Genomic DNA, 57671 nt, shown 5'->3' on the forward strand with positions numbered 1-57671 from the left:
GCGCAGCTGGGCGAGGTCGGCGCGGGAGCGGATCGGCTTGGCGACGACCGGACCCACACCGGGCTTGATGTCGAGGTCGACACCGATGGCCTTCAGGGGTACGACGATGTCGCTGAAGTAGATCGCCGCGTCCACGTCGTGCCGCCGTACCGGCTGGAGCGTGATCTCGGTGACCAGTTCGGGGCGCATGCAGGACTCCAGCATGGGGATGCCCTCGCGCACTTTCAGATACTCGGGCAGTGACCGCCCGGCCTGCCGCATGAACCACACGGGCGTGTGCGGCACGGGCTCGCGCCGGCACGCCTTGAGGAAGGTGGAGTCGTACGTCGCTGTCGGCTGCTGGCCCTTGGGGCGGTCAATGGCGCTCACGCCGAAAAGTCTCCCACGGCCGCACGGCCCCCCGTCCCGGGTACGGCCGCGCCAGGAGCCGGTGCGCGCACCCCGGTTCGGGTCAGCGGGACTGCGGGCCCCGGCGCTGCGGGAGGCTGACGACGGAGGCGTCGCCCGGGGCGGCCGGGGGCAGGCCGGCGATCTGGGCCAGGAGGTCGCACCAGGAGGCCAGGTGGGAGGCCGTGTCGGGCACACCGCCCAGGCCTTCGCGGGGTGTCCAGGAGGCGCGGATCTCGATCTGGGAGTTCGGCGGGCGGTCCGCGAGGCCGCCGAAGTAGTGGGAGCCGGCCCGGGTGACCGTGCCGCTGGGTTCGCCGTAGGAGAGGCCGCGGGCCTGGAGCGCGCCGGTCAGCCAGGACCAGCAGACCTCGGGGAGCAGCGGGTCGGCGGCCATCTCGGGCTCCAGCTCCGCGCGGACCAGGGTCACCAGGCGGAACGAGCCCTGCCAGGCGTCGTGCCCGGCCGGGTCGTGGAGCAGGACGAGTCGGCCGTCGGCCAGATCCTCGTCGTCGTCGACGACCGTGGCCTCCAGTGCGTAGGCGAAGGGGGCGAGTCGCTTCGGCGGTTTCGTCGGGTCGATCTCGATCTGCGGCCGCAGCCGTGCGGCTCCCAACGCGTCGACGGCGGCCCGGAAAGGCAGCGGGGCCGCCTCCATCGCATCCCGCTCCCCCTCCTTCGAGTCGTCCATCCCGCCAGCGCCGTCCGACAGTCGTCCCTGAGCCGCAGCCATGCGGGGAAGATTAAGGGGAACGGAGCCTCCGCGCAGGGAGAGACACCCGTGCGCGGGACCACTGTCCGGATCACGCCGTGCGAACACGGCACTACTTCTGGGGTTTTGAGGCCTTGGTCCGCCTCCGGCTCCTTGGGGTTTTGAGGGCTTGGTCCGCCTCCGGGGCGCGTGGGCGTGTGGCCAAACGCTCGTAGCCCTTTGTCGATACGGCCACTTTCAGCCGCGTATCGAAGCGGAGCGAACTCGTTTCGATCTTCGGATGATCGATCGCCCGTCCGAATTGCACGCATTGTTACTCACCAAATCGTGATCATTCTCTAAAGGCGGACGGGTTTGATGCCGAAGACCTCTGTGACCTTGAAAGCACGGTTCGTCCCGGCTCCATCCCCACAGCCGGTCCCCGTCCCCCACCCCAGGAGGCCTGGTGTCCGTTCTCCTCGAGCAGCCCGCAAGCCTGGTCGCCTACCGCCCGAACAAGCCGACCGCGATGGTGGTCGTGGCCGATCCCCGTGTGCGCTCCACCGTCACCCGCCACCTGTGGGCGCTCGGTGTTCGCGACGTGATCGAGGCCTCGTCCGTCGCGGAGGCTCGTCCCCGCATCGGCAACCCCCGCGACATCTGTGTCGCAGACGTCCATCTCCCCGACGGCTCCGGCCTCACGCTCCTGTCCGAAACCCGGGCCGCGGGCTGGCCGAACGGCCTGGCCCTCTCCGCCGCCGACGACATCGGCGCCGTACGCAACGCCCTCGCGGGCGGCGTCAAGGGCTACGTCGTCACCGGCACCCGTACGAACCTGGGGCTGCCCACCCGACCGGGCGCCGCCCCGATCGGCTCGGCCGCCGCCCGTATGCACCGCCGCCCCCCGGGGTCCCCGAGCCACCCGGGCGGCTACCGCGAGCTGTCCGGCCGTGAGGTCGAGGTGCTCCGGCTGGTGGCGGAGGGCCAGTCGAACAAGGCCATCGGCGTCTCGATGGGCCTGTCCGCGCTGACCGTCAAGAGCCACCTCGCCCGCATCGCCCGCAAGCTCGGCACGGGCGACCGCGCCGGCATGGTCGCGGTCGCCCTGCGCACGGGAATCATCCACTGACCACGGTCGGCAGCTCCTCTCCCCCGACCACGCAACGGAACCACGCGCTCCATATGAACCGGATGAACCGGGATCGCCCCTTGATTCACGATTCACTGACCTGACTGGTTTACGACCCTCGGACGCCCGTCGACGGAACGTTCCGTCGACGGGCGTCGTCGATACACAGATACGCTTGACACGTGACCGACGCCCAAGAGACCGCAGCAGACAGTTCACTGCGAACCACCGGAGGCGCTCCTCCGGACGACGTCGAATCGGCGCCGATCCCCTTGCTGGAGCCCCGCGACGGAATTCCGCCGGTAATCGCCGACGAGGCCTCCCTCGCCGAGGTGATCGCCGCGTTCGAGGCCGGCAGCGGCCCCGTCGCCGTGGACGCCGAGCGAGCCTCCGGATATCGCTACGGCCAGCGCGCGTATCTGGTCCAGCTGCGCCGCGAGGGCGCGGGCACCGCGCTCATCGATCCCGTCGCCTGCCCCGACCTGTCCGGCCTCGGCGAGGCACTGTCGGGGGTGGAGTGGGTACTGCACGCGGCCACCCAGGATCTGCCGTGTCTGCGGGAGATAGGCATGGTCCCGAGCCTCCTGTTCGACACCGAGCTGGCCGGACGGCTCGCCGGGTTCCCGCGGGTCGGCCTCGGCGCGATGGTCGAGGGCGTCCTCGGCTTCGTACTGGAGAAGGGGCACTCCGCGGTCGACTGGTCGACCCGTCCGCTGCCCGAGCCGTGGCTGCGTTACGCCGCGCTCGACGTGGAGCTGCTCGTCGATCTGCGGGACGCGCTGGAGAAGGTGCTCGACCGGCAGGGCAAGCTGGAGTGGGCCCGCCAGGAGTTCGACGCGATCGCCTCGGCGCCCCCGCCGGAGCCCCGCAAGGACCCGTGGCGCCGCACCTCCGGCATGCACAAGGTGCGCCGCCGCCGGCAGATGGCGGTCGTACGGGAGCTGTGGGAGACCCGGGACAAGGTGGCGCAGCGCCGGGACATCTCGCCGGGCAAGGTCCTGGGGGACGCGGCCATCGTGGAAGCCGCCCTCTCACTTCCGGCCAACGTGCACGCGCTCGCCGCGCTGAACGGTTTCGGGCATCGGATGGGGCGGCGCCAGCTGGAGCAGTGGCAGGCCGCCGTCGATCGCGCGAAGGAACTGCCGGATGCCGAGCTGCCCCAGCCGGGGCAGCCGGTGACCGGGCCTCCGCCGCCGCGGGCCTGGGCGGAGAAGGACCCGGTGGCCGCGGCGCGGCTGTCGGCGGCGCGGGCCGCGGTCTCCGCGCTGGCGGAGACGCTGAACATGCCTCAGGAGAACCTGATCACTCCGGACACGGTTCGGCGCGTGTGCTGGGAGCCTCCGGCTCCCGCGGATGCCGAGTCCGTGGCCGCCGCGCTTGCCTCACACGGGGCTCGGCCCTGGCAGGTGGAGCAGGTTGCGCCGGTGCTGGTGGTGGCGCTGACCGCCGAGGCCAAGGCCAAGACCAAGGAGTGAATGAAGGTGGCCCAGTCGCCGTGAGTTGTGCGGGCTCATGGCGGCTGCTGGTTCGGTGGGGGTTTGTCGCGCCCACGCGGCGGAGCCGCACATTGTCACAGCCCCGCGCCCCTACAGGGCGCCTGTGTCGGCGTCTGATCCATGGAAAGCCGTGTGACCTTCGCCGCTCCCCGCTCTGGGGGTGGGCAGGGTGGTTACCCGTAAGTAGCATGGGAGGTGAGCGCGCGCTCAGGGCGTGTGTGTCGCGCAGCAGTGCCATCCCGCATCTGGAGGAGAGCCATCGTGCCTCGTACCGTCAGGGACGTCGTCTTCGTCGACGGCGTCCGCACCCCGTTCGGCAAGGCGGGCCCGAAGGGCATCTACCACGAGACCCGCGCCGACGACCTCGTCGTGAAGGCGATCCGGGAGCTGCTGCGCCGCAACCCCGGTCTCGACCCGAAGAAGATCGACGAGGTCGCCATCGCCGCGACCACGCAGATCGGCGACCAGGGCCTGACGCTGGGCCGCACGGCCGGAATCCTGGCCGGGCTGCCGCAGTCCGTGCCCGGTTACTCGATCGACCGCATGTGTGCCGGTGCCCTCACCGCGGTCACGACCACCGCGGGCTCCATCGCCTTCGGCGCGTACGACGCCGTCATCGCCGGCGGTGTCGAGCACATGGGCCGCCACCCCATGGGCGAGGGCGTGGACCCGAACCCGCGCTTCGTCAGCGACAAGCTGGTCGACGAGTCCGCCCTGTTCATGGGCATGACCGCCGAGAACCTGCACGACCGCTACCCGCACATCACCAAGCAGCGCGCCGACGAGTACGCCGTGCGCTCGCAGGAGAAGGCCGCCAAGGCGTACGCCAACGGCAAGATCCAGCAGGACCTGGTGCCGATCTCGGTGCGCAACACCAACGCGGAGGTCGGTGAGACCGGCTGGGGCCTGGTCACCGCCGACGAGCCGATGCGCCCGGGGACCACCCTGGAGAACCTCGCCGGGCTCAAGACGCCGTTCCGCGTGCACGGCCGGGTCACCGCCGGTAACGCCGCCGGTCTGAACGACGGCGCCACCGCGTCGATCATCGCGTCCGAGGACTTCGCGCGCGAGAACGACCTGCCGGTCAGGATGCGCCTGGTCTCGTACTCCTTCGCGGGTGTCGAGCCCGAGGTGATGGGCTACGGCCCGATCCCGGCGACCGAGAAGGCCCTCGCCAAGGCGGGCCTGTCGATCGAGGACATCAACCTCTTCGAGATCAACGAGGCCTTCGCCGTCCAGGTCCTCGCGTTCCTCGACCACTACGGCATCGCCGACGACGACGCGCGCGTCAACCAGTACGGCGGCGCCATCGCGTACGGCCACCCGCTGGCCTCCTCCGGCGTCCGGCTGATGACGCAGCTGGCCCGCCAGTTCGAGGAGCAGCCGGAGGTCCGTTACGGCCTCACCACCATGTGCGTCGGCTTCGGCATGGGCGCCACGGTGATCTGGGAGAACCCGCACCACAAGGACGCCGGAGGCGACAAGTGAGTACCACTGAACTCCTGAAGGGCGCGGCCGAGCTGTTCCCCGACGAGGTCGTGACGTCGGCGCACGTACGCCACCTCGACCTGCCGTTCGGCGCCGGGCGCTTCGCGCTCGTCACGCTGGACAACGGCTTCGACCACACCAAGCCGACCACCTTCGGACCGGCCTCGCTGGCGAACCTGAACACCGCCATCGACCAGGTCGAGAAGGAGGCCTCGGCCGACGAGATCGTCGGCGTCGGTGTCACCGGCAAGCCGTTCATCTTCGCGGTCGGCGCGGACCTCAAGGGCGTAGAGCTCCTGAAGGACCACACGGACGCGCTGGCCATCGGCAAGGGCGGTCACGAGGTCTTCAAGCGTCTCGCGGCCCTCGCGGTCCCGACCTTCGCGTACTACAACGGTGCGGCCATGGGCGGCGGCGTCGAGGTCGGTCTGCACTGCACCTACCGGACCGTCTCCAAGGCCCTGCCCGCCTTCTCGCTCCCCGAGGTCTTCCTGGGCCTGGTCCCGGGCTGGGGCGGCTGCACGCTGCTCCCGAACCTCATCGGTGCCGAGCGTGCGGTGAGCGTGATCATCGAGAACTCGCTCAACCAGAACAAGCAGCTCAAGGGCCAGCAGGTCTTCGACCTGGGCATCGCCGACGCCCTCTTCGAGGGCGCGGACTTCCTGGAGCAGTCGCTGATCTGGACCGCTCAGGTCCTCAAGGGCGACGTCTTGGTCGAGCGTCCGGCGATCGACCGCGGTGAAGCCTGGGACCAGGCCGTCGCCAAGGGCCGTTTCATCGCGGACAGCAAGGTGCACGGGGCGGCCCCGGCCGCGTACCGCGCGCTGGACATCATCGCCGCGGCGAAGAACGGTGACCTGCAGCAGGGTTACGACGCCGAGGACGTGGCCCTCGCCGACCTGATCATGGGTGGCGAACTGCGCGCCGGTATCTACGCGTTCAACCTGGTGCAGAAGCGCGGCAAGCGCCCGGCGGGCGCCCCTGACAAGTCGCTGGCCCGTCCGGTCACCAAGGTGGGCGTCGTGGGCGCGGGCCTGATGGCCTCGCAGCTCGCCCTGCTCTTCCTGCGCCGCCTCGAAGTACCGGTCGTGCTGACCGACATCGACCAGGAGCGCGTCGACAAGGGTGTGGGCTACGTCCACGCCGAGATCGACAAGCTGCTGCTGAAGTCCCGTATCAACCAGGACAAGGCCAACCGCCTGAAGGCCCTGGTCACCGGTGTGCTGGACAAGGCGGAGGGTTTCTCCGACGCCGACTTCGTCATCGAGGCCGTCTTCGAGGAGATCGGCGTCAAGCAGCAGGTGTTCGCGGAGGTCGAGGCGGTCGCCCCGGCGCACGCGATCCTCGCGACGAACACCTCCTCGCTCTCGGTGTCGGAGATGGCGTCGAAGCTGAAGAACCCCGAGCGGGTCGTCGGCTTCCACTTCTTCAACCCGGTCGCGATCCTGCCGCTCCTGGAGATCGTGCGGGGCGAGGCGACGGACGACGCGTCGCTGGCCACGGCCTTCGCCGTCGCCAAGAAGCTGAAGAAGACCGCGGTTCTCGTGAAGGACGCTCCGGCGTTCGTCGTGAACCGCATCCTCACCCGCTTCATGGGCGAGATCCAGAACGTCATCGACGAGGGTACGTCGGTCGAGGTCGCGGAGAAGGCGGTGGAGCCGCTGGGTCTGCCGATGTCTCCTCTCGTCCTCCTTGAGCTGGTCGGTCCCGCGATCGGTCTGCACGTCTCGGAGACGTTGAACCGGGCCTTCCCTGACCGCTTCACGGTCTCCCCGAACCTCGCGGCGGTCGTCAAGGCGGGCAAGCGCGGCTTCTACGTGTACTCCGCCGAGAATCCTGCGAAGCCGGAGCTCGACCCCGAGGTCGCCGCACTGCTCAAGCAGGGCGATGTCGTGCTGACCGAGGAGCAGGTGCGGGCGCGGGTGCTCGACGCGGTGGCGCAGGAGATCGGGCTGATGCTCGACGAGGGTGTCGTCGCCGAGGCGCAGGACATCGACCTCTGCCTGATCACGGGCGCCGGCTGGCCCTTCCACCTGGGCGGCATCACGCCGTACCTGGACCGTGAGGGTGTCTCCGCGCGCGTGAACGACAAGCCGTTCCTGGAGCCGGGTGTGGCTTCCGTCCCGGCGTAGGCGTTCCACCGGGTTGCGCGAGTGCCCCCGCACACCGACTGGGTGTGCGGGGGCACTCGGCGTTCGTGTCGGACGGGACGTTTCTCGCCCCCGCCGTCCCTACCCTCCCCCACTCTCGGCTCCGCTCGAGCGGGGGGACCCCCATCGTCCCTGCCTCGGGGGCTCCGCCCCCGAACCCCCGCTCCTCAAACGCCGGAGGGGCTAACTGCTAGCCCGTGCGGCGGGCTGGGCGGCCTTCCAGGCGCGGTAGTGGCGAGTGGGGGCATCGGTGAAGGACGTGTGGCGCGGGGTCCAGCCCAGGAGGCGGTGGGCCTTGGCGCTGGTGACCAACTCGTCCTGGTCGGCGGCCAGTTGCATCATGCCGCCTGCCTCGGCGCTCGCCAGGGCTATCTCGCCGGTGTGGCCGGCGGCCCGTACGGCGCTCCGCTGCGTGTCCAGGGCGGTCAGCCGCTGGTCGTCGGCGATGACGAAGGTCTCCCCGTCGACAGCGGCGGGGTTGTCGAGGATGCGAACGTAGGCGTCGGCGAGGTCGTCGACGTGGACCCAGCTCCAGCGCTTGGCGGTGTCGCCGTAGAAGACGGGGCTGCCCGCCACGGCGGCGGCGAACCACTGACCGGTCATGGAGGTGCTCGCGGGGCCTCCGTACATGAACCCGGGACGGACCACGGTGTGGGCGAGGCCGGAGGCGGCCAGCTCCTTCTCCAGCGCGAAGCGGAAGCCGATGGGGCTCTCGGGGTTGCCGGGGGTGTTCTCGTCCATGAGGGGCAGGCCGGTGCGGCCGTAGGAGGAGATGCCGGTGGTGAAGACGAGGTGGCGGTGGCGGCCGTCGCGCTCCTGGGCGGCGAGCAGTTCGGCGAACAGGCGCTGGTCGCCGCCGACGGGGTCGCTCATGTCCAGCAGCAGGTGGACGACCGCGTCGGTGCCGTCGAGGTGGTCGCGCCAGGTGTCCGGCTTGGTGAAGTCGCCCTCGACGGGGGTGACTTCGTCCACGGTGAGAGCACGGGCCGCGGGGGCGGACGTGTCGCGGGCCAGGCCCAGGACGGTGTGTCCGGCGCGGGACAGAGCGGCTGAGACTCGGCGGCCCGCGTAGCCGGTGGCGCCGATGACGAGGATCTGCATGAGGAGTGCTCCGTGTGCTGTGTCGTGCCGCGCGTCGGGCGGCACAGGCGAGGTGACGGGGTTCAGGTGGCGGGAGTGGTGGTGAAGAAGCGGGCGAGCCGGTCGGCCGTCCAGGCGGGGTTGTCGGCCGCGAAGGTGTGCGCGGCTCCAGGGACGGTGTCGTGACGCACGTCGGTCGCGGCGGCGCGGGCGCCTTCCAGCAACACGTCCTGGGGCAGGCCGTGTTCGCCGTTCAGGACGAGGACGGGCATGGCCAGGCGGTCGCCGGCGCGGGCTGTCTGCCCGTCCTGGACGAGGGTGGCGTAGTGCTCGAAGCCGCCACGCATCGCGTCGGGGCGGGTGTGGGTGCGCAGCAGGTCGGCGCGGTCGGTGGCGGTGATGCCGCCGCCGGTCATCATCGACCAGAAGCCGGAGAGGTACTGCTCCTCCTTGCCGGCGGTGAGCATGGCGGCCAGGCCGCTCTGGGCGTGGAAGCCGAAGTGCCACGAGCCGCCGGTGGCGGGGTTCATGTGCTCCTCCAGGCCGTAGCCGGGCAGAAACGCCTCGCTGAGCACCAGCCGGACCACGTCGTCGGGATGGCTCTGGGCCCAGGCGTGAGCGGTCATCGCGCCGATGTCGGTGCCGACCACGAAGGCCCGGTCGTGGCCCAGGTGCCTCAGCAGGCGGTGGAGGTCCTCGGCCTCCTCGCGCTTGGTCCAGTGGTCGGCCGGGATCTGTGAGTCGCCGGATCCTCGTAGGTCGGGCGCGATGACCGTGAAGCCCCGTGCCGCGAGCAATGGCATCAGCGCCCGCCACTCGATCCAGCTGAAGGGCCAGCCGTGGATGAGGACCAGGGCGGGGCCGGATCCGCCGGTCACGTAGTGGAGCCGGACCCCGCCGACATCGGCGACAGCGTGCTCGAATCCGTCCGGTGCGGGTGCTCGGGGAGACATATGACCACCTCATACTTAATTAGTTAAGCAAGCATCACAGCACTGCTTGCTTAACTAGTCAAATACAGTGGTCGCATGGAGCCCACTGCCACTGACGCCACCGCCACGGCCACCGACACCACTCCCGCCAGTGATCCACTGACCGCCGACGAGCTTCTGCTGTGGCAGAGCCTGGGACGTCTTGTGCACTCCCTGCCGCGCGCTCTGGAGCAGGACATGGCTCGCACTGGCGTGACCATGACCGAGTTCGCCGTCCTGTTGCTGCTGAGCGAGGCGCCCGACCGCCGCATGCGCATGTCCGCACTCGCGGCGGCCTCCGGCGTCACCCCGCCGCGCATCACACGCATCATCGAAGGCCTGTCCCGCCACGACATGGTGCGCAAGGAACGCCACGGCCTGGACGCACGCGGCAGTGAAGCCGTCCTCACCGATACCGGGCTACGGGCCATGCACGCGGCTCAGCCCGCCCACCTCGCCAGCGCCCGGCGCCGGGTCCTCGACCACATCCCGGCCGAGCTCCTGCCGGGCATCGCCGAAACACTGGCCAAACTCGCCGAGGGCCCGCACCGACAGCAGTCCTCCGGCCTCCCCCGGTAGCCGCGCCATGCCGACGGCCGACGACAGAGCCGGTTTCGGACCCTCCGCCGGATCGAGCCGCAAGCGTGCGGGAGCGGACCGCGACCGCCACGAAGCCGAGCAAGGCGACCGCGCGCAAGGCGGTCAGCGTCCGGGCCTCTCCTGACGCTCGCCTCTGCCCGCCGTCGTCATCCTCGTCGTCGGTGCTGAGGAAGGGCCTTGAGTCTGGCGTCGTCGCCCATCCGCTCGGCCTTCGCGAGCAGTGACGGCCGCTCCTCAGGCCGCGGATTCACTTCCTCGTTTTCGCCCCCCCCCTCACCGTGGGGAGACGACATCCCCAGTGCGATGTCTACAAGCATGTCCTCCTGGCCGCCGACCAGGCCTCGCCTGCCGGCTTCGAGGAGCAGGGTGCGGACGTCCACGCCGTACCTGTCGGCCGCGGTCTCGGCGTGGCGCAGGAAGCTGGAGTAGACCCCGGCGTAGCCGAGCGTGAGCGTCTCGCGGTCGACACGCACGGGCCGGTCCTGGAGCGGGCGGACCAGATCGTCGGCGGCGTCCTGGAGGGCGAGCAGGTCGCAGCCGTGCTCCCAGCCCTCTAGGTCCGCGACGGCGACGAACGCCTCGATCGGGCAGTTGCCCGCCCCGGCGCCGTGGCCGGCGAGTGAGGCGTCGACTCGGGTGGCGCCCTCCTCGACCGCGGCCAGCGAGTTGGCGACGGACAGCGAGAGGTTCTCGTGGGCGTGGATGCCGATCTCGGTGTCGGGATCGAGTACGTCGCGGTAGGCGCGGACGCGCTCGCGCACCGCGTTCATCGTCAGGTGGCCGCCGGAGTCGGTCACGTACACGCACTGAGCGCCGAAGGACTCCATCAGGGCGGCCTGGCGCGCCAGATCCGCGGCCGGCGCCATGTGGCTCATCATCAGGAACCCCGAGACGTCCATGCCGAGTTCGCGCGCGGTGGTGATGTGCTGCGCGGAGATGTCGGCCTCGGTGCAGTGGGTGGCGATCCGCACCGAGCGCACGCCGAGCCCGTACGCCTGCTTGAGGTCCTCGACGGTGCCGATGCCAGGGAGCAGGAGGGTGGTCAGGCGAGCCCTGGTCAGGCTCTGCGCCACCGCCTCGATCCACTCCGCGTCGGTGTGGCTGCCCGGCCCGTAGTTGAGGCTGGTGCCGGCGAGTCCGTCGCCGTGGGCGACTTCGACGGCGTCGACGCCCGCCGCGTCGAGGGCGGCGGCGATCCGTGCGGCCTGCTCGGGGTGGATACGGTGCCGGGTGGCGTGCATGCCGTCCCGAAGCGTGACGTCCTGGAGGAACAGCCTGGTGCTCATCGCGCCTCCTGCGGGGTTCGGGCCGCGATCAGTTCGCCGACCCGCAGGGCCGCCGAGGTCATGATGTCCAGGTTCCCGGCGTAGGCCGGCAGATAGTCCCCGGCTCCCTCGACTTCGAGCAGCACGGTGACCTGGTGGGTGACCGGCCGCTCGCCGACGAGCGTGCGCGCGGAGCCGTCGCCGTCCATGGCCGTGATCTGCACCGGCTGCTTGAGCCGGTAGCCGGGTACGTAGGCGGACACGTCCGCGACCATCTGCTCGACGGCCTCGGTGATCCGCCCGCGGACCTGTGGATCGGGGGCGTCCACCAGGCAGAACACCGTGTCGCGCATGATCAGGGCGGGTTCCGCCGGGTTGAGGACGATCACCGCTTTGCCGCGCTCGGCGCCACCGACGGACTCGATCGCGGTCGCGGTGGTCCGCGTGAACTCGTCGATGTTGGCACGGGTGCCGGGGCCGGCCGACCGGGAGGCGATCGAGGCGACGATCTCGGCGTAGCGCACCGGCGCCGTCCGCGCGACCGCCGCCACGACGGGAATGGTGGCCTGGCCGCCGCAGGTGACCATGTTGAGGTCGGCCGCGTCCACGTGGTCTTCGAGGTTGACCGCGGGGACCACGAAGGGGCCGAGCGCCGCCGGAGTCAGGTCGATCAACCGCTTGCGGTACGGGGCGAGCGCGCGGGCGTTGGCCACGTGGGCCCCGGCCGAGGTCGCGTCGAACACGATCCGGATGTCGTCGAAGCCGGGCAGCGCGATCAGGCCCTCGACGCCCTTCGCGGTGGTCGGCACGCCGAGCCGGCGGGCACGCGCGAGGCCGTCCGAGGCGGGGTCGATGCCGACCATCGCCGCGATCTCCAGGCCCCGGCCGGATCGCAGCATCTTGATCATCAGGTCGGTGCCGATGTTCCCCGAGCCGATGACGGCCGCCTTCAGAGCCGGTCCGTCGTTCACGAGGCGCCTCCGGTGAAGCTCGTACGGACCTCGCCGAGGCCGCTGATCCGCAGGTGGAAACTGTCGCCCGGCGCGACCGGCACCATGGGGCCGAGCGCGCCGGACAGCACGATCTCCCCGGCCCGCAGCGGTCGGCCGTGGTCCCGCGCGGTCGTGGCCAGCCACGCGACGGAGACGAGCGGATCCCCGAGGCAGGCGGATCCCGAGCCTGTCGAGACCACTTCGTCGTCGCGCCGAAGAGTCATGAGGCAGGCGGGCAGTTCGAGATCACCGAGCCCGACGTGCCGGTCGCCCAGCACGAAAAGGCCCGAGGAGGCGTTGTCCGCGACCGTGTCCACGATGTCGATGTCCCAAGCGGCGATCCGACTGTCCACGATCTCCAGTGCGGCGACGACGTGCGCGGTGGCGGCGGCCACGTCGACGGGGCCGATCACCGGAGCGGTCAGGTCGTGCGCCAGTACGAAGGCGATCTCGGCCTCGATCTTGGGTTGCAGGGTGCGTGCGATGTCGACGGGTACGTCGGCCGGGCACGCCATGGTGTCGAGCAGGACGCCGAAGTCGGGCTGATCGACACCCAGTTGCTTCTGCACGACCGGGTTGGTGAGCCCGACCTTGCGTCCCACGATCCTGGCCCCTGCCGCCACCTGCTGCGCGGCCCAGGCGGACTGGACGGCGTACGCGGCGTCCAGGTCGCCCGCGGGCAGCAGGTCGCGCACCGGGGCGCAGGGGCGCCGCGTCGTGCGGGCCTCGCTGAGCCGGTTCAGCGCCTCGGCGGCGCCGGTGTCGAGCGTGGAAGCGGGTACGGGCATGTCAGTTCATCTCTCAGTTCACCTCGAAGGTCGTGCCGATGCCCATGCCAGTGATCCACTGGGGGACCGGCTCGTATCTCGTCCACACGAACGGCCTGTCCACGGCGGCCTGCCCGATGAGCCAGGTGCGTATCTCGTGCCCGCCGCTCCCGGCCTGCTCTTCGAGGCCCTCGTCCCCCAGAGCGGTGATCGGCGTGAGGTCCGGAGCAGCCAGCTGCTTGAGGAACCAGCGGTCCCAGGTGGAGTTGACGTGCGCGTGCGGATCGCCACCCATGGCCCGAACCCGGGGTTCGCGCGCCGCGGCGAAGGCCTGGAGATTCGCCCGCCCGTGGATGACCGCCTCCCGCCGCTCGCCGGCCACCGCGGGGTCGCGCGGATCGTTGGGCGGAAGCCAGTGCGAGAGCCCGCCGCTGGCCACGACGAGGACGCGCCCGGGGAAGTCGGCGCCGCGGAGGGCCTCGCCGAGGGCTCTGCCGAGCTGCACGCAGCGCGACATGCTCGGCAGGGGTGGGGCAGCCGTGTTGACGATCAGGGGTACGAGGGGGACCGGGCGCCCGCCGCAGACCATCTCGTAGCCCTGCGTCACTCCGTGGTCGACGGTGAGCGCGTACGACAGCGACAGGTCGAATCCGGCTTCCGCGAGCGCGTCGCGCACCGACCAGGCCAGTTGTGCGGCGACCGGCAGTGGCCCGGACCGGCTGCCGAAGTCGCCGAATCCCACGGCCTGTTCGACGCCGAGGACGAACGGCGGCATCTGGTCGTAGAAGTTCGCGTGGAAGTGGTCGGGGCCGATGACGACGACGGCGTCGGGAGCCAGCCGGGCCACTGCCTCGGCCACCCGGGCGGCGTCGGCGAGGAACCTGCCGCCGGGCTCCGAGCGCCCACGCGGCGGCGTCATGGTGGCGAACGGCGAGTGCGAGATGCCGACCAGGCCGATGATCTCGCTCATACGGGATCCTTGCCGAGGACGAGGAAATCGCGGTGTGCGCGCAGGAATTCGCCCGGCTTCTCCCACTGCGGCCAGTGGCCCGCGTCCGTGATCACGTGGAGGCGGGCGTCGGGCAGCCAGCGCAGCAGCAGTTCGGCCTCGTCGAGCCCACCCGTGGGATCGTGGTCGGTCCACAGCAGCAGGGTCGGCGCGGTGACGTGGCCGACCCAGCCGGGACGCCAGGCGAAGTCCCTGCGCACCTCGGGGTCCTGTAGGACGAGCGTGTTGGTGATCGCCTGGAGGAACCCGGGACGGCCGTAGACCGCGCGGCGCAGGTTCACCAGCTCGTCGGTCACCATCTCCTTGTGGTGGAAGAGGAACTCCACCCGGCGGCGTACCGTCTCGTCGCTCGGATCCCGGACGGCGGCCAGCGTGCTCTCGCGCATCCGGACCATCACCTCCGGCTTGTCGGCGATGTTGCCGGGGGTGTTGAGAACGAGCCGCTCGACGCGGTCCGGGTGGTGCGCGGCCGTCCAGGCGACCACCCAGCCGCCGAGCGATTCACCGGACAGGTGCGCCGAGTTGATGCCCAGGGCGTCCATCAGCCCGAGCAGATGGTCGGACAGAACGTCGATGGTGTACGGCTTGTCCGGCAGGTCGGACCAGCCGTGGCCGACCATGTCGTACGCCGTGACGCGGAAGTCCGCGGCCAGTCCCGCGATGTCACGGGCGTACGCCTCCAGGTGTCCGCCGGTGCCGTGCAGCAGGATCAGGTCGGGGCCCGACCCGGCCCGCAGCACCCGGGTGCGTACGCCGTCCACGTCGACGTGGCGGAGTTCGTGGTCGACGTCGGCCAACTCGCCCCAGAGACTGATGTGTTCGGGCAGCGTGCTCATCGTGAGTCCTCTCCGAAGCGGGCCCGGGCCTCGGCGACGGTGGCCAGGCCCGCGCTCTGCCGCCGTCCGACGCCCAGCAGGCCGAGTAGCCGGGAGTTCTCGATGGTCAGGAACTCGACCGGCGCGGTGGCTGAGGCGTTGTAGTGGCGGTGCCACGTCCACGGCGGGGTGTAGACGAAGTCGCCGGCCGACCAGGACTCGGTCTCGTCCTCGACCTCGCTGTACCCCTCGCCGCTGATGACGAAGTGCACCGTCTCGTGGTGGTGCCGCTGCATGTCCGAGCTCAGCCCCGGCGGGATGGTCTGCCGGAAGATCTCGAAGGTGGTGGTCGGCAGCTTCCCCGCGATCGAGAGCGTGGTGGGGTTGTGCACCTGGTCGGCCGGCAGCCTCTCCAGCTGCGCCGCGTGCACGACGACCGGGCGGGCGGCGCCGGGCCGCACGCTGTCGGAGATCGCGCCGAGGAAGTCGGCCAGCTGGAATCCGTCTCCTGACTGGGCCATCAGATCGTTTCCGTCCTTCCGCCGTCGACCGTGAGTACGGTCCCGTTGATGTAGCCCGCGGCAGCCGAGGCCAGGAAGGTCACGGCCGCCCCGATCTCCTCGGGCCGCCCGGCCCGGCCGGCCGGGATGCCCGCCGCGTCCGCCGCGTCGAGGTCCTCGTACGGGACCTCGGTGATCCGGGCGCGGACGTCCAGGATCTCGCGGCGGCGCTCGGTCGCCGTGGCGCCGGGCGCCACGCAGTTGACCGTGACCCCTTCGGCCGCGAACTCCCGGGAGAGCAGCTTGGCGGCCGCGGTGACCGCGGACCGCACGACCACGGACGTCGCGAGGTCGGGCTGGGGCTGGCGCACCGCCGCGGAGGTCACGAGGACGACCCGGCCGAAGCCCCGCTCGGCCATGCGCGGCAGGGCGAGCCGCGCCAGGCGCAGCGGGCCGAGCAGCAGCAGTTCGAAGGCCTGCTGCCAGCGTTCGTCCTCGACTTCGAGGATGCGGCCGGGCGGGGGTCCGCCGGCGTTGAGCACGAGGACGTCGAGCGCGCCGTACCGGCTCTCCATCTCGTCGAGGGCCGCCGCGGCGGACTTCGGCTCCGACATGTCGTTGACCAGCGCGTGGACGATGCCGCCGGTGTCCCTGCCGAGTCGTAGCGCCGCGGACTCCAACTGCTCGGCACGCCGCCCGGTGATGACGACGCGGTGGCCCGACCGCAGGAGCTGTTCGGCGACGGCGTACCCGATTCCGGCGCTGCCGCCGCCGACGAGGGCGTTGCGAGCGTTGATGGCAGCCTCCTGGTTTTCGGGCACCGCTGGGTTTCGAGCACCGCTGGGTTTCGTGCGGTGCTGGTTCTCGCGCGCCGACCGCAGGTTCTCGCGTACCGCCGGCTCCGAACGCCGGAGTTCGCGGGCACTGAGTTCCCTGACCGGGTCACCGGTCGCGGCGGGTCTATCGTGGGCCGCATGAACCCGGGAACCAACGATGAGTCCCGCTGAGCGGGACAACGGTGCTCAGGTCGCGGGCGGCCTCGAACGCGCCGCGGCGATCCTCGGCGCCTTCGACGCGACGCACCGCGACCTGACCCTCGCCGCCCTCGTCGCCCGCAGCGGTCTGCCGCGCTCCACCGCCCACCGCACCGCCGACCGGATGATCCGGCTCGGCTGGCTCGACAAGCCGAAGGACCGGTACCGGATCGGCAACCGCCTGTTCGAGATCGCGAGCCTGGCCCCGATCCGGCTCCAACTGCGGGAGGCGGTGCTGCCCTTCCTCCAGGACCTGCACAGCGCGACCAAGGTCACCGTGCAGCTCGGAGTGCTCGACGGTGCGCAGATCCTGGTCGTCGAGAAGATCACCGGTCATCGGCCGATGCCGATGCTCTCCCAGGTCGGCGGGATCATCCCGGCACACTGCTCGGCGCTGGGCCGCGCGATCCTGGCCTACAGCGACACCGCGACCATCGACGCCGTACTGGCCGCCGGCCTGGAGCGCAGGACGCCGCGCACGCTGACCGATCCGGTGGCCATCCTGCGCGAGCTGACCGCGATCCCGCCGCGCGGCTGGGCGGTCGAACGCGAGGAGGGCAACATCGGGGTCAGCTGCGTGGCCGCCCCGGTCTTCGGCCCGCTCGGCGAGGTCGTGGCCGCACTGTCCGTCACCGGCCCCTCCGGTCTGATCCGGGCGCAGGCGATCGGCCCCGCCGTACGCCTGGCCGCGGCGGCGGCGTCCCGGGCCTACTGCTCGCGCCGGTGACCATCGCCGACCGTCGTTGACCGCCGCAGACCAGGCCGGAGTCCCGCTGTGTGGGACTTCTGATTGCCGAGCAGGCCGCGCGGCCCGCACGCTGTGAGCGCCGGCACACCGATGGCCGGCCGGTGCGGCGACCTCAAGGAGACGACGATGACTCTAGGCGGCGGCTACATGCTGCCCTCGCGCGAGGGACAGGCGATCGCGGCGATCGGGCTCGGCATCACGAAGAAGGCCGACGGCGAGTCGACCCGTGACGCGTACTCGCTGTTCGAGTACACGATCCCCCCGCGGACCGACGGGCCGCCCCCGCACCTGCACACCCGCGAGGACGAGTCCTTCATCTGCCTGGCCGGGCGCCTCGATGTGCACCTCGGCGGCGAGGACTTCGTCCTGGAACACGGCGACTACCTGTTCCTGCCGCGAGACGTGGTGCACGCCTTCCGTAACCCGTACCAGGAGGAGTCGCGGGTGATCTCCGTGGTCTCTCCCGCCGGTCTTGAGCGCTACTACCAGGCGCTGGCGGACATGCCGCCCGGCCCCAAGGACATCTCACTGATGAAGAAGATCATGGAAGACTTCGGCATCGAGTTGCGGCTGCCGCCCGAGGTCGCCCAGTCATGAGGATCGCGATCATAGGCGCCGGCGTCGCCGGACTCGCCACCGCGAAGGTGCTGACCCAGGCCGGCCACGAGGTGCGGGTGTTCGACAAGTCCCCGGACGTCGGCGGTGTGTGGAGCCGGACCCGGCGCTACCCGGGCGTGACGACGCAGAGCCCGAAGGCGCAGTACTCGCTCTCGGACTTCCCCATGCCCAAGAGCTATCCGGAATGGCCCAGCGGCGCCCAGGTCCAGGCCTACCTCGCCCAGTACGCCGCCGAGTTCGGCCTCGAATCCGCCCTGCGCCTGGACACCGAGGTGACGGCGGCGCGCCCGGTCGGCGACGGCCGCTGGACGCTCGCTACCCGCGACGCCGTGGGAGCGGAGTCCGTCGAGGGGTTCGACCGGCTCGTCGTCGCGAACGGAGTGTTCTGCGAACCCCTGGTCCCGGCGTATCCGGGCCTTGAGGAGTTCACCGCGGCGGGCGGGCGGCTGCGCGCGGCCACGGAGTTCCATGACGCGGAGGAGGCTCGCGACCAGCACGTCCTCGTCGTCGGCTACGGCAAATCGGCCTGCGACGTCGCGGCGGCGATCAGCGGCGTCGCCGCCGGCACCGATGTGATCGCCCGTCAGCTGCTCTGGAAGGTACCGCGCAAGATCGCCGGTTTCGTCAACTTCAAGCTGCTGCTGCTCACCCGGCTCGGCGAAGGACTCTTCCGCTACCTGCGACTGCGCGGTTTCGAGAAGTTCGTGCACGGCCCGGGCAACGGCCTGCGCCGCCGGATGATCAACTCCATCGGCTCGGTCTCGGTACGGCAGTTCGGCCTCGCGAAGCTCGGCCTGGTTCCGGCCGGCCACCTGGAGGACATCGTCCGTGGAGCCATCGGGCTGGCGAGCGAGGGCTTCTTCGAGGGCGTCGCGGACGGGAGCATCACCGTCCACCGCGACCGGACCATCACGCGGCTTCGCGGCGGGCACGGCGGTCCCGCGGCCGAGCTGAGCGACGGCAGCACGCTCCGCGCCGACCTGGTGCTCTGCGCCACCGGCTTCACCCAGGGCGTGCCGTTCCTGCCCGCCGAGACCCGGCAACGACTGCTCGACGAGCGCGGGAACTTCATGCTCTACCGGCAGATCCTGCCCCTCGGCGTTCCCGGGCTCTACTTCAACGGCTACAACTCCTCGTTCTTCAGCCCGCTCAACGCCGAGATGGCGGCCCTCTGGATCGCGGCCGACCTCGCGGAGGCGGTGGCGCTGCCCGACCCCGAGGCCATGCGCCGGGCGGTCGTCGAGCAGCTGGCGTTCATGGACGAGGCCACGGACACGCACCACTGCCGAGGCACCAAGATCATCCCGTTCTCGATGCACAACGTCGACGAGGTACTCGGTGATCTCGATCTGAACATCGGCGCCACGGTACGGGCCTCGCACTGGCTGGGCGCGGTCAATCCCGCGGCCTATCGGCGGGTGACCCCGTTGCTGCTGCGGCGGCTGACACCGAGCGGGCCGCGACCTGAACCCGGATCCACCGGCCTGATGCCCGTGGACAGTGTCTCCGGAAACGAAGAAGTGCCTTTCGACCTGCGATGACGGGGTTTCTCCAGGACCACGTCAAGCACTCGCAGTGCTTCCCCGGATGGAGAAGTTGCGGATGCTGCCCGATCCGCGTCGGCGGCGCGGCGTGTGTCACCCGTTCGTGGCGGTGGTGCTGGTCGCGGCCTTGGCGGTGGTGGTCGGCGCGCACTCGTACGTGCGATCGGGCAGTGGTCCGCGAATGCATCGCAGCACACGTCAACTCGTACGTCCGTCGTCTCAACTCGTACGTCCGCCCGGCTGGGCCGGCCGCAGCGAGGCAGTGCCGTGGGCAGTGCGGTCGGGGGTTACAGGTCCATGGAGCGGCTGATGATCTCCTTCATGATTTCGGAGGTGCCGCCGTAGATCCGCTGGATGCGGGCGTCGGCGTATCTGCGGCAGATCACGGACTCCCACATGTAGCCGTATCCCCCGAACATCTGCAGGCAGTCGTCGACGACCTGGCCCTGTAGTTCGGTGGTGACCAGCTTCGCCTCGGCGGCCTCGTCCGCGGTGAGCCGGCCCTGGTTGTGTGCGAGGACGCAGGCGTCGACGAAGGCCTGGGCGGACGTGATCCGGGCCCGCATCGCGGCCAGCCGGAAGCGGGTGTCCTGGAACTTCGCCAGCGGACGTCCGAAGGCGGAGCGCTGCTTGGTGTAGGCGACCGTTTCCCGCAGTGCCGCCGCTGCGTGGGCCACCGCGCCCATGGCGACGACGAGCCGTTCCAGGGCGAACTGCCGCATCAGCAGGGCGAAGCCCTGATCCGGCCCGCCGAGCACGTCGGCGGCCGGGACGTGGACGTCGTCGAAGAACAACTCGGCAGTGTCCGAGGTCCGCAGGCCGAGCTTGTCGAGCTTGCGGCCCCGGGTGAAGCCGGGGGTGTCGGCGGCCACGAGGAACAGGCCGATCGAGTGGTCCTCGCCGGTGCGGGCGGCGACGATGACGAGATCGGCGTTGATGCCGCTGGAGATGAAGGTCTTGGCCCCGTTGATCAGCCAGCCGTCCCCGTCCGGGGCAGGCACCGCGCGCGTACGGATGGCGGCCACGTCCGAGCCGGCACCGGGCTCGGTGATCGCGATGGCGAGCAGCGTCTCGCCGGAGACCGCACCGGTGAGGTGGCGGGCCTTCTGGTCCTCGGTACCGAACTCGGCCAGGTACGGGGCGACGACGCCGGAGTGCAGCGGGACCGCGAGGCCGGACTCGGCGGCGTTCGCCAGTTCCTCGATCATGATCTGCTCGTACCGCAGGTCGGCCAGGCCCAGGCCGCCGTAAGCGGAATCGGCCCATGGGCACAGCAGGTTCTGCTCGCCCGCGAGCCGCCAGACGTCCTTGCCGACGATCCCCTCGCGCTCCCAGGCGGCCTGCCTCGGCACGACCTCGTGCTCGACAAAGCCACGCCACGCGGTCCGGTACGCCTCGTGGGCGTCGTCGAAGTATCCGTTTCTGATCACGGTCCAACGGTAGGCGGGCGGCACAGCGGGCCGTCATGACCGCAGCGCTCGCAGTCTTTGACCTGTGTGTCCGACCGAGTGTCCGACCGGGTGTCCGGCTAATGGCCCGGCTGAGTGCCCAGCCGAGTCCCGTACGATCGGCGGTCATGGCCGCACCTCCCGAGGACGACGCGCCTCCCGCGTACGGCGCGCCCGCCCGCTCGGTCGCCATCCACCACGTGCGGGCTTCACTGCGCGGAGCCCAGCGGCACGGCGTGGATGTCACCCCGCTCCTCGAGCGGGCCGCCATCCCGCCGCGTCTGCTGGAGGTCCCGCTCGCCCGGGTGTCGCCCCGGCAGTTCGCCCGGCTCACCAAAGCGGTGTGGCAGGCACTCGATGACGAGCTGCAGGGCCTCGGGCCACAGCCCCTGAAGGTGGGCACCTTCGCGATGATGTGCCATGCCGTGGTGCACTGCAGCCCCGATCTGCGCACCGCGCTGGACCGTGGCAGCGCCTTCTACCGGCTGTTCCCCGGCGGACCCCAGTTCCATCTGGAGGAGAAGCCGGCAGAGGAGACCCACGAGGCGCGGGTGGTCTTCGATCTCACGGCCTTCGAGGATCCCGATCACTACCTCGCCGAATCCGCCACCGTCGTCGCGCACCGCGTCGCCAGCTGGCTGATCCGCCGGAGGATCGGCCTCACCCGGGTGGAGTTCAGCTATCCGGCGCCCGGCCATGCTCTGGAGTACGACCTGCTCTACGGCGCCCCGTGCTCCTTCCGAGCTCCCCGCACCGCTCTCGTCTTCGACCGTTCCGTTCTCGACCGACCGGTGCTCCAGGACGAGGCGGGGCTGCACGCCTTCCTACGCCGAGCCCCGGGCGATGTCCTCGCCCGTCTGGACTACGGCAGCACCGCCGCCGCCCAGGTGCGCCGGCTGCTCGGGCAGTCACTGCCGGACCGGATGCCGGACCCGCAGGACGTCGCGGCACGGCTGGCGGTGAGCGCGCAGACCCTGCGCCGCCGGCTGGCCGCGGAAGGCACCTCCTTCCAGCAGATCCGTGACCAGCTGCGGCGAGATGTGGCCATCGCGGCGCTGGCCACGGGCACCGTCTCCATCGAGGACATCTCGCGGCAGTTGGGGTTCTCCGAACCCAGCGCCTTCCACCGCGCCTTCAAACGCTGGACCGGCTCTGCTCCCCGCTCCTACCAACCGGGCGGCTCAGAGCGACTCACCGTTGAGCAACCTGCCGTCGAGTGAACACCCGGGTCAACGACCTTGAGCGGCACGGTCGCGGCACCTGCCCGGCCCCGGCTCGTACCGTCCCGTCATGACCGAAGCGCTGATCTACGACGCCGTCCGCACCCCCTGCGACAAGGGCGGAGGCGGGGCACTGCTGCTCGACCAGGACGCGGCCGTCCGGCCCGGCACCACACTGCGACTCCGCAACGCCTACGGCCGCCCACAAGCATTCGTCGCCCGCGTCGGCCACCCCGCCGACGCCTACTGAAAACTCTTCCGGATCCCCGCCACCTTGCGGGGAAAGACTGGCCGCGGCGAGCGCTTCTGACCGGGCAACCCATCGCGGATCGACGTCACCTGTGGACGTCACGTATCGAGTGAGGAGAGGTGCAGCATGACAGTGGCCGAAGAAACAGTGCTCGGGCGCGTGGGGATCTGGACTGCGAGCCTGGACGCGCTCCCTCCGGCGGCGGCCGGGCAGATCGCGGCCGAACTCGAAGCCCAGGGCTGGGGCACCCTGTGGTTCGGCGAAGCCTACGGCCGGGAGGCTTTCACCCAGGCAGGGCTGCTCCTCGCCGCCACCGGGCGCATGCGCGTGGCCACCGGCATCGCCAACATCTGGGCACGCGACGCGATCGCGGCCAACGCGGCGTCCCGCACCCTGACCGCGGCCCACGGCGGGCGGTTCGTGCTCGGGCTCGGAGTCAGCCACCGGCCGCTGGTCGAGCGGGTGCGCGGGGGCAGTTACGCCAAACCGGTCGCCGCCATGCGCGAGTACCTCACGGCGATGGCGGGAGCGACCTTCTACGCCGCGGAGGCCGACGAACCACGCCCGCCCATCCTGATCGCCGCACTCGGTCCCCGGATGCTGGAGGTGGCCCGTGAACTCGCGGACGGCAGCCACCCGTATCTGGTGACACCGGCACAGACCGCCGAGGTGCGGGCAGCTCTGGGGCCGGACAAGATCGTGGCCGTCGAGATGGGCGCCGTGCTCACCTCGGACCGCGAGACCGCGCTGCGCCGGGCCCACGCCCACCTGGACATCTACACCGGTCTGCCGAACTACCGCAACAACTGGCTGCGGGGCGGCTTCGACGAGACGGACCTCGTCCGCGGCGGCTCCGACAGGCTGGCCGAAGCACTCGTCGCATGGGGCGACGAAGCGGCGATCCTCAGCCGCGTGCACGAGCATCTGGCCGCCGGAGCCGACCACGTCTGCGTCCAGGTCCTGATGGAATCCCCCTTCGACGTACCGACCGAACCGTGGCGAGAGCTCGCACCCGCACTCGTCGGCGCATGACCAACGCAACTCCAACCCCCATGCCTTCGGTCCGCGTCAGCGGTCAGACCGTTTCGGCCAGGGTGCACTCGCTCACGCCGACGCGCCGTGCGAGCCAGGCGGCGGTCCGCGGTTGCCGCAGCTCGTCGGTCACCAGCGAACACACCTGCCGCAGCAGGGAGTTGGCGGGGGTGGGCAACGTCAACGGCTCGACGAGGGCCCGCCGCAGCCGGTCCCGCAGGACGGCACGCAGACGCCGTGCTTCCTGCTCCGGCAGGGACGGTCCACTGCACGCGGTGATCAGCTCGCGCACCAGGGCGTCCACGGCCACGACGACCGGCGTCAGATTCGGATAAGCCCCCACCACACCCAGCCCGTCCGGCGTTTGAGGACGAGGCCCTTCGGGCCGACAAGCGGGGGCGGCTAAATCGTCCGCCACGCCTCCAGGGCCAAGCCCGGCTCCTCCTTGCGGCGGGTCAGGAGGAGTTGGCCCGTGTCGGGCTGGAGCGTGGCGGCCGTGACGCGGCCCTCGTCGTCCTGGCTCAGCGACAGCTGAACGTCCGCGGGGAGCTGCGGCCCCGACTCGGTCCACCAGGCCCCCGCCGACTCCTGCTCGGTGGGATACGCGGCGAAGGCGATCCGGCCGCTCAGCGAACGCTGCGCCAGCAGCGTGCAGTCGATGTCGTCGAGCGTGCAGCGGATCGCGGCCACCGGTCCCGGCCCCGCGCAGGTGAGGAGCGCGACGGGCTCGCTACCGGCACGCCACGCGCACACGGTGTCCGTCTCGTCCGTGAAGAAGAGCGTCACGTGCTCGTCGGACGTCGCGAGGGCCCGCAACGTGCCCGGCCGGGCCGACGCCTTCAGCGGCTCCTCGTCGAGCGCGGGTATGTGGCCGGGACCGGCCTGGGTCCAGCGCAGGATGCCCGCCGGTGAGGCCGCGTACAGCTCGACGAGTCCGGACGCCCGGGTCACGGCCGCCAGTTCGCCCTCGACCTCACGGCCCTTGAGGTCGCGCCACGGGCCCCAGCCGCCGCGTTCCTTCTGGCCGCGCATGCTGACGCCGCCGCCCCTGTTGGGTACGAAGACATGGGCGCGGCCCTCCGTGTCGACCGTGACGGCCGGGACGCCGGTCGCCTCGCCCTGCTGGTTGGGATGCCCGAGGGGGTTCCAGTCGAGGGCTGCGAGGTGCGGGCGGAAGTGGGTGGAATGGACGAGCCCCGACTCCTGCCCGCTGGTGGGACGCCAGGAGACCAGATGGGCGTAGCCGTTGGTTCCCTGGCCCACGGCGAGGACCGGGCGGACACGCTGGTCGCCGCCGACCGTACGCGGAGCCGACCAGGGGCCACCGGGGTGGCGCTCGGACCAGCACCACACCGCTTCCTCCCGCGGAGCGTAGGCGCCGAGTCTGCCGTCCCGGCTGCGTATGAGCCAGTCACCGTTCACTGTGCGGACCATTGACACTCCCCCACTCTAATCGGGTCGTGTGATCCGCCTCCGTGCGACCCTGGCCACATGGACGCCCCGCTTCTCGTGATCGTCGACGCCGCCAATGTGGTGGGGTCCGTGCCCGACGGCTGGTGGCGCGACCGCCGGGGCGCCGCGGAACGCCTGCGGGACCTGCTCGTCCCGTACGCCGCCGAGGGGCTTCCGGGGCACCCCGCTCCCCTGGAGCTGCTCCTGGTGGTCGAGGGCGGCGCTCGCGGCGTCACCTCCGTCCCGGGCGTACGGGTCGACGCGGCGCCCGGCAGCGGCGACGACCGCATCGTGGAGCTGGTCGCCGAGGCCGCGGACCGCCCGCGTCTGGTGGTCACCGCCGACCGCGAACTGCGGCGCCGGGTGAGCGAGTTGGGCGCGGAGGTCACCGGCCCGCGCACGGTCCGCCCATAGCTCCTGCCCGGCGCGGGCTCACATGCCGGTTCCCGCCCGTGGGGCTCACCTCTCGCGCGCCTACGGCACCGCCCCGTCCCACCACGCCCGCGTGCCCGTACCGGGCCGTCAGGGGCCCTCGTAGCGACGGCAGCCGGTCCGGGACGTACGGGGCCGGTCGATCAGGTCGACGCGAGGGCCGGTCGATCAGGTCGATCGCGAGGGCCGGTTGCCGACGGTCGCGCGGGGCGGCTACTGAGCGTCTCCGCGCCACGGATCGACCGCCTCGCCGGCCTTGATCTCCTCGCCCCGGCCGAGGCGGCTGTGAGAGCGGCCGTACAGGAAGTACACGAGGAAGCCGATCGCCATCCAGATGCCGAACCGCAGCCAGGTCTCGGCGGGCAGGTTGAGCATCAGCCACAGCGAGGCGAGGACGGAGACGATCGGCAGGACATGATCGAGAGGGGGCGTGGTCCGTAAGCCCCGGCGCGGCAGGTTTCACGCCAATGGGCCGGTTCCGCCACCGGAAAGGGTGGGGAAACCGGCCCAATCGGCCGTGTCGGTCGCGTGTGGACTCGACTGTGTCGGTCGCGTGCGACCGGGCGTGTCAGTCGCGGACGGACTCCACCGTGGCGTGGGGCTGGTCGGTGGGGGTCCCCCCGCTCGGGCGAAGCCGAGAGTGGGGGAGGCCGTCCAACTTGGAGACGAGACCGGTGACTTGCCGGGCGATGTCCGGTGCGGTCAGCCCGATCTCGGCCAGCACCTCCTTGCGGGAGGCGTGGTCGAGGAAGCGGGGCGGGATACCGAAGTCGCGCAGCGGTACGTCCACGCCCGCGTCGCGCAGGGCCTGGGCGACGGCCGAACCGACGCCGCCGACGCGGGAGTTGTCCTCGACGGTGACGACCACGCGGTGCTGCTCGGCGAGCGGGGCCATGGCCTCGTCGACGGGCTTGACCCAGCGCGGGTCGACGACGGTCGTGGAGATGCCCTGCTTGTCGAGGAGGCCGGCGATCTCCAGGCACATCGGCGCGAGGGCGCCGACCGAGACGAGGAGGACGTCCGGGGCGTCGGTGCCCGGCTCGCGCAGCACGTCCATGCCGCCGATCCGGCCCACGGCGGGTACGGCGGGGCCGACCGCGCCCTTGGAGAAGCGGACCACGGTCGGCGCGTCGGTGACCTCGACGGCCTCGCGGAGCTGGGCGCGGACCTGGTCGGCGTCGCGCGGGGCGGCCAGCCGCAGCCCGGGGACGACCTGGAGGATCGACATGTCCCACATGCCGTTGTGGGAGGCGCCGTCGGTGCCGGTGATGCCGGCCCGGTCGAGGACGAAGGTGACCCCGCACTTGTGCAGGGCCACGTCCATCAGGACCTGGTCGAAGGCGCGGTTGAGGAAGGTGGCGTAGACCGCGAAGACGGGGTGCAGTCCGCCGGTGGCGAGCCCGGCCGCCGAGACGGCCGCGTGCTGCTCGGCGATGCCGACGTCGTACACCCGCTCCGGGAAGGCCCTGGCGAACCTGTCGAGGCCGACCGGCTGGAGCATGGCGGCCGTGATGGCGACGACGTCCTCGCGCTCCTTGCCGAGCTTGACCATCTCCTCGCCGAAGACGGACGTCCAGTCGGCGCCGGAGGAGGCGATGGGCAGGCCCGTGTCGGGGTGGATCTTGCCGACGGCGTGGAAGCGGTCCGCCTCATCCTGGAGGGCGGGCTGGTAGCCGCGGCCCTTCTCGGTGAGGCAGTGCACGATGACGGGGCCGCCGAAGCGCTTGGCGCGGGCGAGCGCGGACTCCAGGGCCTCGATGTCGTGGCCGTCGATGGGGCCGACGTACTTCAGGCCCAGGTCCTCGAACATGCCCTGCGGGGCGATGAAGTCCTTGAGGCCCTTCTTGGCGCCGTGCAGGGTCTCGTAGAGCGGCTTGCCGACGACGGGCGTGCGCTCCAGGATGTCCTTGCCCCGGGCCAGGAAGCGCTCGTAGCCGTCGGTGGTGCGCAGCGTCGCCAGGTGGTTGGCGAGGCCGCCGATCGTGGGGGCGTACGAACGCTCGTTGTCGTTGACGACGATGACGAGCGGGCGGTCCTTGGCGTCGGCGATGTTGTTGAGCGCCTCCCAGGCCATGCCGCCGGTGAGGGCTCCGTCACCGATGACGGCGACCACGTGGTCGTCGCGTTTCAGGACCTCGTTGGCCTTCGCGAGGCCGTCGGCCCAGCCGAGGACCGTGGAGGCGTGCGAGTTCTCGATGACGTCGTGCTCGGACTCGGCCTGCGAGGGGTAGCCGGACAGGCCGCCCTTCATCTTCAGCTTCGAGAAGTCCTGGCGGCCCGTGAGCAGTTTGTGCACGTAGGACTGGTGGCCCGTGTCCCAGAGGATGCGGTCCTTCGGGGACTCGAAGACGCGGTGCAGCGCGATGGTGAGCTCCACGACACCGAGATTGGGGCCGAGGTGGCCGCCGGTCTTGGAGACCTCTTCGACGAGGAAGGTCCGGATCTCGCCGGCCAGCTGGTCCAACTGCTCCTGGCTGAGCCGGTCCAGATCGCGCGGTCCCCTGATGCGGGTCAGCAGCGGCACCCGTGCCTCCTTGCACTAGAGCTGATCGAGCTTATGCCGGGTCTGTCGAGTCTAATGTTCCGCTTTTCACGGCGGCGGCCGGGTTGTGCGTCGTACGTCACGCGTTCGGCCGTAAACCATCTCGCCCACGGTACCGGCCGCCAAACGCGTACGGGCACACGGAAGTGCCCGACACCGCCATTGGTGTCGGGCACTTGTCCGAATGGGCTTCGCCCCGTCGAGAGGCTTCGCCCACCGCTGTGCGCGGCCGAGCGGTGTTATGCGCGGCCCGCGGTCTTCTGGGTCTTGCGGGTGACGGAGTCGATGACGACCGTGGCGAGCAGCACTCCACCGGTGATCATGTACTGGACCGGTGTGGCGATGCCTTCGAGGGCGAGCCCGTACTGGATCGACGTGATGACCATGACGCCGAGGAGCGCGTTCCAGGTACGGCCGCGTCCGCCGAAGAGGCTGGTGCCGCCGATGACGGCCGCCGCGATGACGTTCATCAGGAGGTCGCCCGCGCCGGCGCTCTGGTTGGCCGCGGCGATCTTCGAGGACCAGAACAGACCGCCCACCGCGGCGAAGAAGCCCGCGATGGCGAAGACCGAGACCCGTACCACCGTGACGTTGATACCGGCACGACGGGACGCCTCGACGCTACCGCCGAGCGCGAAGATCTTGCGGCCGTAGGTGGTGCGGCGCAGCACGAAGTCCGTGATCACCAGGACCAGGAGGAACAGCAGCAGCGCCAGGGGCAGGCCCTTGTACTGGTTGAACATGACCGCTGCGGCGAAGGCCACGACCCCGAGCACCACTGTGCGCACCACGATGTCGATGAGCGGCCGGGCCGGGATGCCCGCCGCCTCGCGACGACGGCTGTCCAGGAACGAGGTGACGAAGAAGAACGCCACCGCCACCACCGCGAGCCCGTAGGCGGCCGCGACGTCGGAGAAGTAGTACGTGGTCAGCTGGCCGACCACACCCTCGCCGTCGAGGTTGATGGTGCCGTTCTCGCCCAGGATCTGGAGCATGAAGCCGAGCCAGAACAGCAGGCCGGCCAGGGTGACCGCGAACGCGGGCGCGCCGATCCGGGCGAAGAAGAAGCCGTGGATCGCGCCGATGGCCGCGCCGCTGGCCAGCGCGATGACCACGGCCAGCCACTCGTTCACGCCGTGCGTGACGCTGAGCACGGCGGTGATGGCGCCCGCCACACCGCTGACCGAGCCGACCGACAGGTCGATCTCACCGAGCAGCAGCACGAAGATGATGCCCACCGACATCATGCCGGTGGCCACCATCGCGACGGCGATGTTGTTGAGGTTCTCGGCCGAGAGGAAGGCCGAGTTGAGGCTCTGGAAGATGACGCAGATGACGATCAGACCGATGACGACCGGGAGGGAACCCAGGTCTCCGGCGCGCAGCTTGCGCTTGAACTCGTCCAGGTAGCCGGCGAAGCCGCGCTCACGTACCAGCAGCCGGGGGTCGACGGCGACGTCGGCGCCCGCGGCGGCCTCGGGGTTCTCGACGACGTGGTCGTCGGGAGTGACGGAGGTCTTGTCGATGCTCACTTCTGAGCCTCCCCATTGCCGCGCGCCGCACGACGGGTCACGGCGTTGTCCGTGGCACCGGTGATGGCGGAGATGATCTCTTCCTGCGAGGTGGTCTTGACCTCGAAGACGCCGTTGTTGCGGCCGAGCCGGAGCACGGCCACCTTGTCGGCGACGGCCTTGACGTCGGCCATGTTGTGACTGATGAGCAGGACCGCGTGGCCGCGCTCACGCAGCCGCTCGACCAGGTCCAGGACCTGGGCGGTCTGCTCGACACCCAGCGCCGCGGTGGGCTCGTCCAGGATGACCAGCTTGGGCGCGCCGAGCATGGAGCGGGCGATGGCCACCGTCTGGCGCTGACCGCCGGAGAGCGAGGCGATCGGGATGCGCACGCTGGGGATACGGATCGACAGCGTCTGGAGCAGTTCGCGGGAGCGGCGCTCCATCTCGACCTCGTCCAGGACGCCGCGCTTCTGCAGCTCACGACCCAGATAGAGGTTCCCGACGACATCGATGTTGTCGCACAGCGCGAGGTCCTGGTAGACGGTCGCGATGCCCAGGTTCTGGGCGTCGTGCGGCTTGTTGATCTGGACGGTCCTGCCGTCCCATTCGATGACGCCCTCATCGATGGGGTGCACGCCGGCGATCGTCTTCACCAGCGTGGACTTTCCGGCGCCGTTGTCGCCGACCAGGGCGACCACCTCGCCGCCGTGGACCTCGAGTTCAACGTCGGTGAGCGCCTGAACGGCACCGAACCGCTTCGAGACCCCGCGCAACGCCAGGACAGGCGTAGCGGACACGTGAATCATCTCCTTCGCCGCCTGACCCGGCGGGAGGTTGTGCAGAAGAATTGGTGGAGGGAGGAAGGATTCCGTCCGGCGCCCCGCCCTAGCTTGCGGGGCTGGTGGTTGCGGGGCGCCGGAGGAGCTTCGAGTTCGCGAGTCCCCGGCAGGATTCCTTGCGGGAATCAAGCCCCGTACGGGAATTCAATGGTGAATTCCCGTACGCGGAAGGGGACTTGCGATTTTCTACTTGAGACCGATCTTGTCGCAGGCGGCCTTGAACTTCGCCGTGCAGATCTCGTCGAGCGTGTAGATGCCGTCCTTGATGACGGTGTCGTTGATGTTGTCCTTGGTCAGCGACACGACGGGGACGAGCACCGACGGGACGCCCTTGGTGGTCGGGCTGTCGACCGAGTCCTTGGCGATGGAGTCGAGCTTCTCGCCCTTGGCGAGGGCGACGGCCATCTCCGCGGCGACGTCCGCCTCCTGCGGGTAGGGCTTGTAGACGCTCATGTACTGCTCGCCCGAGACGATGCGCTGCACACCGGCGAGCTCGGCGTCCTGTCCGGTGACCGGCGGCAGCGGGGTGACGCCCGCGGCCTTCAGGGCGGTGATGATGCCGCCCGCCATGCCGTCGTTGGCGGAGTAGACGCCGACGATGTTCTTCTTGCCGATCGCGGAGATCGCGCCTTCCATGTTGGCGTTGGCGTTCTCCGGCTTCCACTCCTTCGTGTCGTACGACTTCGCGATGTCGACCTTGCCCTGGAGCTCGGACAGCGCGCCCTTCTTGAAGAGGGCGGCGTTCGGGTCGGTGACCGCGCCGTTCATCATGACGATCTTCGCGGAGGGCGTGGCCTTGGAACCCAGGGCCGTCAGGAGTGCCTTGCCCTGAACGCGGCCGACCTCTTCGTTGTCGAAGGAGGTGTACGCGTCGATCGGGCCCTCGGCCAGGCGGTCGTACGCGACGACCGGGATGCCGGCGTCCTTGGCCTTCTTCACGCCGTTGGCGATGGCCTTGGAGTCCACCGCGTCCACGATCAGCACGTCCACCTTGTTGGTGATCATCGTGTCGACCTGCTGGGACTGCGTGGTGGCGTCCTGCTTGGCGTTGGCGTAGACGATCTCGCCCTTGTTGTTCGTGAGCTCCTTGACCTTCTTCTCGATCAGGGGCTTGTCGAACTTCTCGTACCGTGCGGTCTGGTTCTCCGGAAGGAGGAGGCCGACCTTGATGGCGTCACCCTTGGCCGCGGACTTCGTGCTGTCACTGTCGCCGGCCTCGTCGGCACTGCCACAGGCAGCCAGCGAGACGGCCATCGCACCCGCGGCAACGGCAATGGCGGCGCGACGCATACGCGTGTTCACTTCAGAAACCTCCCTGACGAGGCCGCGACGTTGCGGCCGAGGTGGCTGGAAGTCAACTCGGCCACAAGTGCGACGTCAAGAAGTAAATCCTTAACGAGATGGCAACGGTGCCATCCGTTCTCTAAGTGAAGGCGGGTGCGACCGCGGAGAGAGAACCGTCCAAAAGGGTTGAATCGCCCATCTCGCTGAGTGCGAGAGCGAGTGCCCCGAGGACCTCGGCCCGGCCGCCAAGCGCCCCTGGCAGAACGGATAGTTGACGCGCCGCACTGGGGATCGCATAGCGGCCGACAGACTCCCTTATGGGCCCGAGAACGAGCTCTCCGGCCTCGGCGAGATCACCGCCGAGAACCACCCGGCTCGGGTTGAGCAAGTTGCAGAGATTGGCGACTCCACTGCCGATGTGTCGACCGACGTCGGCGATCACCCGACGACAGCCAGGGTCTCCGTCCCTCGCCAGCCGCACGACACCTTCCATGGTCAGGTCCGTGCCGTGGCTGGACTGGAGGAGTGGCAGCACATAGCGCGCCGCCGCGAAGGTCTCCAGGCAGCCCCGGTTTCCGCAGCGGCAGACCGGGCCGGACTCGTCAAGAGTAATATGCCCGATTTCTCCCGCTGTGCCACCCGGGCCGCGATAGATCTTGCCGCTGATCACGAGTCCGGCGCCCACACCGCTCGCGACCTTGATGTATGCCAGGTCCCGCACGCCCCGGCCGCTCCCCCAGACGAGTTCGCCGAGGGCTCCCAGGTTGGCGTCGTTGTCCACGTGCACCGGCACGCCGAGCCGGCCGCCCATCTCCTCGGCGGGCTTGGTGCCGGTCCAGCCCGGCAGGATCGCGGTGGAGCCGAGCGACCCGGACTCCACGTCGATCGGGCCCGGCACTCCGAGGCCGACGCCCGCGATCTTCGTACGGTCCACCCCGGTGGCCTCGATCAGGCGGTTGACCAGCTGTTCCGCCCGGTCGAAGCCCTGTGCGGCGGAGGCGTCCACGTCGAGCGGCTCGGACTCCTCGGCGAGGACCTGGTGCGCGAGGTTGCCGACCGCGACGCGCAGATGTGTGTGTCCGAAGTCGACGCCGATCACGATGCCCGCGTCGCCGCTGAGGCTGACGCTGCGCGCCCTGCGACCGCCCGCCGAGGTGGGGGTGACCTCGACCGTTCCGCCGTCCTTCAGCTCCCGGACGATGTTGGAGACCGTGGCCGCGGACAGGCCCGTGGCCCTCGCGATCTCGGCCTGCGTGAGTGACCCGGCCAGACGCACCGCGCGTACGACCCGTTCGAGATTGGCTCGGTGCAGCGACGACTGCGACCCCGGAGTCTCCACGACGACCTCCTGCGTACGGGGTCGCCTCGGTGAGACCCCGCCTATGTCCAACTAGTGAACTCTAAGCTGAGCCGTTGGGGTCGCCTCCCGTCAAGAGGTTGAGCAAAGAGAGGGGCGGGCCGGCGCCCGCGCACACCTGGGTGGCCCCGGCTCCAATCCGGGACCACCCTCGCAAACCGAACCGACAGTCGAACCGTTACTTGAGCGCGCCCTTGGAAAGCCCTTACTTGAGCGCGCCCGCGGTAAGTCCCTGGACGACCTGGCGCTGGAAGACGATGTACGCGGCGAGCACCGGCAGCATCGCCATCACGAGACCGGCGAACAGACCGGACCAGTCGCCCTTGTAGCCCTGGCTGACGGCCAGCTGGACGAGGCCCTGGGTGAGCACCTTCCGGTCGGGTTCGGTGTTGAGCACCGTCGGCAGCATGTACTGGTTCCACTGCCCCAGGAAGTTGAAGATGCCGACGCTGATCAGACCGGGCTTGGCCATCGGCAGCATCACCTGGAAGAACGTCCTGGTGTGCGAGGCGCCGTCCACGAAGGCCGCCTCGGCCACCGAGGACGGCAGCGTTCGGAAGAAGGCCGTCATGAAGAACACGGTGAACGGCAGCGAGTACGCGATGTAGACCAGGATCAGTCCGGGCAGCGTGTTCAGCAGCGACAGGTTCTGCATGACGTAGAACAGCGGGACCAGCGCCAGGATGATCGGGAAGCTCATTCCTCCGATGAAGAGGAAGTAGATGAAGCGGTTCCCGGGGAAGTCGAAGCGCGCGAGGACGTACGCCGCCATGGAGCCCAGCAGCATGGTGCCGAGGAGCGAGAAGCCCACCACGATCACCGTGTTGAGGAAGTAGTCGCTCATGTTCGCCGAGGTCCAGGCGCGCGACCAGTTCTCGAAGTGCAGTTTGTCGGGCAGCGCCCAGGGCGAGCTGAAGATGTCCCGGTCCGTCTTGAACGAGGTCATCACCGCCCACAGCAGCGGCATGACGACCATGAACGCCCAGAGGATGAGCATGCCGTGCGAGAAGAAGTTGAGGACCCTGCCCTCGGCGGCCTTCTCCGGCGGCCCGGGTGCGGCCGTCACCTTGGTGACGGGCGGCAGCTCCTCGGCGGTGTCCGCGGGAGGCGTGTCGGTCGTCTTCATTCGTGTCCTCCTCGCGGCTCGGTCGGCTCGATCAGCTCGATCGGCTCGGTCCGCATCAGTACTCCAGCCGCTCACGTCGGCCGAGCTTCATCACGACGCCCACGAAGAGCAGCGTCAGGACGAGCAGGGCCACACCGATCGTCGTCGCGTAGGCGGCCTGGCCGTCGCGGAAGGCCTTCTGGTAGACGTACAGCGGCAGGACGGTCGTCGAATAGTCGGGGCCTCCGCCGTTCGGCCCCACGGTCATGATCTGCACGACCGCGAAGGACTCGGCGCCGAGCGCCAGGATGCCCATGTAGGCCCAGCCGGACTGCACGGTGTCCCAGAGCAGCGGCAGGGTGATCCGGAAGAACGTCGTGATGCGGTTCGCGCCGTCCAGCAGTGCGGCCTCGTAGTAATCCTTGGGAATGGAGGCCATTCCGGCGGAGAAGAGCACCACGAAGAAGCCGACGGTGGACCAGACGAGTACGGCGAAAACGCACCACAGGGCGAGGTCGGGGTCGCCGAGCCAGTCGGGCTGGACGCTGTCCAGACCCACCGCCTTCAACGCGGAGTTGAGTGCGCCGCTGTTGGGGTTGTAGGCGAACTGGAACAGCAGCGCGACGATGGCGATCGACAGCACCTGCGGAAAGAAGTAGACAATCTTGTAGAAGGCCGATCCGCGCACCCCCGCGATCGCGGCGTTCTTCCGGCGCCGTCCGCCGACATTGAGCATGAAGGCGAAGAACAGGGCCAGGGTGAGCGTCACCAACGGCAGCAGCAGAACGAACGTGACGCTGTGCTGGAAGGACTTCCAGAAAACCTCGTCGTCGAGAATTCTCGTGTAGTTCTTGAAGCCCACCATCTTGAAGTCCGGGCTCAGGCCGCTCCAGTCCGTGAACGAATAGTAGATGGACTGGACGAAGGGCCAGATCACGAACAGGACGTAGATGGCCAGAGGGGCCGCCAAGAACCCCACGATGAAACGGTATTTACCGTGTTGCATTTCCTACCGACCCGATCTTCCCGCGGGCACTGCCGCCGACGCCGCGCATCGAGAGCCGGGGACCCCGGACCCGGTCACGGCCCGGGGTCCCCGGCTGTGCTCACTGGTGCTTGTAGTGCTGGATGGAGTCGTCCTTGGCCGCTTCGTCGGCATAACCCTGGATCTTCTTGATGGCCTCGGCCGGGGTGAGCCGCCCCGCCATCATCTCGCCGAGACCGCCGACACCGATCTTCTCCTTCTGCAGCGCCACGTACCAGTCCTGGATGCGCGGGTTGACCACGTTGTCGCCGGCCTTCTCCAGGGCCGCGACACCGGACTTGAGGCCGGGGGTCAGCTCGATGCCGTCGGTGCCGCCGTTGAAAGCGGTCAGCGACTTGACGGACGCGGTGAAGTTCTTCGACGAGGCCTCGCTGAGCATGATGCGCAGCTGCTCCATACCGCCGTCCGGGTTCTTGGCCTTGGCGGGGACGACGAAGGGCTCGCCGCCGGACGCCCAGATGGTGCCGAAGGGCATCTTGTCCGCGCTGTCGATGCCGGTGGGCGCGGACACCGCGAGGTTGAAGTCCTTCGGCATGGTCTTCGCCGCCTCGTTCTCCACCCAGGAGCCGTTCGGGATGAAGAGCGCCTTGCCCTCGGTCCAGGCCGTCTGGGACTGGATGTGGTCCAGGCCCGGGGTGCCCTTGAGGATGTACCCCTTCTTGTAGAGCTCGTAGTAGGCCTCGAAGCAGGTCTTGACCGCGGGGTGCTTCCAGGCGTTCGGTTCGAGGTTGTCGATGGCGTCGAGGACCTCGGGGCCGCCGACCTTGGCGATCATCGGGTAGAGCGAGAAGGGGATGTAGTACGGGTGCTTGCCCGCGTACGTCCAGCCCGCCATGCCCTTCTTCTTCGCCTTCGCGCAGACCGCGAGCATGTCGTCCCAGGTCTCCGGGTACGTGGCGTCGAGGGAGTCCAGCGCCTTCTGGGAGTACCACACGCCGTAGACGGTGTACGCGTAGTACATGATCCAGACCGGGTCGCCGTCGAACTGGCCCATCTCGACGATGCCGGGGCGCAGGGTGTCCCGGACCTTCTTGCTCGGGTCGTCGACGGAGGCCGCGTCCAGCAGGGGCGTGAGGTCCGCGAGCTGCTTCTTGCCCACGAGGACGCCCATGTCCATCTGCTCGGCACCGGAGTTGTCGATCAGGTCCGGCGGGGTGCCCTGGTTGAAGCGCGGCTGCAGGACCGACTGGATCTTCTGGGTGGAGGAGAACTTGACCTTTGCCTTCGGGAAGTTCTTCTCGTAGACAGCTTTGGCGTCCTCGGCATATTTCGTACCGAAACCGCCGTCGAAGATGACGATCTCCAGCGGGGCGCTCTCGTTGACGGCGAGTGGATTTTCTTTGCTCTTCGTACCCTTGTCGACCTTTTCGTCACTGCCGCTGTCACCGCTGGCACACGCCGACAGGAAACTCATCGTGGGTACGGAAATCAGGCCGAGCGCAGCGGACCGCTTGATCAGATCGCGGCGGCCGACGCCCTCACGGTTGTTGTGGGCGGAAGTGGATCCCATGCTCAAGTCCTCGCCTTCATCAGGACTCAGGCGGTGAACCGGACCCTCCCCGGCACCGCGGGTTGTTGAAGCTGGGGTCGTGCACTTGTGCAAGCACCGGATCAGCAGGAATACACGGCGACCGGCGTGCGCCGCGCCCCCTCTTCCCCGTGGCCGTTTACCTGCCCGCGGCCGGTCGAACGACAGGGCGGACGCCGACAGGTATAGTCCACTTTCCGTCAGCGGAGCAAGATCGAATGCACGGTTGGCCGACACTCTTTCCCGAAGTGAGACCTCGCGGAAATATCAGCTGTCCGCAGGCCCGCCGACATATCGAGCGATCAGGCAACCATCAGCTGCCGAACAGGAAGCCGACAGGTGAGCCCACGGGCGGACTATTGGGTCAGGTGCGATCAATACACCCCATACGCCACACCCAACACCCTTGACATCACTGACCACTTGACTCCCTACTGGACCTGCGCAGTGAGTATGACAACGTTGTCCAGGCGCACGTGACAGGGAGGGTGCTGGCGCATGCACCACAGATCTCGGCAAGGTTCTCCGCACAGATCTCGTTTCGGAGCACGGCACGGTTGGGGTTCCACGGCGGTCCTCGGAGCGGCCGCTTTCGCACTGGTGGTGGCCTCGCAGGGCGCCGCCGTCGCCCGGCCGGCCCAAGCCGCCGCCGCGGACCGCGAGTTCGGTTCCTCCTTCGAGGCGGGTGAACCCGCACCCGACTGGCTCAATACGGTCGACACCGCGTCCGATGGTTCGAAGCGTTCGTCGGGCGTCGACGGCGGCTTCAGCACCGGCATTCCCGGCAATGTGACCGAGCACGTCACGGACGTCCGCGCGAGTGGCGAGAACACCGGCTCGGGCGAGGTGAAGGAGAACCTCGTCGACGTCGAGCCCGGCACCAAGTGGCTGACCTTCGCACCCACCGGCTGGGTGGAGTTCGAGCTGGACGCCCCGGTCAAGCTGGTGACGTACGCGCTCACGTCGGCCAACGACCACGACGAGCGCGACCCGGTCGACTGGACCTTCCAGGGATCCGCGGACGGCAAGGAGTGGAAGACCCTCGACACCCGCACCGGCGAGTCCTTCGGCGAGCGGTTCCAGACGAAGTCGTACGACCTCGCCGAGCCCGCGGAGTACCAGCACTTCCGGCTCGACATCACCAAGAGCAACGGCGCTCCGGACGCCCTGCAACTCGCCGATGTGCAGTTCTCGACGGGTGGCGGCGCGGAGCCGACGCCCAAGGACATGCTCTCGCTGGTGGACCGCGGCCCGGCCGGCTCCCCCACCGCGAAGGCGGGCGCGGGCTTCACCGGCAAGCGCGCCCTGCGGTACGCGGGCACGCACAAGGCGGACGGCCGCGCCTACTCGTACAACAAGGTCTTCGACGTGAACGTGGCCGTGGGCCGCGACACCGAACTGGCCTACCGGGTCTTCCCGTCGATGGCGGACGGCGACCGGGACTACGACGCCACGAACGTGTCGGTGGACCTGGCCTTCACGGACGGCACCTATCTGAGTGACCTGCGCGCCCAGGACCAGCACGGGTTCGCGCTGACGCCGCAGGGCCAGGGCGCCTCGAAGGTGCTGTACGTCAACCAGTGGAACAACGTCGTCTCGCGGATCGGCTCGGTCGCGGCCGGCCGGACGGTCGACCGGATCCTGGTCGCGTACGACTCCGCGAAGGGGCCCGCGAAGTTCCGCGGCTGGCTGGACGACGTGAAGCTGAGCGTGCAGAAGCCCGAGAAGCCCAAGGCACATCTGTCGGACTACGCGTCCACCACGCGCGGCACCAACTCCAGCGGCGGCTTCTCGCGCGGCAACAACTTCCCGGCGACGGCCGTCCCGCACGGCTTCAACTTCTGGACGCCGGTGACGAACGCGGGTTCGCTCAGCTGGCTCTACGACTACGCGCGCGCCAACAACGCGGACAATCTGCCGACGATACAGGCGTTCAGCGCGAGTCATGAGCCGAGCCCGTGGATGGGCGACCGGCAGACCTTCCAGGTGATGCCGTCGGCCGCGTCCGGCACTCCGGACACGGGCCGCACGGCCCGCGCGCTGCCCTTCAAGCACGAGAACGAGACGGCACGCCCGTACTACTACGGGGTGCGGTTCGAGAACGGGCTGAAGACGGAGATGGCGCCGACGGACCACGCGGCGGCCCTGCGCTTCACCTACCCCGGCGACGACGCGAGCGTCCTCTTCGACAACGTCACCGACCAGGCGGGTCTGACGCTCAACAAGGAGAACGGGACCTTCACGGGCTATTCGGACGTGAAGTCCGGCCTGTCGACGGGCGCCACCCGCCTCTTCGTGTACGGGGTCTTCGACGCGGAGGTCACCGAGGGCGGCTCCTCCGGTGTGAAGGGCCATCTGCGGTTCAAGGCGGGCGAGGACCGCACGGTCACGCTCCGCCTGGCCACCTCCCTGATCAGCATCGACCAGGCCAAGGACAACCTCCGTCAGGAGATCCCCGACGGCACGTCCTTCGACACGGTCAAGTCGCGCGCCCAGAAGCAGTGGGACAAGATCCTCGGCAAGGTCGAGGTCGAGGGCGCGACCCCGGACCAGCTGACGACCCTCTACTCCAGCCTCTACCGGCTGTACCTCTACCCCAACTCCGGCTTCGAGAAGGTCGGTTCGAAGTTCCAGTACGCGTCGCCGTTCTCGCCGATGCCCGGCCCGGACACCCCGACGCACACCGGCGCGAAGATCGTCGACGGCAAGGTGTACGTCAACAACGGCTTCTGGGACACGTATCGGACGACCTGGCCGGCCTACTCACTGCTGACGCCCGGTCAGGCGGGTGAGATGGTCGACGGGTTCGTGCAGCAGTACAAGGACGGCGGCTGGACCTCGCGCTGGTCCTCGCCCGGCTACGCGGACCTGATGACCGGCACCTCGTCGGACGTGGCGTTCGCGGACGCGTACGTGAAGGGGGTCGACTTCGACGCGAAGTCGGCGTACGACGCGGCCGTCAAGAACGCGACCGTCGTGCCGCCCTCCTCGGGTGTGGGCCGCAAGGGCATGACGACCTCCCCGTTCCTCGGCTACACGAGCAGCGACACGCACGAGGGCCTGTCGTGGGCGCTGGAGGGCTACCTCAACGACTACGGCATCGCGAAGATGGGCCAGGCCCTCTTCAAGAAGACGGGCGAGAAGCGCTACCAGGAGGAGGCCGAGTACTTCCTCAACCGCGCCCAGGAATATGTGAAGTTGTTCGACGACAAGGCGGGCTTCTTCCAGGGCCGTGACCAGAAGGGCGACTGGCGGGTCGAGTCGTCCAAGTTCGACCCGAGGGTGTGGGGTTACGACTACACCGAGACGAACGGCTGGGGGTACGCCTTCACCGCGCCCCAGGACTCCCGTGGCCTCGCCAACCTGTACGGCGGACGCTCCGGGCTCGCGGAGAAGCTCGACACGTACTTCGCGACGCCGGAGACCGCCTCGCCCGAGTTCGTCGGCTCGTACGGGGGCGTCATCCACGAGATGACCGAGGCCCGTGACGTGCGGATGGGCATGTACGGGCACTCCAACCAGGTCGCTCACCACGTGAACTACATGTACAACGCGGCGAGTCAGCCCTGGAAGACGCAGAAGAACGTCCGCGAGGTGCTGTCCCGCCTCTACACCGGCAGCGAGATCGGGCAGGGCTACCACGGCGACGAGGACAACGGCGAGCAGTCGGCCTGGTTCCTCTTCTCCTCGCTCGGCTTCTACCCGCTGGTCATGGGCAGCGGCGAATACGCCGTCGGCTCACCGCTGTTCACCAAGGCGACCGTGCACCTGGAGAACGGCCGGGAGCTCGTCGTGAAGGCCCCGAAGAACAGCGCGAAGAACGTCTACGTGCAGGGCCTGAAGGTCAACGGCAAGGCGTGGACGAAGACTTCGCTCCCCCACTCGCTCATCTCCGGTGGTGGCGTGCTGGAGTTCGACATGGGGTCGAAGCCGTCCTCGTGGGGCACCGGGAAGAACGCGGCGCCCGTCTCGATCACCCAGGACGACAAGGTGCCGTCGCCCCGGAGCGATGTCATCAAGGGCGAGGGCGAGTTGTTCGACAACACCTCGGCGACGAACGCGACCGTCGCGTCCGCGGACCTGCCGACCGCCGCCCCGGCCAAGGCCGTTCAGTACACGCTGACGTCGGCCGAGCGCTCCAAGGCTCCGCAGGGCTGGGTCCTCCAGGGCTCGTCCGACGGGACCACGTGGAAGGACCTCGACAAGCGGTCCGGCCAGTCCTTCACCTGGGACCGGCAGACACGGGCCTTCTCGGTCGCGACGCCCGGGACGTACGCGAAGTACCGCCTGGTCCTCGACGGTGAGGCGACGCTGGCGGAGGTGGAACTGCTGAGCTGACGCACGGCGCGGCCCGCACACGCGGCCCGCACACGCTACCGCCTCCGCCGGTTGGAGTACCGGCGGAGGCGGACTGCGTTGTCAGGTACGGGAGTTCAGTTCACCGCGACGGTGAACACATGCAGGCCGGCGTTGTCCGGCAGCTTCACGCTCTTGACCGTCCGGCCGGCCGGTGCCACGAACGGCTTCGTCGCGAAGACATACGTGGCGACCGGGTCCTTGTCCGCGCCCGCGACGTTCCGGTACGCGGCCCGGGCGACGACCTCGTTGCCGTACTGGACGGTGCCGCCGCCCCCGCCGACGGTCCAGTCGGTGAAGGAGAGGTCGACGGAGTCGGTGGTGCCGTCGTCGTACGTGACGGTCGCCCGGGTCTGCTGGTTGCCGTTGACCGCGCTGCCGATGAAGCTCAACTCGGCCGCCGGCGTCGGGAGTCCGATGCTCTGACCGGTCGCCGAGGCGTTGTCCGGACGGCCCGACGGGGAGTTCGGCCAGGTGTAGGTGAGACCGTTCACGGAACCCTGCCCGCCCGGGGTGAGACCGGCCGCCGCGAGGGCCTGGCGGGAGTAGCTCCAGCCGCCGCCGTCGTAGTCGCCCTCGGAGTGGTCACCGGTGTCGTCCGAGATCCCGGTGTTGTTGTACGCGGCGAGCAGCGACCCGGGCGCGGCGACGGTGAGGGCGACGGGCTGCTCGTACGAGGTGTCCCCGGCGCCGGAGGTCACGGCGACCAAGACGTCGTAGAAGCCCTGCTTGGCGTCCTCGTCCGCGGCGAGCGTGATCGTCTGGGCCCCGTCCGTGACCGTGCCTTCGGCGGGGGTCGCCCGGACACCCTCGGGGGTCTCGACGCGGAAGCGCACCTCGGGGCCCGTGCCGCCGCTCAGCGCGAGCGCGCGGATGTCGAGCTTCGTACTGCCGCCGGGGGCGACCGTCGCCGTGGTCGGGCCGACACCGATCTGGTACGGCTGCTCGCCCTCGCGGAAGGACGGCGGGGCGTCCCCGGCCGCGCTCCCCCAGGCCCGGTTCGGCGTGCCGGCGAGGGTGTAGTCGAGCGTGCCGCCGTCGCGCACGAAGGACGCGGGCAGCCAAGGGCGTTCGCTCGTACTGCCGTTGACCTTCAGCGACTGGATGTACGGCGAGTCCGCCGCCGCGCCCGCCGCCCGGATGTCGATGTCGTTGCCGTTCGGGCGCGAGATGCGGGCCCGCGGGAACACCGGTGATCCCAGGACGAGTTCGGCCCGCGAAGGCACCTGCGGATACATACCGAGCGCGGAGAAGACGTACCAGGACGACATCGCGCCGAGGTCGTCGTTGCCGGGGATGCCGCCGGGCTGGGTGGACCACAGCTTGCCCATCGCGGCCCGTACGGTCTCCTGGGTCTTGTGGGGCGCGCCCGCGTAGGCGTACAGGTAGGGCACGTTGATGGACGGCTCGTTGTCCAGTTCGGACTTGTCACCGCCGCTGCCGGTGAAGGCCCAGCTGCCGTCTGCGTTGTGGAAGAAGGAGTCCAGCCGATCGACCGCCTTGCTCTTTCCGCCCATCGCGGCGAAGAGGCCGGCCGGGTTGTGCTGGACCATCCAGGTGTACTGGGCCGCCGTGCCCTCGACGAATCCGTTGCCGGTGGCCGGGGTGAAGCCGGTGACCCAACTGCCGTCCGCCTTACGGTTTGCGATGTAGCCGCCGGTGGGGTCGGCCGCGATGTTGAAGTTGTTCTGCCACCACTGGGAGCGACGGGTGAAGGCCTCGGCGGTCTTCTTCTCCCCTGCGGCGGTGGCGAGTTGGCCGAGGGCGAAGTCGGCGCCGGACATCTCCAGGGTTTCGGCGGCGCCGCCCCAGGCGTTGGACACGGACGGCATGTAGTTCTTCGCCAAGTACTTGTCCAGGGACGGGCGTTGGCCGACGGACATGATGGGCTTCCCGGCCGGGCTCAGGTCGAGATCGGTCGGTACGGTGGCCGCCTTCACCAGTGAGTCGAGCGCGCCGCGCAGGTCGAAGTCCCGGCCGCCGAAGGCTCTGATGCCCGCCAGGGTGGCCGGTGCCGGGTCGCCGTTCATGACATGCGTGCCGCTCGCGCCGTGCAGCCAGCGGTCCCAGACGCCGCCGTTCTGGCGGGCCAGTTCGAGCAGCGACTGCGCGATGTCGGAGCCGGTGCGCGGGTCCAGGAAAGTGAGCAGCTGGACCTGGGAGCGGTAGACGTCCCAGCCGGAGTAGGTGCCGTACTGGGCGCGGTGTCCCGTACCCACCTGGTGCACCTTGCCGTCAGGGCCTCTGTATCTGCGGTCGGTGTCGCTGATGACGTTCGGGTGGAGGAGGGAGTGGTAGAGCGCGGTGTAGAAGGTGGTGCGCTCGTCGTCCGTGCCGCCGCCGACCTTGACGGCGGAGAGGCGGTCGCGCCAGGCCTTGCGCGCGGCGTCCTGGACGTCGTCGAAGGAGCGGCGGGGCGGGTTCTCGGCGGCGAGGTTGGCCTCGGCTCCGGCCCGACTGACGTACGAGATACCGACCTTGACGTTCACCGGGTCGGCGCCGGGCTCGAACTCCACATAGCCGCCCGCACCCTTGCCCGCGACCGGTCGGCCGTTGGTCCCGAATCCGCCGGTGCCGCCGCTCGCCTCGGTGGCGCCGGGGTTGAGCTTGTCGTCCTGCCAGGTGCCGGTGGCCTTGAAGGCGCGGTCGAAGCGGGCGGTGAAGTGGAGGGTGTAGTAGCTGCGTTGGCCCTCGGGGTCCAGGTAGCCGCAGAAGTTGCCGGACGTCACCGAGCCGGAGACCGTACGGGTCTCGGGGTCGATGCGGACGTCCGAAGTGGTCGACCCCACCTCGGAGTTGGCGGTGCGGATCAGCAGCGAGGCCGGCTTGTCGGCGGGGAAGGCGAAGCGGCCCGAGCCCGTGCGGGCGGTCGCCGTGAGGTCCGCGGTGACGCCGGAGGAGAGACCGACCTTGTAGTGGCCGGGTTCGGCGGTCTCGTCGGTGTGCGCGAAGTCCGCCGCGTACACCTCGTCCTTGGTGTCGCTCGCCGGGGACGAGGTGACCTCGCCCGCGTACGGGAAGAACGGGATGTCTCCGCTGCCGCCCGCGCAGCCCGTACCGGACATGTGGGTGAGGCTGAAGCCGCGGATACGGGTCGCGTCGTACTGGTAGCCGCCGGGCGCGGCCGTGCGGGTCGCGTCGCCGCGGGTGTTCTCGGGGCTCCACGAGAGCATGCCGAAGGGCACGACGGCGCCCGGGAAGACATTGCCGCCGTTTCTGGTGCCGATGAGCGGGTTGACGTACGGGGTGGGGTCCTTGATGAGGTCCGGTCCTGGTGGGGGTGCGGCCAGGGCCGGGGTGGCGCCGCCGCCGATGGTCAGGGCGACGGCTAGAAGCACGGATGACGGACGGAAACGCATGACGCGGCCCCTCCTCCTTCGGACGGGTCGCGCACCACAGGTCGCACAAGCCGCAGGGACAGTAGCGTGCCGCACCTGTACCACGGAAGACCGCCTGGCGGACGAGAGGCGTGCACGGCCGACACTCGGACGGCTCAATCCCAACTGGTTTGACAGCGTTGTCTGTTAGAGGAGTAGAGTCGTGCGCAGACCACTCGACAACGTTGTCGCGCCCCCTGGTCCGCACAAGCCACGTTCCATCCGGGCAGACTTCCCCCAACCTGCCCGGCTCGCGGACCCGGTGGATTACGGCCACCGGGTCCGCCCCGAGCAGGGGATGCTCACACGCAGAGTTGCGACGGCTCGTGACCGGCTCAGCCCGGCCGGCACGCGAGGGCGGTCGCCGTATCACCTCCGGAACCCTGGACGACGTACCCGAACGAGGCGCTCTCCCCTGGGTCGAGCGACCCGTTCCAGTCGGCGTTGTGGACCATCACGTTCTGACCGCTGTAGGTGGCACTGCCGCTCCAGAGGCTGGCGACGGACTGCCCGCCCGGCAGGGTCCAGTCGACCATCCAGCCGAGCATCGGCACGGCTCCCGTGTTGGTGACGGTGACCTCGGACTGGTAGCCGCCGGACCAACTGCCCGTCGTACGGCGGGTCGCGGAGCAGGCGCCGGGCGGAGGCTCGGTCGGGGGGTTGCCCGGGTCGTGGATGCCCGTCACCTCTCCGTTGCCGCCGTCGAAGACGATGTCGGAACAGGAGTAGAAGGTCTCCGCGCTGTCCGAACGCTGCCAGACCATGTAGATCAGGTGGCGCCCCGACTTGCCGGCGGGGAGCCTGCCGGACCAGGAGTAGTTCGCCTCGACCGTGCCCGGGGAGCCGTTGAGCGGCGGGTGGTCGACGCTCAGGAACGGCTGCGCCTCCATGTCGTTCCAGGTGAGCGGCTTGGTCGGGTCGAAGCCGTCCTTGGTGAGGTAGACGTAGAACCAACCCGGGTGCGCGGCCCAGGCGTTGTAGGAGAAGTCGACGGTCGCACCCGAGGTCAGGTGGGTCAACGGCCAGTCGGCACTCGGGGAGTTGAAGCCCGTGAAGTTGGTGTTGCCGCCGCTGCACAGTTCGCCGTCGGGCACGAACCCACGGGTGCGGCCCGCGCCGTCGGAGCGGAGTACCGAGAACCAGTTGTAGAACGGGGTCGTGCCGCTGACCTGCTGCGCCTTCTTGCAGGCCGGGTTGATCGGTTTGATCTCACCGGTGGCGGTGAGCCCGTCCTGCCAGCACAAGAAGGTGCGGCTGCCGGGCTTCATGGGGGTGCCGTGGGCCTGCGCCTCACTCCCTGCCGAGACGACCAGCCCGAGGACCGGGACCGTGACGACCAGGGCCAGCAGGATGAGGAGGAGGGCTCTGCCGCGGGCGGGGAGCGGTAATCGGCGCGGCGGCCGTGGAGGGGGTGTTGGAGCGGGCGATGGAGCAGGTGGTGGACCAGGTGGTGGATCAGGGGTTGGATCAGGGGTTGGAGTTGTTAGGATCATGACAGATCTACCCGTCCCTTCGTTCAGGGGCCGTGTGATGTCGGTTCGATGCCGTTGTCGGTGCGATGCCGATGCCGGTGTCGTGTCGGCGCAGTGTCCGTGTGCGGACGGCGGGGTCCGTGTGCGGACGGCGGGGTCCGTGTGCGGACGGCGGCGTTCATGAGCTGATGCGCGAGGCGGGAGCGAGCCCGCGGGCGGGTTCCGGTCCACCCGGAATGGGAGCGCTCCCACCTCACGTGGTTCTGAAGTTAGCGCGGACCGGTACACCTGTAAACGGCTGACGCGCGAGGGCCGCGCCCGGGTGGGTGCGGCGTGCGGCCCTCGCGATGCCGGAGAACGACGAGGAACGGCGGGGAACGACGGGGAACGACGGGGAACGACGAGGTGTGTCACCGGTGGTGAAGTGAGGTGACGTCTGGACGACTGGGGAATCCGCGACCACGGAGCGTGAACGGCCTGTCCGGTCAAGGCTGTTCGCTGCCGCACGCCCCGAGGGCCAGGCCCGTCCGGGGCGCACCCGAAGCCGAGGCCGAGGGTGTGGGCGAGGGCGAGGGCGCACCCGAAGCCGTGGGCGCAGGCGAGGACGCTGACGAGGACGAGGACGAGGGCGCGGGCGCGGGCGGCAGCGTCAGGGTGAACTCGGTGCGGCCCGGCTCGCTCGCGACCCCGATACGGCCCCCGTGCGCCTCCGTGATCGCCTCCGCGATGGCCAGGCCCAGGCCGGAGCCGCCGTCCTGGGCGGACACGCGGGAGCGGGAGGCGTCGGCGCGGGTGAAGCGCTCGAAGACCCTGGGGAGCAGTGCGGGCGGGATACCCGGGCCGTCGTCGCGCACCCGGATGACACAGTGCTCGTCCGTTGCCTCGACCGAGGCCACGACGGTCGTGCCCACAGGCGTGTGCACACGCGCGTTGGCCAACAGGTTGGCCACCACCCGGCGCAGCCGCGTCTCGTCGCCGACGACCAGCGCCGGAGCGTCGGGGAAGGGCGCCAACTGCCAGCCGTGGCCGTCCCCGGCGGCCCGCGCGTCCCACACCGCCTCGGCGACCAGGACCGCGAGATCCACCTCGGCGGAGTGCAGCGGCCGTCCCTCGTCGAGCCGGGCGAGCAGCAGCAGGTCCTCCACGAGGCCCGTCATACGGGCCGACTCCGCGGAGACCTGCCGCCAGGCCAGCACCGGTTCGATCCGCCCGGTGCCGCGGTTCATCAGTTCCGCGTATCCAGCGATCGACGCGAGCGGCGTACGGAGTTCGTGGCTGGCGTCGGCGAGGAAGCGGCGCATGCGTTCCTCGCCGCGCCGGCGTTCGGCGAGGGAGGACTCGACGTGGTCGATCATGCGGTTGAGCGCCGCGCCCACCTGGCCGGCCTCACTGCCCGGGTCGGTGTCCCGTTCGGGTACGCGGGTGAGACCGGCGACCTCGCCGCGGTCCAGCGGAGAGCGGGAGACCTCGACCGCGGTGGCGGCGACCCGCCCCAGCGGCCGGAGCTGACGCCGGATGACGACGGCACAGACGCAGCCCGCGGCGGTGAGCCCGACGGCGGCGACCACCGCCTCCACCACGACCAGACCCCGGATCATGTCCTGCACGTCGTCCATCGGCAGTCCGGTGAGGACGGCGTGCCCGCTGCCGCTGAGGGCGGTGACCCGGTAGGTGCCGAGGCCGGGCACGGTCCGGGTGTGCAGGGAGCCGTCGGCCGGGATGCCGGCGAGGACGGCGCGTTGCGCGGCACTGAGATCCCGCGGTTCGCCGCCCGGGCGGACGACCCGGGCCGCGGAGACGTCCCCGTCGTCGAGCCGGGCGGCGATCGTACCGGCGGCCTGCCCCTGCTCGCTGAGGAACGCCAGGTCCGTCTCGATGCCCGGCCCGACCCGGACCCCGCCCTGACTCCGCTCAGCCGCGTTGGTCACGCGCTGGTCCAAGTCCCCCAGCAGATAGGCGCGTTGGACGAAGAAGACGGTGAGCGCCATGGCCACGCACACGGCGACGAGGGTGACGCCGATGAACAGCAGAAGGCGGGCCCGCAGCGAGCGCCCCCACAGGGAGGGGCTCCACAGGGAGGGGCTCCGCGGGGAACGGCTCCGCGGCGCAGGGCTCCGTGACGACCCTCCGGGCAGGCGCGGGCTCATCTCCCGTCCTCCCCGGGCCCGATGGCGTACCCCAGACCCTCGACGGCGTGGGTCATCCGCGACCGTCCCCTGCCCAGCTCCCGGCGGAGGCTGGAGGAGGGCCTGAGGCCGGGTTCGTCGTCGACGATCAGCACACGGACGTGCTCGCTACGGATGCCAGACATGTCTTGATCCTGTCCCGGTTCGCTGGCAGAACCCTGTGTTCCGCCTGAGGCGCAGCCGTGTGACCTGGTGGATCCGGGCAGACGGCACCCCGCTCCCGGGCGTAGTGCACCCGCCAACTCCCTTGACCGAAAAGGACATTGACACTCCCAGGTCACAGCAGAGGGCCGCACCCCCGTCTCCGGGAGTGCGGCCCTCGACCGCCGTACCTGACCACCTGCTTGCGGTGGCTGTCTGCTCGCGGTGACTGCCCGCTTGCGGTGCCGCTTGCCTACGGTGGCTGCCTACTTGCGGATCAGGCTGCGCAGCACGTACTGCAGGATGCCGCCGTTGCGGTAGTAGTCGGCCTCACCGGGGGTGTCGATGCGGACGACCGCGTCGAACTCCACACCGGTGTCGGTGGTGACCTTGACCGTACGGGGGGTGGTGCCGTCGTTCAGCTCGGTGATGCCGGCGATGGAGAAGGCCTCCTCGCCGGTCAGGCCGAGGCTCTCGGCGGACTGGCCCTCCGGGTACTGCAGCGGGATGACGCCCATGCCGATGAGGTTGGAGCGGTGGATGCGCTCGTAGGACTCGGCGACGACGGCCTTGACGCCGAGCAGCGCGGTGCCCTTGGCCGCCCAGTCGCGGGACGAGCCGGAGCCGTACTCCTTGCCGGCCAGGATGACCAGCGGGATGCCCTGCTCGATGTAGTTGCGCGAGGCGTCGTAGATGAACGAGACGGGAGCGTCCGGCTGGGTGAAGTCGCGGGTGTAGCCGCCCTCGGTGCCCGGCGCGATCTGGTTGCGCAGGCGGATGTTGGCGAACGTGCCGCGGATCATGACCTCGTGGTTGCCTCGGCGCGAGCCGTAGGAGTTGAAGTCACGCCGCTCGATGCCGTGCTCGGTGAGGTACTTGCCGGCCGGGGTGTCGGCCTTGATGGCACCGGCGGGCGAGATGTGGTCCGTCGTCACCGAGTCGCCCAGCTTGGCCAGGACGCGGGCGCCGGCGATGTCCGAGACCGGGGTGGTCTCCATCGTCATGCCCTCGAAGTACGGGGGCTTGCGCACGTAGGTGGACTGCGGGTCCCACTCGAAGGTGTTGCCGGTCGGGATCGGCAGCGCCTGCCACTGGGCGTCGCCCGCGAAGACGTCCTGGTAGGACTTGTTGAACATGTCCTCGCCGATGGCGTTCGCCACGACGTCGTTGACCTCGGCCTCGGAGGGCCAGATGTCGGTCAGGAAGACCGGCTTGCCCTCCTGGTCGACACCGAGGGCGTCGCGCGTGATGTCCACCTTCATGGAGCCCGCGAGGGCGTACGCGACGACCAGCGGCGGGGAGGCCAGGTAGTTCATCTTGACGTCGGGGTTGATCCGGCCCTCGAAGTTACGGTTGCCGGAGAGCACCGAGGTCACGGCCAGGTCGTGGTCGTTGACGGCCTTGGAGACCTCCTCCGGCAGCGGGCCGGAGTTGCCGATGCAGGTGGTGCAGCCGTAGCCGACGAGGTTGAAGCCGACCTTGTCGAGGTAGGGGGTGAGCCCCGCCTTGTCGAAGTAGTCGGTGACGACCTTGGAGCCGGGCGCGAGGGTGGTCTTCACCCAGGGCTTGCGCGTGAGCCCCTTCTCCACGGCCTTCTTCGCGACGAGCGCGGCGGCGACCATGACGTACGGGTTCGAGGTGTTGGTGCAGGAGGTGATGGCCGCGACCGTCACCGCACCGTGGTCGATCTCGTACGTGGAGCCGTCGGCGGCGGTCACGGTGACCGGGTTCGACGGGGCGCCGTTGGGGTGGTTGGCCGGGGCGTCGGAGGCCGGGAAGGACTCCTTGCCGGCCTCGTCGGCGGTGTCGACGTAGTTGCGGACGTCGCTCTTGAACTGCTCGGCGGCGTTCGCGAGGACGATCCGGTCCTGCGGCCGCTTCGGACCGGCGATCGACGGGACGACCGTCGACAGGTCCAGCTCCAGCTTCTCGGAGAAGTCGGGCTCGGCGGCCGGGTCGAGCCAGAGGCCCTGCTCCTTGGCGTACGCCTCGACGAGCGCGACCTGCTGCTCGCTGCGGCCGGTCAGCTTCAGGTACTTCAGGGTCTCGCCGTCGATCGGGAAGATCGCGGCGGTGGAGCCGAACTCCGGCGACATGTTGCCGATGGTGGCGCGGTTCGCGAGGGAGGTGGCGGCGACGCCCTCTCCGTAGAACTCGACGAACTTGCCGACGACACCGTGCTTGCGGAGCATCTCGGTGATCGTGAGCACGAGGTCGGTGGCGGTGGTGCCGGGGGTCAGCTCACCGGTGAGCTTGAAGCCGACGACGCGCGGGATGAGCATCGAGACCGGCTGGCCGAGCATCGCGGCCTCGGCCTCGATACCGCCGACGCCCCAGCCGAGTACACCGAGGCCGTTGACCATGGTGGTGTGGGAGTCGGTGCCGACGAGGGTGTCGGGGTAGGCCTGCCCGTTGCGCACCATCACCGTACGGGCCAGGTGCTCGATGTTCACCTGGTGGACGATGCCGGTGCCCGGCGGGACGACCTTGAACTCGTCGAACGCGGTCTGGCCCCAGCGCAGGAACTGGTAGCGCTCGCGGTTGCGGCCGTACTCCAGCTCGACGTTCTGGGCGAACGCCTCGTTCGTGCCGAACTTGTCGGCGATGACGGAGTGGTCGATGACCAGCTCGGCGGGGGCGAGCGGGTTGATCTTCGCCGCGTCGCCGCCGAGCTCCTTCACGGCCTCACGCATGGTGGCGAGGTCCACGACGCAGGGCACACCCGTGAAGTCCTGCATGATCACGCGGGCCGGCGTGAACTGGATCTCCTGGCTGGGCTGGGCCTGCGAGTCCCAGTCGCCAAGAGCACGGATGTGGTCGGCGGTGATGTTCGCGCCGTCCTCGGTACGGAGCAGGTTCTCCAGCAGGACCTTGAGGCTGTACGGAAGGCGGGCCGAGCCTTCCACCTTGTCCAGCCGGAAGATCTCGTACGACTCGTCGCCCACGCTGAGCGTGCTACGGGCGTCGAAGCTGTTCGCCGACACGACAGTCTCCTTCATTCATGTGCGCGTACCACCGCATCCTGCCGCCACGCCCCCTTGGCCGATCCGCTAAGGTAAGGCTAAGTTAGGTAACCCTTACCGGTCCGGGCGACTGCGGCACGCCTCGGCAGATATCTCGATGTCGAGATAACTCTAGTACATGACCGCTGGACGGTCATGTCCGGAGGGTGTTTGTGCTGATCGTCGGCGTCAAGATGTCGATGCTCAGGGTGGCTTTGTCGGTGCGTCTGTCGATTTTGAGGCTTTTGTAGGCGTAGCGGGACAGGGCGCGCTTGACCGCGCGGGGGCTGACGCGTAGGCGTCGGGCGGGCATGAGCCGGTCCAGTACGGCCCGGCCGATCGCGCCGACGAGGTCGATCACGGTGTCGGCAATGACACCGGCGGCCTGGATGACCTGATCGCGAGCGGTTTCCAGGGAAGAGTTCCAGAGACGCTACGCACGGTGATCATGGTGTCGGCGAGGTCGAAGAAGGCGTCGATGACAGCACCCCGGCGCTTGCGGATGCGGGCGACCGGGCAGCCACCTTTCTGCCGTGGGGCAAGCGGATCCGGGCCGAGCCGGATCTGTGACGAGCCGCCCCGACAGGACATGCTTTATGGTTCGACTACATTTGGATCAGGCCATGAGCGGGGAGTCCCATGTCCGGTTCGTCCGGGTCGATATCAGGCGACGATGCCGCATCGGGGTCACGTGTTCCCCTGCCTCGCCGGGGAACACCGTCGGCCCCGAGCGAGTCCACCGGCGCCGTGCCGTCGGCAGGCACTGAACCCACCGTCCGCAAGAGGACGTTGGACGCCTCGGAACGGGCCAGGATCGAGCAGTCCCTACGGGCCGTGGCCGGCGCGGGCAAGGCACCCGACACCCCGAGCCCCGAAGTGACCCCCTCCGCACCGGAGTTCACGGGGACCGCCCGGCCGTCGGTCAAGGGCGGACCACCCCGGAGGCGTACCCGCGCGCTACTGGTGGCCGTGGCGGGCACGGTGATCCTCGCCGCGATCCCGCTGCTCTTCGTCAACTGGGGCCACGGGAGCTCCGCCGCACCGGCCGTCGACAACCAGAACACGGACCTTCCGGACTACTTGCTCCCCGGACAGCCGTCGGCGTCGCCGTCCACCCTGGTCAGCGGCGGCGCGAAGGATCCCTCCGCGCCCGTCTCTCCGGGCGGGTCCGCGACAGGGGAACCGCATGACGGCCATGGGCTCACCCGGAAGCCGTCCGCGCCGGGCCGGACGGTCGAGCCGTCAACCACGTCGGGGACGACGCCGACCCCGACCCACCGCCCGGCGCCGCTGGCGGTGCCCAGTACCCGGGCCATGAACCCCGGGGACTCGATCGTCAACGGCCCGACCACCCTGACGTTCTCCTCGGGCGGGAACCTCGTCGTGACTTACAACGGCGCCGTCACGTGGTCCAGCGGTACGACGAGCGTAGGCGCCAGGGCCGTCTTCCAGAGCGACGGCAACTTCGTCGTCTACAAACAGGACTCCTCGACCGCCTGGTCCACCCGCACCGACGGCCACGACGGAGCGGTCCTCATGATCGGCAGCAACGGAAACCTGTACATCGAATACCGGAACACCGTCCTCTGGCAGGGCGGCCCGGGGAGTTGACCCGCAGGGCGAGCGGACCAGGGCCGCGCTGGATTTCGTTTGCGCATGCTTTCGTACGTTCGCGCATGTCCTCGTACCATCGTGCATGTCCCCGGGACCCCGCCTACCCTCCCGGTGTCACCAGGCCCGTCTCGTAGGCGATCACGACCGCCTGTGCTCGGCTGTCCAGGTTCAGCTTGGTCATGGTGCGGTTGAGGTGGGTCTTGACCGTTGCTTCGCTGATGGAGAGCCGGTCGGCGATCTGTGGGTTGGACAGGCCGCGGGCGATGAGTTTGAGGACTTCTGCCTCGCGGGACGTCAACGTGCCGAGGTCCGGCAGGGGTTGGGTGGCCGGCGCGGAGCGGGCCCGGTGAGCGAAGGCTTCGACCAGGCGCCGGGTCACGCTGGGGGGCGAAGAGGGCGTCACCGCCGGCGACTGGCCGCCGGTGGAGATCAGCACCACGATTGCTCGCCGGGGCCGGAGGATGGTCGTGGAGTGCTACTACGGCACCATCTGACCGAGTGGTCCGGCCGGGGGCCGGCGAGCCGATGCTCGCCGGCCCCCGTTCGGCGTACGCGTCGGCGTACCGGTCGACATTCGGGGTACCCGGCGTCGGACGACAAGGAGGCACGTATGCCCCTCACATTCCGTAAGAGCTTCCGGATCCTGCCGGGGTTGCGGCTGAACATCAATCGGCGCTCGTGGTCCATCACCAGCGGCGGCAAGCACGGGCCACGGCGTACGCACAGCAGCTCGGGCCGTCGGACCACCTCGATGGATCTGCCGGGTCCCTTCGGCTGGCGGCGCACCACCAGCAAGCGCCCCAAGGGTCACTGAGGGACCGTCACCCACTTGACCCCCTCAAGATGCACCATCTCATATGTGAGATAGCCTGCCGCCATGGCAGACGACTACCTCGTACGCATCGGCAAGCTCATCCGTGACGCCCGTCAGCACCGGGGCTGGACACAGACACAGTTGGCCGAGGCGCTCGGCACCAGTCAGAGTGCGGTGAACCGCATCGAACGCGGGAACCAAAACATCAGCCTTGAGATGATCGCACGAATCGGTGAAGCGCTGGACAGTGAGATCGTCTCGCTCGGCTACGCGGGTCCGATGCATCTGCGGGTGGTCGGCGGCCGTCGGCTCTCCGGCTCCATCGACGTGAAGACCAGCAAGAACGCGTGCGTGGCGCTGCTCTGCGCGACGCTCCTCAACAGGGGCCGCACAGTGCTGCGCCGCGTCGCCCGCATCGAGGAGGTGTACCGCCTTCTGGAGGTGCTCGGCTCCATCGGCGTACGCACCCGGTGGATCAACAGCGGCGTCGACCTGGAGATCGTGCCGCCCGCCGAGCTGAACATGGCGGCGATCGACGCGGCAGCCGCCCGTCGCACCCGCTCGATCATCATGTTCCTCGGCCCCCTGCTGCACCGTATGGACAGCTTCACGCTGCCGTACGCGGGCGGCTGCGACCTGGGCACGCGGACGATCGAGCCGCACATGATCGCGCTGCGCCGGTTCGGCCTGGACATCGCGGCCACCGAGGGCCTGTACCACGCGCGGGTGGACCGCAAGGTGGCCCCGGGCCGCCCCATCGTGCTGACCGAACGCGGCGACACGGTGACCGAGAACGCGCTGCTGGCCGCCGCGCGCCACGACGGCACGACCGTCATCCGCAATGCCTCGTCCAACTACATGGTCCAGGACCTGTGCTTCTTCCTGGAGGCACTGGGCGTACGCGTCGAGGGCATCGGCACCACGACGCTCACCGTGCACGGCGTGCCGACGATCGACGTGGACGTCGACTACTCCCCCTCCGAGGACCCGGTCGAGGCGATGAGCCTGCTGGCCGCCGCGGTCGTCACGGAGTCCGAACTGACGGTGCGCCGGGTGCCGATCGAGTTCCTGGAGATCGAGCTGGCGGTCCTGGAGGAGATGGGCCTCGACCACGACCGTACGCCGGAGTACGTCGCGGACAACGGCCGTACGCGCCTGGTGGACCTGACCGTCCGGCCCTCCAAGCTGGAGGCACCGATCGACAAGATCCACCCGATGCCGTTCCCGGGCCTGAACATCGACAACGTCCCGTTCTTCGCGGCCATCGCCGCCTCCGCGCAGGGCAAGACCCTGATCCACGACTGGGTCTACGACAACCGAGCGATCTACCTCACGGACCTGAACCGCCTCGGCGGCCGCCTCCAACTCCTCGACCCGCACCGCGTGTTGGTCGAGGGCCCGACCCGCTGGCGCGCCGCCGAGATGATGTGCCCGCCCGCCCTGCGCCCCGCCGTCGTCGTCCTACTGGCGATGATGGCGGCCGAGGGCACGTCCGTCCTGCGGAACGTGTACGTCATCAACCGCGGCTACGAGGATCTGGCGGAGCGGCTCAACTCGGTGGGGGCGCAGATCGAGACCTTCCGGGACATCTGAATAAGCGGGATTAAGGGCTTGCAGAGAATCAACATGCGGGTTTGATCTCCGTGGGGCTGCTGTTTGCGAGGAACGCAGCAATGTCAGCGGGCGTGCGGAACCGGGCTGTCGAGGGTGGAATAGTGCAGCCGTGCTCGGCCAGGAGGGGCTGGACTTGGTGAACGGCTCTGGTGAGTGTGCTGCCGTTGACTCCGAAGAGCTGGGCGAGCAGGTCTCGGGTGCCGAGTTTGCGCAGGTAGAGCACGGTGACCAGGACTCTGTCGGCGGTGGTCAGCTTGTCCTTGGCCCCTGCGCCGCGAGTACGGATACGCTCGCCCCCTCGCTGTTGAAGCCGTGCTTGCTCACGTAACTCGTCCAGTTGCTGAGTCAGTTGGTCGACGAGTTCGTCCAGCGCCGGTTCGGGCATACCGGTCAGCTCCGGGTTGCGCAGACACCCAGTGCGGGGCCGCAGGGAGGGACTGTTGGCTGACCGGTTTGGGGCTGCGTCGGTGGTGCCGCGAGGTTGAGGGTGGAGGGTGTAGTTCCAGTCGCCGTGGAAGCGGTGCCGATGCATGGGCAAGGCATCGATGTCGCTGTCGGTGACCTTTATGCCGATGTCGTAGGTGCCGGTGTCGAGTTCGGCTTCGACTTTCAGACCGGTGCGGGTCGTGGTCGCCGCGATACTGTCGACAATGACTTCATGGCTGGTCAGCGGTCTGCCGCGCCAGTTCATGGAGATGTGGGAGAACAGCCGGTGCTCGATCTTGTTCCACTTCGAGGTCCCGGGCCAATGCCGTTGCTTGAGCGTGGCAAGTAGTTCTCGGTGACGTTGCAGGAGTGCGGTCGTTGGACCCGGCATGCATCCGTGGGTGGGGTTGTCCGATCATGTGCGGCTGGGGGTGGTGACCCGATGGGTGACCCCGGAGCTCGTCGCTGAGGTGCTTGAGAAATGCCGGGTTCGAGACAAGAAGTCCGGTGCCCTGCCGGCCGGGTTCATGGTCTACTTCACGCTCGCCCTGGCCCTGTTCCAGCAGGACTCCTACGACGATGTCGCGGAGCAACTGGTCGGCTACCAAGCAGAGTTGAGCGGGAGTATCCCCAACAAGTCCTCGTTCACTCGGGCGCGTAGGCGCCTGGGTCCGCTGGTCTTGGAAACCCTGTTCCGCGAGCTGGCCGGCCCTTTGACCTCCTGCGGTTTGGAGAGCGCCTTCCATCGCGGGATGCGGTTGGCTGCGGTGGACGGGTTCGTGCTGGATGTGCCGGATACGACGGCGAACCGAGCCGCGTTCGGCGGGCCGGTCAAGAATGGCCAGCCCGCGGGGTTCCCGCAGGCGCGGGTGGTGACGCTGACCGAGTGCGGCACGCACGCGCAGGTCGACGCGGCGGTGGGCGGGTTCAATGGCGGCGAGCCGGAATTGGCGATCAAAATGGCCGGCTCGGCCGCCGGGATGCTGGTGATCATGGACCGGGGCTTTCCCGGGGTGGCGCTGTGGAAGGCATATACCGGGGCCGGGGCGCATCTGCTGATCCGGGCGCGTTCGAGCGTCGCGGCCCGTCCGGTCGAGCACCTGCCCGATGGCACCTATCTGGCGAGGATGAACCTGGCCGGGCAGAAAGGCGCGCACCCCGGCGGGGTGGTGGTCCGGGTGATCGAGTACCGCGTCGACAGCGGCGATGTGGTCAGGCTGTTGACCGATCTGGTGGACCCGGTTGCTCACCCGGCGGCGGAGTTGGCAGGGCTTTACCATGCGAGATGGGAGGCGGAGTCGGCGTTCCGGCAGATCAAGACGTTCCAGCGTGGCCCGGTCGAGGTACTGCGCTCGGGCGATCCGGATCTGGTGCGTCAGGAGGTCTGGGCGCATCTGGCTGTGCATCACTGTCTCACGCAGGTCATCGTAGGTCTGGCCGACGACAACGGGATCGATCCGGACCGGGTCTCGTTCGTCAAGGTCCTCAAGCACGCCCGGCGCAGCGTAATTCGCCAGTGCTCGGACGCACCCGCGAAGATCAAAGAGTTTCTGGCCGTGCTGGCGGCGAAGGTGCACCGCAAGCTCGACAACGGCGCCAGGTGCCTGCGCGAGGCGGACCGGCATCTGAAGCGTCCGGACTCGAAGTACTGAGGTTGAACTCGTGGTGGCGGGTGGGGATCTGACGTTTCGTGATCGTTGCGGTATGCCGGAGCTATGAGGTATGCGCAGGGAGGCGGGCTGACGCCGAAGAAGCAGGTGGCTCGTGAACGGCTGAGGCTGGAGGCCGCGGAGCGGTTCGCGCGCGGGGAGAAGACCACGGACGTTGCGCGTGAGCTCCGGGTCGGGGAGCGTCAGGTGGAGAAGTGGCGCAGGACGTGGCGCGAGGGCGGGGCGGAGGCGCTGCGCTCGAAGGGGCCGATGTGCGTGGAACTGTTGAGCCCGGCGCAATGGGAGCGTCTCGTACGGGAGTTGGAGCGCGGCACTATGGCGCACGGCTGGGACGGGGAGCAGGGCTGGACGCTGGTGCGGATCCGTGCGCTGATCATCCGGTTGTTCCTGGTGGAGTACACGGTGCAGGGGGTCTGGAAGTTGATGCGGCGGCACGGCTGGTCCCCGCAGGTGCCGGCGAGGCGGGCGCTGGAGCGGGACGACGCGAGTGTCGAGCGGTGGCGGAGTGAGGTGTGGGAGACCGTAAAGCCACCGCGGCGGCCCAGGATGCCTACATCTGCTTCGAGGACGAGACAGGACAGGGACTGAGGCCGCCGAAGGGACACACGTGGGCGCCGCAGGGCCGGACACCGGTGGTACGGGTGCGCGGCTCGAACCGGGGACGGGT

At 69.5% G+C, this 57671-nt stretch carries 47 protein-coding genes and 3 pseudogenes (2 of these 50 only partly in view); 19 read left to right on the forward strand and 31 right to left on the reverse strand.

The window, feature by feature from the left end:
• Together hemE and OHA11_RS10315 are read right to left on the reverse strand one after the other, a co-directional pair.
• A protein-coding gene (gene hemE, locus OHA11_RS10310) for a uroporphyrinogen decarboxylase (RefSeq protein ID WP_266494398.1) crosses the window boundary here: on the reverse strand, nt 1–369 show its 5' end (the start). The gene continues 699 nt to the left of window position 1, outside the view; 369 of the gene's 1068 nt are visible here — the first part of the coding sequence; its start codon is at nt 367–369; its stop codon lies beyond the left edge, outside the window.
• 82 nt (nt 370–451) lie between these two features.
• Complete coding sequence (locus OHA11_RS10315; RefSeq protein WP_266494400.1) at nt 452–1120, reverse strand: DUF3000 domain-containing protein; 669 nt, start codon at nt 1118–1120, stop codon at nt 452–454.
• A gap of 424 nt (nt 1121–1544) precedes the next feature.
• Here OHA11_RS10315 and OHA11_RS10320 point away from each other — a divergent pair, with 424 nt between their 5' ends.
• From OHA11_RS10320 to OHA11_RS10335, 4 genes are all read left to right on the forward strand, one after another.
• Nucleotides 1545–2207 (forward strand): response regulator transcription factor, encoded by a 663-nt coding sequence (locus OHA11_RS10320; protein WP_055616736.1) that lies wholly within the window; start codon nt 1545–1547, stop codon nt 2205–2207.
• 182 nt (nt 2208–2389) lie between these two features.
• Complete coding sequence (locus tag OHA11_RS10325; protein ID WP_266494407.1) at nt 2390–3682, forward strand: ribonuclease D; 1293 nt, start codon at nt 2390–2392, stop codon at nt 3680–3682.
• Between the two features lie 282 nt (nt 3683–3964).
• Nucleotides 3965–5191 carry an acetyl-CoA C-acyltransferase gene (locus tag OHA11_RS10330; RefSeq protein ID WP_266494409.1) on the forward strand — a complete coding sequence of 409 codons (1227 nt, stop codon included), beginning with the start codon at nt 3965–3967 and terminating at the stop codon, nt 5189–5191.
• Nucleotides 5188–7323: a 3-hydroxyacyl-CoA dehydrogenase NAD-binding domain-containing protein gene (locus OHA11_RS10335; protein WP_266494412.1), complete on the forward strand. Its 2136-nt coding sequence runs from the start codon at nt 5188–5190 to the stop codon at nt 7321–7323. Before OHA11_RS10330 ends, OHA11_RS10335 begins: the two co-directional genes overlap by 4 nt.
• A gap of 201 nt (nt 7324–7524) precedes the next feature.
• Here OHA11_RS10335 and OHA11_RS10340 read toward each other — a convergent pair whose 3' ends face one another.
• Both OHA11_RS10340 and OHA11_RS10345 read right to left on the reverse strand, forming a co-directional pair.
• A complete protein-coding gene (locus OHA11_RS10340; protein ID WP_266494415.1) occupies nt 7525–8442 on the reverse strand; it encodes an NAD(P)-dependent oxidoreductase in 918 nt (305 codons plus the stop codon).
• A 62-nt stretch (nt 8443–8504) separates the two neighbouring features.
• Nucleotides 8505–9374, reverse strand: coding sequence for an alpha/beta fold hydrolase (locus tag OHA11_RS10345; protein WP_266494418.1), 870 nt, complete (start codon nt 9372–9374; stop codon nt 8505–8507).
• 75 nt (nt 9375–9449) lie between these two features.
• Here OHA11_RS10345 and OHA11_RS10350 point away from each other — a divergent pair, with 75 nt between their 5' ends.
• Nucleotides 9450–9971, forward strand: a complete 522-nt coding sequence (locus tag OHA11_RS10350; protein WP_266494421.1) for a MarR family winged helix-turn-helix transcriptional regulator — start codon at nt 9450–9452, stop codon at nt 9969–9971.
• Nucleotides 9972–10138: 167 nt separating this feature from the next.
• On the opposite strand, the gene dmpG is transcribed toward OHA11_RS10350, so the two are convergent.
• The 7 genes from dmpG to OHA11_RS10385 are packed head-to-tail and all read right to left on the reverse strand — an operon-like array spanning nt 10139 to nt 16161.
• Nucleotides 10139–11278 (reverse strand): 4-hydroxy-2-oxovalerate aldolase, encoded by a 1140-nt coding sequence (gene dmpG / locus OHA11_RS10355; RefSeq protein ID WP_266494424.1) that lies wholly within the window; start codon nt 11276–11278, stop codon nt 10139–10141.
• The gene (locus OHA11_RS10360) at nt 11275–12228 is read right to left on the reverse strand and encodes an acetaldehyde dehydrogenase (acetylating) (protein WP_266494427.1); all 954 of its coding nucleotides are present in this window, start codon (nt 12226–12228) and stop codon (nt 11275–11277) included. Before OHA11_RS10360 ends, dmpG begins: the two co-directional genes overlap by 4 nt.
• Nucleotides 12225–13037, reverse strand: coding sequence for a 2-keto-4-pentenoate hydratase (locus OHA11_RS10365; protein ID WP_266494430.1), 813 nt, complete (start codon nt 13035–13037; stop codon nt 12225–12227). The genes OHA11_RS10360 and OHA11_RS10365 overlap by 4 nt, the downstream gene beginning before the upstream one ends.
• Before the next feature lie 13 nt (nt 13038–13050).
• Nucleotides 13051–13986: a 2,3-dihydroxyphenylpropionate 1,2-dioxygenase gene (locus OHA11_RS10370; RefSeq protein ID WP_266494432.1), complete on the reverse strand. Its 936-nt coding sequence runs from the start codon at nt 13984–13986 to the stop codon at nt 13051–13053.
• Nucleotides 13983–14861: an alpha/beta fold hydrolase gene (locus OHA11_RS10375; RefSeq protein WP_266494435.1), complete on the reverse strand. Its 879-nt coding sequence runs from the start codon at nt 14859–14861 to the stop codon at nt 13983–13985. The genes OHA11_RS10370 and OHA11_RS10375 overlap by 4 nt, the downstream gene beginning before the upstream one ends.
• A complete protein-coding gene (locus tag OHA11_RS10380; protein ID WP_266494438.1) occupies nt 14858–15361 on the reverse strand; it encodes a cupin domain-containing protein in 504 nt (167 codons plus the stop codon). The genes OHA11_RS10375 and OHA11_RS10380 overlap by 4 nt, the downstream gene beginning before the upstream one ends.
• On the reverse strand, nt 15361–16161 hold the full coding sequence (locus tag OHA11_RS10385; protein WP_266494441.1) for an SDR family oxidoreductase: 801 nt from the start codon (nt 16159–16161) through the stop codon (nt 15361–15363). Before OHA11_RS10385 ends, OHA11_RS10380 begins: the two co-directional genes overlap by 1 nt.
• A gap of 172 nt (nt 16162–16333) precedes the next feature.
• Here OHA11_RS10385 and OHA11_RS10390 point away from each other — a divergent pair, with 172 nt between their 5' ends.
• From OHA11_RS10390 to OHA11_RS10400, 3 genes are all read left to right on the forward strand, one after another.
• Nucleotides 16334–17101 carry an IclR family transcriptional regulator gene (locus OHA11_RS10390; protein ID WP_266494443.1) on the forward strand — a complete coding sequence of 256 codons (768 nt, stop codon included), beginning with the start codon at nt 16334–16336 and terminating at the stop codon, nt 17099–17101.
• A gap of 147 nt (nt 17102–17248) precedes the next feature.
• Nucleotides 17249–17719 carry a cupin domain-containing protein gene (locus OHA11_RS10395; protein WP_266494446.1) on the forward strand — a complete coding sequence of 157 codons (471 nt, stop codon included), beginning with the start codon at nt 17249–17251 and terminating at the stop codon, nt 17717–17719.
• Nucleotides 17716–19281, forward strand: a complete 1566-nt coding sequence (locus tag OHA11_RS10400; RefSeq protein WP_266494447.1) for an NAD(P)/FAD-dependent oxidoreductase — start codon at nt 17716–17718, stop codon at nt 19279–19281. The genes OHA11_RS10395 and OHA11_RS10400 overlap by 4 nt, the downstream gene beginning before the upstream one ends.
• A 290-nt stretch (nt 19282–19571) precedes the next feature.
• On the opposite strand, the gene OHA11_RS10405 is transcribed toward OHA11_RS10400, so the two are convergent.
• Nucleotides 19572–20711: an acyl-CoA dehydrogenase family protein gene (locus OHA11_RS10405; protein WP_266507071.1), complete on the reverse strand. Its 1140-nt coding sequence runs from the start codon at nt 20709–20711 to the stop codon at nt 19572–19574.
• 149 nt (nt 20712–20860) lie between these two features.
• On the opposite strand from OHA11_RS10405, the gene OHA11_RS10410 reads away from it, so the two are divergent.
• The 3 genes from OHA11_RS10410 (at nt 20861) to OHA11_RS10420 (ending at nt 23234) form a co-directional block, all read left to right on the forward strand.
• Complete coding sequence (locus OHA11_RS10410) at nt 20861–21952, forward strand: AraC family transcriptional regulator (protein WP_266494450.1); 1092 nt, start codon at nt 20861–20863, stop codon at nt 21950–21952.
• 70 nt (nt 21953–22022) lie between these two features.
• Nucleotides 22023–22202: a hypothetical protein gene (locus OHA11_RS10415; RefSeq protein WP_266494453.1), complete on the forward strand. Its 180-nt coding sequence runs from the start codon at nt 22023–22025 to the stop codon at nt 22200–22202.
• A 126-nt stretch (nt 22203–22328) separates the two neighbouring features.
• Nucleotides 22329–23234, forward strand: coding sequence for a TIGR03620 family F420-dependent LLM class oxidoreductase (locus OHA11_RS10420; protein ID WP_266494456.1), 906 nt, complete (start codon nt 22329–22331; stop codon nt 23232–23234).
• Between the two features lie 43 nt (nt 23235–23277).
• Here the strand turns inward: OHA11_RS10420 and OHA11_RS10425 are convergent, their stop codons facing one another.
• Together OHA11_RS10425 and OHA11_RS10430 are read right to left on the reverse strand one after the other, a co-directional pair.
• Nucleotides 23278–23577 carry a hypothetical protein gene (locus OHA11_RS10425; protein WP_266494458.1) on the reverse strand — a complete coding sequence of 100 codons (300 nt, stop codon included), beginning with the start codon at nt 23575–23577 and terminating at the stop codon, nt 23278–23280.
• 59 nt (nt 23578–23636) lie between these two features.
• Complete coding sequence (locus OHA11_RS10430; RefSeq protein WP_266507072.1) at nt 23637–24656, reverse strand: hypothetical protein; 1020 nt, start codon at nt 24654–24656, stop codon at nt 23637–23639.
• A 69-nt stretch (nt 24657–24725) separates the two neighbouring features.
• Here OHA11_RS10430 and OHA11_RS10435 point away from each other — a divergent pair, with 69 nt between their 5' ends.
• Nucleotides 24726–25100 carry an NTP pyrophosphohydrolase gene (locus tag OHA11_RS10435; RefSeq protein ID WP_266494460.1) on the forward strand — a complete coding sequence of 125 codons (375 nt, stop codon included), beginning with the start codon at nt 24726–24728 and terminating at the stop codon, nt 25098–25100.
• Nucleotides 25101–25331: 231 nt separating this feature from the next.
• On the opposite strand, the pseudogene OHA11_RS10440 reads toward OHA11_RS10435, so the two are convergent.
• The 9 genes and pseudogenes from OHA11_RS10440 to ngcE all read right to left on the reverse strand — a co-directional run.
• Nucleotides 25332–25532, reverse strand: a pseudogene (locus tag OHA11_RS10440) (amino acid permease C-terminal domain-containing protein); the annotation flags it as partial.
• A 154-nt stretch (nt 25533–25686) separates the two neighbouring features.
• The gene (gene dxs, locus OHA11_RS10445) at nt 25687–27642 is read right to left on the reverse strand and encodes a 1-deoxy-D-xylulose-5-phosphate synthase (protein ID WP_266494462.1); all 1956 of its coding nucleotides are present in this window, start codon (nt 27640–27642) and stop codon (nt 25687–25689) included.
• A gap of 257 nt (nt 27643–27899) precedes the next feature.
• Nucleotides 27900–29192: a sugar ABC transporter permease gene (locus tag OHA11_RS10450; RefSeq protein ID WP_266494465.1), complete on the reverse strand. Its 1293-nt coding sequence runs from the start codon at nt 29190–29192 to the stop codon at nt 27900–27902.
• Entirely contained in the window at nt 29189–29980 is a 792-nt protein-coding gene (locus OHA11_RS10455; RefSeq protein WP_266494467.1) for an ATP-binding cassette domain-containing protein, read from the reverse strand. Before OHA11_RS10455 ends, OHA11_RS10450 begins: the two co-directional genes overlap by 4 nt.
• 219 nt (nt 29981–30199) lie before the next feature.
• Nucleotides 30200–31303 carry a substrate-binding domain-containing protein gene (locus OHA11_RS10460; protein WP_266507074.1) on the reverse strand — a complete coding sequence of 368 codons (1104 nt, stop codon included), beginning with the start codon at nt 31301–31303 and terminating at the stop codon, nt 30200–30202.
• Between the two features lie 133 nt (nt 31304–31436).
• Entirely contained in the window at nt 31437–32636 is a 1200-nt protein-coding gene (locus tag OHA11_RS10465; protein WP_266494469.1) for an ROK family transcriptional regulator, read from the reverse strand.
• Between the two features lie 223 nt (nt 32637–32859).
• On the reverse strand, nt 32860–33780 hold the full coding sequence (locus OHA11_RS10470; RefSeq protein ID WP_266494472.1) for a carbohydrate ABC transporter permease: 921 nt from the start codon (nt 33778–33780) through the stop codon (nt 32860–32862).
• A 55-nt stretch (nt 33781–33835) separates the two neighbouring features.
• The gene (locus OHA11_RS10475) at nt 33836–34765 is read right to left on the reverse strand and encodes a carbohydrate ABC transporter permease (RefSeq protein ID WP_266494475.1); all 930 of its coding nucleotides are present in this window, start codon (nt 34763–34765) and stop codon (nt 33836–33838) included.
• Nucleotides 34766–34865: 100 nt separating this feature from the next.
• Nucleotides 34866–36314 (reverse strand): N-acetylglucosamine/diacetylchitobiose ABC transporter substrate-binding protein, encoded by a 1449-nt coding sequence (gene ngcE, locus OHA11_RS10480; RefSeq protein WP_266494477.1) that lies wholly within the window; start codon nt 36312–36314, stop codon nt 34866–34868.
• Between the two features lie 615 nt (nt 36315–36929).
• Here ngcE and OHA11_RS10485 point away from each other — a divergent pair.
• The gene (locus tag OHA11_RS10485) at nt 36930–40670 is read left to right on the forward strand and encodes a GH92 family glycosyl hydrolase (RefSeq protein ID WP_266507076.1); all 3741 of its coding nucleotides are present in this window, start codon (nt 36930–36932) and stop codon (nt 40668–40670) included.
• Nucleotides 40671–40765: 95 nt separating this feature from the next.
• Here the strand turns inward: OHA11_RS10485 and OHA11_RS10490 are convergent, their stop codons facing one another.
• The 6 genes from OHA11_RS10490 to OHA11_RS10515 all read right to left on the reverse strand — a co-directional run bounded on the left by OHA11_RS10490 (nt 40766) and on the right by OHA11_RS10515 (nt 51227).
• Nucleotides 40766–44047, reverse strand: a complete 3282-nt coding sequence (locus OHA11_RS10490) for a GH92 family glycosyl hydrolase (protein ID WP_266494484.1) — start codon at nt 44045–44047, stop codon at nt 40766–40768.
• Between the two features lie 353 nt (nt 44048–44400).
• Complete coding sequence (locus OHA11_RS10495) at nt 44401–45333, reverse strand: lytic polysaccharide monooxygenase (protein WP_266494487.1); 933 nt, start codon at nt 45331–45333, stop codon at nt 44401–44403.
• Nucleotides 45334–46022: 689 nt separating this feature from the next.
• Complete coding sequence (locus OHA11_RS10500; protein WP_266494490.1) at nt 46023–47684, reverse strand: ATP-binding protein; 1662 nt, start codon at nt 47682–47684, stop codon at nt 46023–46025.
• The gene (locus OHA11_RS10505; RefSeq protein WP_266494493.1) at nt 47681–47848 is read right to left on the reverse strand and encodes a hypothetical protein; all 168 of its coding nucleotides are present in this window, start codon (nt 47846–47848) and stop codon (nt 47681–47683) included. Before OHA11_RS10505 ends, OHA11_RS10500 begins: the two co-directional genes overlap by 4 nt.
• A 282-nt stretch (nt 47849–48130) precedes the next feature.
• Nucleotides 48131–50848: an aconitate hydratase AcnA gene (acnA, locus tag OHA11_RS10510; RefSeq protein ID WP_323186545.1), complete on the reverse strand. Its 2718-nt coding sequence runs from the start codon at nt 50846–50848 to the stop codon at nt 48131–48133.
• Between the two features lie 172 nt (nt 50849–51020).
• Complete coding sequence (locus OHA11_RS10515) at nt 51021–51227, reverse strand: hypothetical protein (RefSeq protein ID WP_266494498.1); 207 nt, start codon at nt 51225–51227, stop codon at nt 51021–51023.
• A gap of 428 nt (nt 51228–51655) precedes the next feature.
• On the opposite strand from OHA11_RS10515, the gene OHA11_RS10520 reads away from it, so the two are divergent.
• Nucleotides 51656–52477, forward strand: a complete 822-nt coding sequence (locus OHA11_RS10520; protein ID WP_266494501.1) for a hypothetical protein — start codon at nt 51656–51658, stop codon at nt 52475–52477.
• Between the two features lie 103 nt (nt 52478–52580).
• Here the strand turns inward: OHA11_RS10520 and OHA11_RS10525 are convergent.
• A pseudogene (locus tag OHA11_RS10525) lies at nt 52581–52893 on the reverse strand (response regulator transcription factor); the annotation flags it as partial.
• A gap of 197 nt (nt 52894–53090) precedes the next feature.
• On the opposite strand from OHA11_RS10525, the gene OHA11_RS10530 reads away from it, so the two are divergent.
• On the forward strand, nt 53091–53294 hold the full coding sequence (locus OHA11_RS10530; RefSeq protein WP_266494504.1) for a DUF4236 domain-containing protein: 204 nt from the start codon (nt 53091–53093) through the stop codon (nt 53292–53294).
• A gap of 63 nt (nt 53295–53357) precedes the next feature.
• Entirely contained in the window at nt 53358–54887 is a 1530-nt protein-coding gene (locus tag OHA11_RS10535; RefSeq protein ID WP_266494506.1) for a UDP-N-acetylglucosamine 1-carboxyvinyltransferase, read from the forward strand.
• A gap of 28 nt (nt 54888–54915) precedes the next feature.
• On the opposite strand, the pseudogene OHA11_RS10540 reads toward OHA11_RS10535, so the two are convergent.
• A pseudogene (locus OHA11_RS10540) lies at nt 54916–55653 on the reverse strand (transposase family protein); the annotation flags it as partial.
• Nucleotides 55654–55723: 70 nt separating this feature from the next.
• On the opposite strand from OHA11_RS10540, the gene OHA11_RS10545 reads away from it, so the two are divergent.
• From OHA11_RS10545 to OHA11_RS10555, 3 genes are all read left to right on the forward strand, one after another.
• Entirely contained in the window at nt 55724–56986 is a 1263-nt protein-coding gene (locus OHA11_RS10545; protein WP_266494508.1) for an IS4 family transposase, read from the forward strand.
• Between the two features lie 63 nt (nt 56987–57049).
• Nucleotides 57050–57592 (forward strand): winged helix-turn-helix domain-containing protein, encoded by a 543-nt coding sequence (locus tag OHA11_RS10550; protein ID WP_266494510.1) that lies wholly within the window; start codon nt 57050–57052, stop codon nt 57590–57592.
• Nucleotides 57517–57671: the beginning of a transposase gene (locus tag OHA11_RS10555; protein ID WP_323186546.1), read on the forward strand. 448 nt of this gene lie beyond the right edge of the window; 155 of the gene's 603 nt are visible here — the first part of the coding sequence; it begins with the start codon at nt 57517–57519; its stop codon lies off the right edge, out of view. Before OHA11_RS10550 ends, OHA11_RS10555 begins: the two co-directional genes overlap by 76 nt.

The sequence above is a fragment of the Streptomyces sp. NBC_00878 genome (assembly GCF_026341515.1).
Classification (GTDB): domain Bacteria; phylum Actinomycetota; class Actinomycetes; order Streptomycetales; family Streptomycetaceae; genus Streptomyces.

Coding starts and splice junctions, on each gene's coding strand:
- OHA11_RS10315 (WP_266494400.1), bottom strand. CDS start 1,120: ATGGCTGCGGCTCAGGGACGACTGTCGGACGGCGCTGGCGGGATGGAC.
- OHA11_RS10340 (WP_266494415.1), bottom strand. CDS start 8,442: ATGCAGATCCTCGTCATCGGCGCCACCGGCTACGCGGGCCGCCGAGTC.
- OHA11_RS10345 (WP_266494418.1), bottom strand. CDS start 9,374: ATGTCTCCCCGAGCACCCGCACCGGACGGATTCGAGCACGCTGTCGCC.
- OHA11_RS10350 (WP_266494421.1), top strand. CDS start 9,450: ATGGAGCCCACTGCCACTGACGCCACCGCCACGGCCACCGACACCACT.
- dmpG (WP_266494424.1), bottom strand. CDS start 11,278: ATGAGCACCAGGCTGTTCCTCCAGGACGTCACGCTTCGGGACGGCATG.
- OHA11_RS10365 (WP_266494430.1), bottom strand. CDS start 13,037: ATGCCCGTACCCGCTTCCACGCTCGACACCGGCGCCGCCGAGGCGCTG.
- OHA11_RS10370 (WP_266494432.1), bottom strand. CDS start 13,986: ATGAGCGAGATCATCGGCCTGGTCGGCATCTCGCACTCGCCGTTCGCC.
- OHA11_RS10375 (WP_266494435.1), bottom strand. CDS start 14,861: ATGAGCACGCTGCCCGAACACATCAGTCTCTGGGGCGAGTTGGCCGAC.
- OHA11_RS10380 (WP_266494438.1), bottom strand. CDS start 15,361: ATGGCCCAGTCAGGAGACGGATTCCAGCTGGCCGACTTCCTCGGCGCG.
- OHA11_RS10390 (WP_266494443.1), top strand. CDS start 16,334: ATGAGTCCCGCTGAGCGGGACAACGGTGCTCAGGTCGCGGGCGGCCTC.
- OHA11_RS10395 (WP_266494446.1), top strand. CDS start 17,249: ATGACTCTAGGCGGCGGCTACATGCTGCCCTCGCGCGAGGGACAGGCG.
- OHA11_RS10400 (WP_266494447.1), top strand. CDS start 17,716: ATGAGGATCGCGATCATAGGCGCCGGCGTCGCCGGACTCGCCACCGCG.
- OHA11_RS10410 (WP_266494450.1), top strand. CDS start 20,861: ATGGCCGCACCTCCCGAGGACGACGCGCCTCCCGCGTACGGCGCGCCC.
- OHA11_RS10415 (WP_266494453.1), top strand. CDS start 22,023: ATGACCGAAGCGCTGATCTACGACGCCGTCCGCACCCCCTGCGACAAG.
- OHA11_RS10420 (WP_266494456.1), top strand. CDS start 22,329: ATGACAGTGGCCGAAGAAACAGTGCTCGGGCGCGTGGGGATCTGGACT.
- OHA11_RS10435 (WP_266494460.1), top strand. CDS start 24,726: ATGGACGCCCCGCTTCTCGTGATCGTCGACGCCGCCAATGTGGTGGGG.
- OHA11_RS10455 (WP_266494467.1), bottom strand. CDS start 29,980: ATGATTCACGTGTCCGCTACGCCTGTCCTGGCGTTGCGCGGGGTCTCG.
- OHA11_RS10460 (WP_266507074.1), bottom strand. CDS start 31,303: ATGCGTCGCGCCGCCATTGCCGTTGCCGCGGGTGCGATGGCCGTCTCG.
- OHA11_RS10470 (WP_266494472.1), bottom strand. CDS start 33,780: ATGAAGACGACCGACACGCCTCCCGCGGACACCGCCGAGGAGCTGCCG.
- OHA11_RS10475 (WP_266494475.1), bottom strand. CDS start 34,765: ATGCAACACGGTAAATACCGTTTCATCGTGGGGTTCTTGGCGGCCCCT.
- ngcE (WP_266494477.1), bottom strand. CDS start 36,314: ATGGGATCCACTTCCGCCCACAACAACCGTGAGGGCGTCGGCCGCCGC.
- OHA11_RS10490 (WP_266494484.1), bottom strand. CDS start 44,047: ATGCGTTTCCGTCCGTCATCCGTGCTTCTAGCCGTCGCCCTGACCATC.
- OHA11_RS10495 (WP_266494487.1), bottom strand. CDS start 45,333: ATGAAGCCCGGCAGCCGCACCTTCTTGTGCTGGCAGGACGGGCTCACC.
- OHA11_RS10500 (WP_266494490.1), bottom strand. CDS start 47,684: ATGAGCCCGCGCCTGCCCGGAGGGTCGTCACGGAGCCCTGCGCCGCGG.
- OHA11_RS10505 (WP_266494493.1), bottom strand. CDS start 47,848: ATGTCTGGCATCCGTAGCGAGCACGTCCGTGTGCTGATCGTCGACGAC.
- OHA11_RS10530 (WP_266494504.1), top strand. CDS start 53,091: ATGCCCCTCACATTCCGTAAGAGCTTCCGGATCCTGCCGGGGTTGCGG.
- OHA11_RS10535 (WP_266494506.1), top strand. CDS start 53,358: ATGGCAGACGACTACCTCGTACGCATCGGCAAGCTCATCCGTGACGCC.
- OHA11_RS10545 (WP_266494508.1), top strand. CDS start 55,724: ATGCATCCGTGGGTGGGGTTGTCCGATCATGTGCGGCTGGGGGTGGTG.
- OHA11_RS10550 (WP_266494510.1), top strand. CDS start 57,050: ATGAGGTATGCGCAGGGAGGCGGGCTGACGCCGAAGAAGCAGGTGGCT.